The sequence below is a fragment of the Paractinoplanes aksuensis genome (genome assembly GCF_024137025.1).
In the GTDB taxonomy this organism is placed as follows: domain Bacteria; phylum Actinomycetota; class Actinomycetes; order Mycobacteriales; family Micromonosporaceae; genus Actinoplanes; species Actinoplanes aksuensis.
This window is the reverse complement of record NZ_JAMYJR010000003.1, coordinates 1-57,201: the sequence shown is the minus strand read 5'-3', so window position 1 is coordinate 57,201 and position 57,201 is coordinate 1. Positions and strand designations below refer to the sequence as shown.

The following is a 57,201-nucleotide window of genomic DNA, read 5'->3' as shown; positions in this document are numbered from 1 at the left end:
GGATGCCGACGCCGCAGACGAGCATGACGACCAGGATCAGGCCGATCACCCAGGGCCAGCCGCGGCGGGTCGAGGGGCTCGCGTCCGAGCTCTCGAACGGCCACTCGGAGTCGTCGCCCGGATCGTCCACATGCAGATAGTAGTGGCTACTTCTGCAGGGTTGAGGCGCTGATTGACGGTTTGCCCCGGCCGAGGTAGAAGATCCCGGGCAGCCCGGCCGTCTCGAAACCGGCGCTCGGGTTGTCCCGCAGCTGGGAGCGGCGGATCTTCAGCGTGCCCGTGCGGTCGTTGCTGACGAAGAAGATCGCGCCGCCGCCCTCGGTCGCCTTGTTGTCGCGGATGACCGTGCCGTCCAGGGTGAGCGTGAACGTGTTGCCGTCCAGATAGATCGCGCCGCCGCTGCCGCCGCCGGGGGTGCCGCCGCGGGCCGGGTTGGCGCCCCGGCCGACCGCGGCGTTGCCGGTGAACAAGCTGTTGAGCACCGTCCAGGAGACGCCGATGCTGCTCAGGGCCGAGCCGTTCGAGCACACCCCGCCGGTGAAGGTGCTGCTGACGATGTAGACGGGCTTGTCGCCGCTCTGGTCGAGCGCGCGGACGGCCGCCCCGCCCAGGTCGGGACCCGTACGCTCGCAGCGGTTGCCGGTGAAGCGCGAGTTGACCACCTTGAGCCGGCCGCCACGGGCGAAGATCGCGCCCCCGCCGTTCTTGTCGCCCGTGCTGTCTCCCCGCACGAGGGTCAGGTTCTGCACCGTCAGCCGCGGCGTGGGCTGGTCATCGCAGTGCGAGGTGGTCCAGGTCTGGGCCTCGTCGCACGTGTTCATGTAGAGGATGCGGCGCTGGCCGCCGCCGCTGAGCGTGACCCGCCCACCGCCGTCGAGCACCACGGTCGAGCTGGTGTTGCGCACCTTGGCCGTGGCCTTCATCGTGATCGTCACCGGCGCCGGCCCGCAGTCGAAGACGATGACACCCCCGCGCGCGACCGCCTTCACCACGGCGGCCGAGGTGCAGCTGGCCGGGGTGCCGTTTCCCACCGTACGGTCGGGTCTGCTGGTATCGACGGCCTTGGCCTCGGCCGGGATCGTCGCCCGGCCGCTCGGATTGCCGGCCTTGGGCAGCGCTTTCACCGGCTTCGGGGTGGCCGACGGCTTCGGTTCGACCGACCGCTTCGGAGTCACCTGCGGGGGCACGGGGGCCGAGGTCACCGGCGCGACAGAAGCTGCCATCGGAGTCGGCGGATCGTCGGCGCAGCCGGTCAGCAACAGGGCCACCGTCAGGATCGCCACTCCGCGCTTGAGCACCGGCCGACTCTAGAGCTGGTAGACGTACGCCGGAAGGGCCTCAACAGCCGGAAGCCGCGATCCGGCACGCCCGGGCCACCCACTCGCTCGGACGGGCGTCCCACGTGTGCACGGCGCCGTCGGTCGAGACGACCATGACCGTGTGGCCGTCGGGCCGGAACACGGGATAGGTGCGGACGCCGGGCGCGGCCGGGGCGAGCGCGCCCAGCGGCTCGCCGGTCCGCCCGTCCCAGACGGTGACCCGGCCGTCGGATCCACCCACGACGAACATACGCCCGTCGGCCGACCACGACACCGGCCCGGCCGGTCCGTCATGGGCGGTGACGGCGGCGCGCACCGCGATGCCACCCGCGTCGAGCAGCAGAACCTCGCCGTTGCGCCCGGCCACGGCCAGCCGGCGGCCGTCGGGCGCGAAGGCCGCCCCGGTCGCCGAGACATCGATGGCCCGGTCATGGGCCGTCCCCGCCCGCAGGTCGGCGAAGGCGGCCGAGCGGACCGGCTCGGGCGCGAACACGACCCCCGTAGCGGCCCATGGCCGCCCACGAATCGGCGGTCACGCTCAGGTGCCGGCGGATCCGCTGGCCCTCGGCGTCCTCGTCGAGCCACGACCGCAGGCGCGGCCAGACCCGGGTCAGCGCCTCGTGGGCGAGGGCCACGGTGGACTCGTCGGTGGTGACCAGGCGGGCCGCGACCAGCTCCTCGAGGATCTGTTCGGGGCCGGGACCGGTGGGCAACAGGCGGCGGGGCACGCGCCCCCGGTTGGCCTCGCCGTCGGGATTGATCGCGACCAGGCCCAGCAGCAGGTCGCGGAGCACCGGCCGATGTGTGACGGGCGTACGGTCGTACAAATCCTCGGCGGTGTTGGCGACGGCGCCCCGGATGCCCCCGGTCGCCCGGTAGCCGGCGACCGTCAGGGTGCGGCCCTGCCGACGGCGCCACGTCTGGCGCAGGGCGTGCGACAGCAACGGCAGGGCGCCGGGCTCCCCCTCGACGTCGCGGACGACCAGGTCGACCAGGCCGGGTTCGAGCACCGACCCGGCCCGTCGCGCCGGGGCCTCGACGGCCGTGCGCAGCTGGGCCTCGGACATCGGGCCCAGCACGTAGAGGCCCCGCTCGACCAGGCGGGCGAACCCCGGATGGCCGCAGACCTCGCCCAGCCGGTCGGCCCGCAACGCCACGATCAGCGGCGCCCGCGCCGCGTGCGCGACCACGGCGGTCAGGAAGGCGGCCCGCTGGCCCGGGTCCCGGCACAGAGTCACCACCTCCTCGCACTGATCCACGACGAGGACCGCCGCCGGCTCGGGCATGGGATCGGCCAACGCGTCCGCGGGCCGCGGGCCGGGCTGCAGCACCGTCACGGGGCGGCCTTGGCGCCGCAGCGCGGCCGCCATCCCGGCCCGCACGAGTGAGGACTTGCCGCCGCCGGACGGGCCGACGACCACCAGCACGCCCGTGGCGGCGAGCCGCTCCAGACCGGCTGCGATGTCGTCCTCCCGGCCGAAGAACGCCTCCGCGTCGCCGACGTCGTACGGCACCAGGCCCAGGTAGGGACAGTCGGCGGCCGGCTCCGGAGCGCGGGCGGCCGGGCGCAGAGCCGGGTCGTGCCGCAGGATCGCCCGTTCCACCGCGGCCAGTTCCGGTCCCGGGTCGAGGCCGAGTTCGGTGTTGAGCACCTGGCGGGCGCGGCGCAGGCCGGCCAGCGCCTCGCTCTGACGGCCGGAGCGGTACTGGGCCTCGGCCAGCAGCGCCCAACGCCGCTCGCGCAGCGGCGCCGCGTCGACCTGGGCCCGGGCGTCGGCCAGCACCTCGGCCTGGCGGCCCGCACGCAGCGCGGCCTCGATCCGTAACTCCTCGGCGTCGAGCCGAAGTTCGGCCAGTCGGACGGCCTCGATGCGGCCCGGTTCCCAGGATTCGACCTCGGGCAGGGCCGGGCCGCGCCACAGGGCCAGGGCCTCGCCGGCCATGAAGAGGGCGTGGTCGGCCGCGTCCAGCACCAGCAGCTCACGGGTCCGGTCGAGCAGATCCTCGAAGCGCCGGGCGTCGATCTCGGTCGCCGCGACGGCCAGGCGGTAGCCGGTCGGGACGGTCTCGATGGCGGTGGCGCCGAGCGCTCGGCGCAGACGGGCCACGCAGCCCTGCAGCACCTTGCGCCAGGACGCCGGGGGCTGGTCGCCCCACAACGCCTCGGCGAGCTGCTCCGGCCGCGCCGCGTCCCCGCCCGTGGCCACGAGGGCGGCCAGCACGATCCGGTCGCGGGAAGAGATCCGGGCCGGTCGCTCGCCGTCCTCGATGGTCAGTGGGCCCAGCACTGCGATACCCACTCCCGGACTGTCCGCCCAGGTCGGTGCGGGTGTCAACGGCGGCGATACCGCGCTGATACCACCCCGGCGGCGAACCGGAACCGCCCGGACCGACAAACGAGGGGTCAGCACCGAAGAGCCCGAGGAGAAGCGCGATGACAACAACGGGAGAAATAACCCGACGGTGGGGTGCGGCCACGCTGATGGCCGGCCTCCTGACCGGCGGCGGCCTGCTGGCCGGCAGCGCGGCGGCATCCGGGTCCGGCGTTGCGGCGGTCTTCGGGGCCGGCGGCGCGCCGATCTCCGGGGCCGGTGTAGCGGCGATCGACGCCGGAGCCGCCGCCGCCCCCGTGGGCGGCAACGCGGTGGTACCTGGGGGTGGCGGCGCGGCGGCGGCGGTCGGGGCCGCGGTCTGCACCCGGCTCGTGACTCCGGCGACGGCCGGCGCGGGTGAGTGGATCCCGATCCTGGCCTACCGGCACCGCGATCGGAAGGGCCCGCTGGAGATCCGGTTCGACGGGCAGCCGGTGAGTTACCGGCTCCTGCGCCATGCCGGCTCCTGCACTCCTCGGGCGACCGAAATATTCCTGGTAGTCGGCGTGCCCAGCGGGGTTGCGCACGGCCGGCACGAGATCCAGCTCTACGAGCCGGCCCGGACGCCGGGACGACCGCCCGAACGGATCGCGGTCAGCACCATCATGCTCGGCCCGTGAGGCAGCGCGCTGAAACGGCATCCGACAAGGCGGCGCGTTGAGACGACGCCGAGACCGGGCGCGAATCAGGGCGCGGCCGCCGGGAACCCCGGTGGCCGCGCCCCTGTCGATGGATGGTCAGACGGCGACCGTCGTCTCCGCGGGTTCCGGGGCCGGGGTGCCGTTGGAGAGGTGGCGCAGGTAGGCGGGCAGGGTCAGGAACTCGGGGCAGGTGCGTTCCGAGAGCAGCACCGTCAGCAGCGTGCGGGCCTGGCCGAAGCGCCGGGCCGCGTCCTCGTCCAGAGCGCCGGTCTCGCTGAGCACGTCCAGTTCCTCGCGCAGCATCCGGCTGACCAGGGCCGCGCTGACCGGCACCCCGTAGTCGGTCGGGGTGGCGGAGTGGATCCACTGCCAGAGCTGGGTGCGGCAGATCTCGGCCGTGGCCGCGTCCTCCATGAGGCCGCCCAGCGCCACCGCGCCCCGCCCGTCGAGCCAGGCCGCGATGTAGCGCAGCGCCACACTGACGTTGTTGCGCAGCGCGACCTCGCTGACCTGCACGCCGGGCGTACGCACGTCGAGCAACTCGGTCGCGGTCACCTGCACGTCCTCGCGTTTGCGGACGATCTGGTGCGGTTCGTCGCCGAGCCACTGGTCGAACACCTCACGGCAGGTGTCGACCAGGCCGGGGTGGGCGACCCAGCTGCCGTCGAAGCCGTCGCCGACCTCGCGCCGCTTGTCCTGACGCACCTGGTTGAGGGCGCGCTTGGCCGCCACCGGGTCACGGCTGGGGACGACCGCGGCCATGCCGCCGATGGCGTGGGCGTTGCGGCGGTGGCACGTACGCACGAGAAGTTCGGTGTAGGCCCGCATGAACGGGGCCGTCATCGTGATCTGCGAGCGTTCCGGCAGCACCACGTCGGGGCGGTTCTTGATCATGCTGAACAGGTAGTCCCACCGGCCCGCGTTGAGGCCGGCCGAGTGCTCGCGCAGCTCGTACAGGATCTCGTCCATCTCGAAGGCGGCCGTGATGGTCTCGATCAGCACGGTGGCTCGGATGGTGCCCCGCTCGATCCCGAGCGCCTCTTGTGCGTACAGGAAAACGTCGTTCCACAGCCGGGCCTCGAGGTGCGATTCGAGTTTGGGCAGGTAGAAGTACGGGCCGCTGCCGCGCTCGAGCTGGCGCTGCGCGCAGTGGAACATGTAGAGGCCGAAGTCGAACAGCGCCGCCGACACCGGCCGCCCGCCGATGCGCAGGTGGCTCTCGGGCAGGTGCCAGCCCCGCGGCCGCACCATGATGGTCGGGATCCAGCCGTTGACCCGGTACTCCTTGCCCTCGGGCGAGGTGAAGTCGAGCCGGCCGTCCAGCGCGTCCCGCAGGTTGAGCTGGCCGAGCACCACGTTGTCCCAGGTCGGCGACGTGGCGTCCTCGAAGTCGGCCATCCACACCTTGGCCCCGGAGTTGAGCGCGTTGACGGTCATCTTGCGCTCGGGCGGCCCGGTGATCTCGACGCGCCGGTCGAGCAGGTCGGGGGCGGGCGGCGCGACGGTCCACTCCCCCTCGCGAACAGCGATGGTCGAGGGCAGAAAGTCCAATTCGTCGGTACGGGTGGTGCGCCGACGGCGTCGGCGGTCGAGCAGCTGCACGCGGCGGGCGCCGAACTCACGGTCGAGCGCGACCACGAACGCGATGGCCTCGGGGGTCAGCACCTCCGAGTAGCGGCCATCGGTCGTACCGGTGATGGTGATCTCTTCGGTTCCCATCAGAACTGCTCCGTCTCGGTCGAGCCCTTGAGGGCAGTCGTCGAACTCTCCGGGTTGAGGGCGGTCGAGACGGCGTCGAAGTAGCCGGTGCCGACCTCGGCCTGGTGCTTGGTCGCCGTGTAGCCGTCGGCCTCGGCCGCGAACTCGGCCTCCTGGAGCTTCACGTACGAGGTCATGCCGTCCGTCGCGTACCCGCGCGCCAGCTCGAACATCGAGTGGTTGAGCGCGTGGAAGCCGGCCAGGGTGACGAACTGGAACTTGTAGCCCATCGCGCCCAGCTCCTTCTGGAAGCGCGCGATGTCGGCGTCGTCCAGGTTCTTCTTCCAGTTGAACGAGGGCGAGCAGTTGTAGGCGAGCATCTTGCCCGGGTGCTCCTTGTGCACGGCTTCGGCGAACGACTTCGCGAACTCCAGGTCGGGCCGGCCGGTCTCGACCCACAGCAGATCGGCGTAGTCGGCGTAGGCCACGCCGCGCGCGATGGCCGCCTCGGGCCCGCTGCGAACCCGGAAAAAGCCTTCCGCCGTACGCTCTCCCGTGAGGAAAGGCTGGTCGCGCTCGTCGACATCCGTGGTCAGCAGGTCGGCCGCCAGCGAGTCGGTGCGCGCGATGATCAGCGACGGGACGCCGAGCACGTCGGCCGCCAGGCGGGCCGCGTTCAGGGTGCGGATGTGCTGCGCGGTCGGGATGAGCACCTTGCCGCCGAGGTGGCCGCACTTCTTCTCGCTGGCCAGCTGGTCCTCCCAGTGGACGCCGGCCGCGCCGGCCGCGATCATGCCCTTCATCAGCTCGAACGCGTTGAGCGGGCCGCCGAAGCCGGCCTCGGCGTCGGCCACGATGGGGGCGAACCAGTCGCGGTCGTGCTTCTCACCGCTCTTTTTTCCGGGTTCTCCGCGCCGTCCGGAGGACCAGGCGTCGGTGGCATACGCCGCGGCGGTGTCGATCTGGTCGGCCCGCAGCAGCGCGTTGTTGATCCGCCGGACCACCGCCGGCACCGAGTTGGCCGGGTAGAGGGACTGGTCGGGGTAGGTCGCGCCGGCCAGGTTGGCGTCGGCCGCGACCTGCCAGCCGCTGAGGTAGATCGCCTTGAGCCCGGCCCGCACCATCTGGACGGCCTGGCCGCCGGTCAGCGCACCCAGCGCGTTGATGTAGTCCTCGCTGTGCAGGAGCTGCCACAGCCGCTCCGCGCCGCGCTCGGCCAGGGTGTGTCGTTCCTGGACCGTGCCGCGCAGCTTGACCACGTCGTGCGCCGTGTAGCTGCGCTTGATGCCCAGCCACCGGGGATCGCCGGCCCACGCCCGAGTGAGGTCCGCCGCGGTACCGCCCCGAACTTCGGTCAGCTGATCAGTCATGTTCTCTCAGTCCCTCCGCTTGCTCCCGTGGAAGAACTTCACTTTCGCGTCTCCCACAAGCCCCTCTGAAGACATTTGTGAGCAGAAGAAACGCAGAATTTCTGTTAGCGTCAAAAGCCATGACCGATCTCGTGACCCTGGGCCAGCGGCTGCGCCACCTGCGCAAGACCAAGGGCCTGACGTTGGAGCAGCTCAGCGAGGCCGTGGGGCGGGCGCCGTCGCAGCTGTCGCTCATCGAGAACGGCAAGCGCGAGCCCCGGCTGTCGGTGCTCGAGGCGATCGCGGGCGCGTTGGGCGTACCCCTGCAAGATCTGTTGCGGCCCGAGGCGCCCTCCCGCCGGGCCGGGCTCGAGATCGACCTGGCCCATTTCCAGCAGTCACCGGCGTACGCCGCCCTGGGGTTGCCCGGGGTCAAGGGCGGCCGCAGGCTCCCGGCCGACGCGCTCGAATCCCTGGTCGGCCTGCACCGCGAGCTCAACCGGCTGCTGACCGAGCAGAGCGCGACGCCCGAGGTCGCCCGCCGGGCCAACGCGCAGCTGCGGATCGACATGCGCGAGCGCGACAACTACTTCGCCGAGATCGAGCGGGCGGCGGCCGACGTGTCGCGCTCGGTCAAACACGCGACCGGCCCGCTGAGTCAGCGCGGCATCCTCGACATCGCAGCGCAACTGGGCTTCACGTTGCACTACGTGAGCGACCTGCCGGGCTCCACGCGCTCGGTGACCGACCTGGTCAACCGCAAGATCTATCTGCCCCAGGTGGCGAGCGGCAAGGGGCACGACCCGCGGGCCGTGGTGCTGCAGACGCTGGGCCACTTCGTGCTCGGGCATCCGGAGCCGGCCGACTACGGCGACTTCCTGCGGCAGCGGGTCGAGGCCAACTACTTCGCGGCGGCGCTGCTGATGCCGGAGACGTTCGCCGTCGAGTTCCTGAAGGCCGCCAAGGCCGACCGGGCGCTGGCCATCGACGACTTCCGGGACGCGTTCGGGGTCTCCTACGAGACGGCGGCCCACCGCTTCACCAACCTGGCCACCCATCACTTCGGCATCCCGGTCCACTTCACCCGGGTGCACGAGAACGGGATCGTCTACAAGGCGTACGAGAACGACGGGGTCCGCTTCCCGGCCGACGTCACCGGGGCCATCGAGGGCCAGCCGATCTGCCGCAAGTGGGCCTCCCGCACGATCTTCGGCTCGGACGACCCGTACTCGTCGTTCTACCAGTTCACCGACACGTCGGCCGGCACCTACTGGTGCACCGTCCACATCGAGTCGACCCGCTCGGGCGAATTCTCGGTCACGGTCGGCACGCCGTACGAGCACGCGCGCTGGTTCCGCGGCGGAGACACTTCCCGGCGTACGGTGTCCCGCTGCCCCGACCCCGGCTGCTGTCGCCGCCCACCGGCCACCCTGGTCGACCGCTGGGCCGGCCAGGCCTGGCCCAGCGCCCGCGTGCACTCCCACCTGCTGGCCGCGCTGCCGCCCGGCACCTTCCCCGGCGTCGACGCCCAGGACGTTTACGAGTTCCTCGAGCGGCGGGCCTGATTCCGGGCGTGGCGCCCCCACTACGACACGGGGCGTTAGGCTGCCGCGCATGATCGGTGGGGTGCGGCTCGGCATCGCTGCGCTGGTGGGCTGGGCGGGGGCGTGGCTCTGGGCGTACGGCCTGGCCGTCCTGCAGCCGCTGTGTGAACCCGGGTCGCCGTTCTGGGAGTCGGCCGAGAACAACTCGTACTGGGCGCGCGACGTGCGCTGGTCGGCGATCCTGGCTGTGTCGGCGGTCCTGGCCGCGGTGTCCCGCCGGTCGTGGCTGGTCGCGGTGGCGCTGCCCTGGCTGGCGGCCGACATCGTGCTCGACCGGATCGACCCGGGACGTCCGGCGCTGCTGCCGGCCACCCTGATCGCCGGCGTCCTGGTGACCGCGGTGGCGATCCCGGCCGCGCTGCGCCCACCGCGCCGGCCGCTCGCCCTGTGGATCCCGCTGGCCTGCCTGTTCACCGCGAGCACGGTCGTCACCCTGGAATCGCCGAGCGATGCCGAGCCGCAGCTCGCCCTGTCCCGGCTGGCCGCCTACGTCGTCTGTGCGATCGCCACGATTGTGTGCGTCCTGGCCGCGCTGAAGCCGAGCGTCCTCGAACGCCGGTGGCCGGTGGTGGCCGGCTTCGCCGTCGCCGTGGCCCTGTTCGGTCTGGCCCCACCCTGGGTCACATTCGGGCTGATGGCGCTGGGCGCGGCCACAATCGTGCTGCTACGCGAGCCCTGGCCCGGACCGCGCCGGGCCGCCGGAGTGGTCGCGCTGCACGTGGCGGGTCTGATCGCGGCCGGCTTCGTGCTGCTCTTGACCCTGCTCCAAGCCGGGCGGCCGTTCACCGCACTGGCCGGCAACGAACCGGTCAACGCGGCCGACTCCGACCCGACGCTGCTGATCTGGTCGGTCACCCTGGCCGTGGTCTGGGCCGCCCTGGTCCACCTGGCCAAGACGGTGACCACCCAGCCTCGCCCCCACCCGGCGGCGGCCGGCTGACTGATCCACAGCCGAGCAGCCCCAACGGCAGTCGGACGACCGGATGACTGCTGAGCGACCGAGTGGCTGCTGGGCGGCCCGGTAACGGTCGACGCAACCCGGTAACGCCCAGTGCGGCCCGGCAACGGCCAGTGCGACCCAGTAACGGCCGGCGGCCCGGCAACGCCCAGTTCGGCCAGCGACGACCGGTGGGGCCCGGTAACGGCCAGCGCGACCCGACAACGCCCAGCGCGACCCGACAACGCCCAGCGCGACCCGGCGACGGCCGGTGCGGCCTGGTCACGACGGGCGGCCCGGCGGCGAGCGGTGCGGCCCGGTGGCTGCCGCGGCGGGCCGGTGGCTGCCGCGGCGGGCCGGTGATGGCTGGGGTGGCAGCCGGTCAGTTGAGCTGTAGCTCCGGCAGGTGGGCGGGGGCCAGACGGCCCAGCAGGGAGCGGGCGGCTTCGATGACCAGGGCGCGGTTGTGGGTCAGGGCGAAGTCGAAGCGCCGCTCGTTCTCCGGGCCGGTGTCGCCCAGGTCGCGGGCGACCAGTGCGGCCGCCCGGTGCGGGCCGACCACGATGACGTTCCACTCGCCGCCCAGGGTGTCGCCGGCGGACAAGCAGGCGCCGCGCACGCCGGGGGCCGGCTCGTCGGTCAGGCCGGCGCCGAGCGCGGCCACCAGCGGACTTCCCGCGGCCAGGCGGCCGAAACGGCGGGCGGTGGCCGGCGTGAAGTGCCGGGCGTCCTGGAAGCAGGCGAGCAGCACCGACGGCTCACCGCCGTCGCCGGCCAGTGCCTCGAGGTGGCGGCTCATGGGCATGAGCTGGGCCTTCGTGGCCCGGGTGACCGGGCGGCGGGCCCCCACGATGGCGTACGGGGTGCGGTCGCCGGTGCTCGGCGGCGGGATGAACGGCAGGGTGGCCCCAGCGACCGGCCCGGCCGACAGCGGCACCGGCCGGCCGAAGTGCCAGCCCTGGCCGACCGTGGCCCCCATCGTGCGCGCGACGGCCAGGTGCTCCTCGCTCTCGATGCCCTCGGCCAGCACGATGGCCCCACTGGCCTCGGCGTACGCGGCCACGGCGGCGACCACGCGGGCGGTGTGCGGGTCGCCGGGAGCGCGCAGCAGGCCCATGTCGAGCTTGACCACGTCGGGGTGCACGAACGGCATCAACGCGAGCGACATCGGATCGGCGCCCACGTCGTCGAGCGCCACCCCCCACCCGGCAGCGCGGGCGGCCGCCACGGCCAGCAACAGGCCGGACGGGTCAGCGGCGAGCGCCCTTTCGGTCACCTCGGTGACCACGCGCAGGCGACGACCGGCCCGCTCGATCACGGGCAGCAGGTCGGCCGGACAGGGGGCGCCGGCCGCCGCCGGCTCCATGTTGACGAACAGCGTGAGCCGGGGGTCGAACCCGGCGGCCAGCGCGCTCTCGTAGGCCCGGGCGCGGCAGACCCAGTCGAGCTCACTCCCCCGGCCCGCGGCTCGGGCGGCGGCGAACAGCTCGTCCGGCCGCTCCCAGGCACTGCCGGCCGGCCCGCGGCTCAACGCCTCGTAGCCGAGCACCCGGCCGGTGGAGATCTCGACCAGCGGCTGGAAGAGCGTGGTCACCGCCCGCTCGTCGAGCACCTCGTGGATATCGCGCACGGTTTGATGAATCGGCATCGCCGGTCGCCAGTTGACCAAAGAATCCGGACGGAGTCCGCAGGCGCTACGTTGTCCGGATGTCCTCGCCCCGGCTGCGCTTCTCCGTGCGCGCGATCATTCTCGACCCCGACGACCGCATCCTGTTGTGCCGGCACGTCATCACCGAGCCCGATCCGATCGTCGTCTGGGCCGCCCCCGGCGGCGGCGTGGAGCCCGGCGAGACGCAACTGGCCGCGCTGCGCCGCGAACTGCGGGAGGAAACCGGCCTCTCGGTCGCCGGCGATCCGACGCACATCTGGCACCAGCAGGTGGTCGGGCCCGGCTTCGCGCCGAACCACGACGGTGTGGTCAACGACTACTACCTGGTGCCCACCGAACGGTTCGAACCGCGCGGCACGATGACCGACGACGAGCTGGCCGCCGAGAGCATCCGGGGGCTGCGCTGGTGGTCACCCCGCGAGATCAGCGACTACCGGGGAACCGACGTGTTCTCACCCCGCGCCCTGCGGGAGCGGCTGACCACCCTGCTCGACGAGGGCGTCCCGCCCGAGCCGTTGCAGCTGGCTCTGTAGATTCGGCTCATGCCCGAGCTGATCGCCCCCACCACCCGGCTGCACACCTCGTGGATCGAGGCCCGCGACGAGTGGCCGCTCGGCGCGCACATGGACGGCCACAGCGTCCGGGCCACCGACGACGTCGACACCGCGGACGGTTTCGCCACCTGGGTCCAGCGCCTGCTCGACGAGGCCGACCCGGCCACCCCGCTCGACGAGGGCCTGGTCCACTGCACGTACCGCTGGATCGTCGAGGACGGCGAATACCTCGGAGCGATCGCGCTGCGCCACACCCTCAACGACTTCCTGCTCAACGTGGGCGGGCACATCGGCTACGGCATCCGCCCCTCGGCCCGGCGCCAGGGCCTGGCCGGCTGGGCCCTCGGCCGCACCCTCGACACCGCCCGCGCCCGGGGCCTGGATCGGGTGCTGATCACCTGCATCCCGTCCAACACCGCCTCGGCCCGCACGATCGAGAAGAACGGCGGCGTCTACGAGGACACCCGCACCACCGGCCCCGACACCGTGAAGCGCTATTGGATCCCGCTGACCAACCCCTGACCCAGCCCACCGCACATCCCACGCCGGTTGCAGCCCGACCAGCCCCGACCCGGCCGTCCCGGGCCTGAGCGCTCCAAGCCGACGGTCGGGGCCGACGGTCGGGGCCGACGGGTCGGGGCCGACGGGTCGGGGCCGACGGGTCGGGGCTCAGCCGGTCCCGGCGTGCGCGGTTCCAGGCCAGCCGCCTGTTCCGCAGCGGGGGTGGGGGCGAGGTGGTCGAGGTGGTCGAGGGCCGACTGCAGCGCCAGACAACTACGTGCCAGCAGCCGCGGTCAGACGGTCCAAATTTCGTCTGGTGGTGGCCGCTGGGAAGCCCAGTTCCGATACCGGGAGCCGGGCTTTCGCTCGGGCGCCGCCAGGCGGGATCCGGACCTCGCTGTAGCCCGCCCCCGCTGCGAAACAGGTGCTAGCGGTCCCGGCCCTCGGCCGGACCGCTCTCGAGCGGAGAAGTCCCGGGCGAAGCGGCTGTAGCTCGGCCAGTCCCGGCCAGAGCCTGGGTGAGGGCCTGCCGGGCTTCGTCGGCCAGGGTCGTGACCAGGGTGGCCGCCGCCGGGCGGTCGGTGATGAGGTCGACGGCCTCGCCGGCCCACACCGGCTGAGGCGGGATGAGGCCCTGGGCCACGTCGTCGTCGTAGTCGGAGCGCGCCCGCGGGTCGGCCGCGGCTTCGGATTCCCGGCCCCGCCACCGGTCCAGATGGGGATGGCCGAGCGTGCGGGCCGAGTAGGCGGCCGGCCACTGTGATCCCCGGACGACGTCCAGCAGGTTGCTCCGCTCGGTCTCCTCGGCCCGCCCCTGGACGATCGCCTCGACGGTCGCGGCCGGGGCCAGGGACTCCGTGGTGGCCTGGAACCGGGTGCCGATCAAAGCGCCGGCCGCGCCCAGCACCAGGGCGGCCGCGACACCCCGCCCATCGGCGATCCCGCCCGCCGCCAGAACGGGCACACCCCCGGCCAGATCAACCACCACCGGTACGAAGGGCAGTGTGGAACGGCCGCGCCGCGCACCGTGACCACCGGCCTCGGTGCCCTGCGCCACGATCACGTCGGCGCCCAGGTCGACCGCCCGGCGCGCCTCGTCGAGATCGGTGACCTGCAGGATCACGGCCGCACCGGCCTGCCGCACCGGCTCCAGCAACGGACCGGGGTCACCGAACGACAGCATGACCGCCCGGGGTCCGTAGGCCGGCGCCCGTTCCACCGCGGCCCGATCGGTCGCCCACGTCAGGAAGCCGACGCCCCACGGACGGTCGGTGCGCGCGGTCAGCACGGCGACCTCCCGGGCCAGCCGGCGCGGGTCACCGTCGCCGGCGCCGAGCAGTCCGAGACCGCCGCTGCGAGCGCGCCCCCGGCGGTGCCACCCATCGGGGCCAACGCGATCGGATGCCGCACTCCGAACATCCGCGTGAAGCTCGTCGACAAGCTCATGCTCTTGGTTGTAGCGCAACCGCTCACGCCCGTCGCCGTGGTGGGGCGAGCGCCCTGGACGCGCCGGCGGCCAGCTCGCCCCGCCGCGGCCCTCGGCGGGAGCAGCGAACCGTACCCCCGTCCGACCTCCCCGCCCGCCACCCAAGACCGGACTGAAGGCCTCCAGCCCAGCTACGACAGCCCGCCCTTGACCGGCTCATGCCGCTTCGGCGGTGAGCCAGGTCGGTCCCGCTCCCACCGCCACGAACAACTCGAACGGGAGTTCCGGGTCGGCTTGAACGACGGCCAACGCCACCCATCGGTCGAGCTCGGGGCGACTCCAGGCCGGCATCTCGCCCGTCTTGGTCGCGGAAGAAATAGACGGGCGCGTCCCAGTGGTCCTCGTCGCCCCAGAGCTCGACCGTCTCGGCCGGACCCCGCCCCTCGCTGAGCGCCTCCGCCAGTCGGTCGAGTTCGTGTTCGAGGGCGTCCCGGGCGGGCCCGGCAACGTCCTCGCTCCGGTCATCCCAGAAGTCCTCGATGACAGCGAGCCGTACGACATGGTGGTCCACATCCCCGAACGCATCGCGGCGTCCGTAGGCACCCTCGGGGAACGGCTGACGCGGCAGCGAGTCGACGGACCTTCACCGAGCTTTGCGGTTGATCTTGTAGTGGAGGACGAGGAACGGCAGGCCGTACAGGGAGAAGGCGTGTTCGGCGCGTAGTTGGCCGTTGTCGGTGTGGACGTCGAGTTGTTCGGCGAAGCCGGGTACGGCCAGCGTGGTCAGCTCGCGGGTCTTCGGGTCGATGTAGGTCAGGTAGTGGCCGGGGTGGGACAGGTCGCTGCGGCTCGTCAGCACCAGGCCGCCGCCGGGGCGGGGTAGCGGGAGCAGCGTCGCCGTGAAGCTGGTCTGGGGTACGGGGAAGCCGACGCTCACGAAGCCTCGGCCGTCGTGGCGGTAAGTGGTGTAGATGCCGATGTAGATGGGTTCGTCGGTGTCGGCATAGGAGCGGATCCATCCGCGTACGCCGATCAGGTCCGTGCCGGCGGGGGTGATCGTGTCGATGCGGCTGCGGACGCCGCGCAGGGTCTCGCGTTGGTTCATCGGCAGGTTGGCCTGGCCGAGCGGGCGGGCCACGAGGTTGCGGTACAGCAGGTAGCCGGGGCGCACCCACAGCCGCCACTCGGGGACGATGTCGAGGCGGAAGCGGGTGGTGTGCTCGTAGAACTCGCGCACGAGCGGGTCGACGCCGGCCGGGTCGAATTGCGGGCCGGCCAGGTCGTCGAGCGAGGCGACGATGCCGACGTCGGGGGCGTCGGGCTGGTATCTGCCGCCCAGCACGTCGGCCAGTTCGCGCACATAGCCGGTTCCCACATAATTTGTACGGGCTTCGAGCGGGACCACGAAAGGCAGTTCCTCGGCCCGTAAGCGTTCGGCCAGCAGGTCGACCTGCGGATCGCGGAACAGCACCGCCGACAGGGCGCGGAACCCGACCACGGCGCTCGCCGCCACCACGGCGGGGGTGGCGTCGCGCTTGAAGGCCGCTCCCACGACCGCGCCGACCACCGGGCCCAGCAGCACCTTCTGGGGGCGCAGGCCGAGCGCACCGGCCACCGCGCCGGCCCCGGCGCCGACCGCCACCGGGCTCGCCCGGACCAGCCGGCCGCCGATCGCGGCCAGCGCGCCGCTCATCACCACCCGCGACCACCAGGGCGGGATCTGGCCCGGTTGCTGCCGGGCCCGGGCGACCGTTTCGGTCACCGCGAGCGCCGCCGCGCCGGCCACCGCGCCCTTGCGTCCGGCTATGGCGGCCCCGGCCAGGGCGCCCAGAGCAGCCGCGAATCCGATGCCGGTGGCCCGATCGTTCATGCGTGCACGGTAGCGGTCGACGGTTCGGCCCACGGAAAACGGGCATGGGAAGAGGAGACTCGGGCATCGCGGGGTCGGCGTGGCGTTCCGTCCGTGCACGATCGCGCAGTCGCCGTGACCGGGACGTGCACAAGATCCCTCGGGTCGGTCGCCGGTGACCTGGCCGTTCCAATGCGATGCTGTGGGTGATCCTGCGAACCACTGCCGGGAGGAAGAGCCGCCATGCTGCCCCTCAACGCCGAGACCGTGTCCCGCCTGCCCGCCGACCTGGCTGTCCCCGCGTACGACCGGAGTGCCCTGCGCACCGGCATCGTGCACTTCGGGGTGGGCGGTTTCCACCGCGCCCACCAGGCCATGTACCTGGACCGCCTGATGACCGAGGGCAAAGCCCTGGACTGGGCGATCTGCGGGGTCGGGGTGATGCCGGCCGACCGGCGCATGCAGCAGGTGCTCGACGCCCAGGACGGGCTGTACACGCTGGTGGTCAAGGCGCCCGACGGCACGCTCGAGGCCCGGGTGATCGGCTCGATCAAGGAGTACCTGTTCGCGCCGGACGACCCGGACGCGGTGATCGAGAAGATGGCCTCCCCCGAGGTGCGGATCGTGTCGCTGACGGTCACCGAGGGCGGCTACAACTTCAACGCGGTCACCGGCGAGTTCATGGCCGACAACAAGGACGTGCAGCACGACCTGGCGTTACCCAATCAACCGCGTACGACGTTCGGCCTGATCACGGCCGCGATCGAGCGCCGCCGCGAGCGGGCCCTGCCCGCGTTCACGATCATGAGCTGCGACAACATCCAGGGCAACGGGGACGCGGCCCGGCGCAGCTTCGTCGCGTTCGCCGGCCTGCGGGATCCGGCTCTGGCGGCGTACGTGGAAGAGAATGTGCGCTTCCCGAACAGCATGGTCGACCGCATCACCCCGGTGACGACCGACGACGACCGCGACGAGGTGCGCAAACACTTCGGCGTGGACGACGGCTGGCCGGTGGTGTGCGAGCCGTTCACGCAGTGGGCGCTCGAGGACAGTTTCGGCGCCGGCCGCCCGGCCTGGGAAGAGGCCGGCGTGCAGGTGGTGCCGGACGTCGAGCCGTACGAGCTGATGAAGTTGCGACTGCTCAACGCGTCGCACCAGGCGCTGTGCTACTTCGGTTACCTGTCCGGCTACCGGCTCGTGCACGACGTGGCCCGGGACCCGGCCTTCGCGGAGTTCCTGCTCGCGTACATGAAGCGCGAAGCCGAACCGACGCTGGAACCGGTGCCCGGCATCAACCTCGACGAGTACCAGCACCAGTTGATCGAGCGCTTCTCCAACGCCCAGGTCAAGGACACGGTGGCCCGGCTGTGCGCGGAGAGCTCGGACCGCATCCCGAAGTGGCTGCTCCCGGTGATCCGCCACAACCTCGACTCCGGCGGCGAGATCAAGCTGGCCACCGCGGTGGTCGCGTCGTGGGCCCGCTACGACGAGGGCACGGACGAGCAGGGCGCCCCGATCGAGATCGTCGACCGGCTGCGCGACGAGTTGAACGCCATCGCCCTGACCCAGCGGGACAATCCGACGGCGTTCATCCAGAACCGCGAGCTGTTCGGGGATCTGGCCGACAACGAGCGCTTCGTCGAGACGTACACCTCGGTGCTGGAAAGCCTGCACACCCGGGGCGCCAAAGCAACGCTCGAGGACCTGGTCAGGCCGTAAGGCCGGTCGGTGTCTCCAAGTTGATCCCGGGGCTGCCCAGCTCGGCCCGGGCGGCCCGGTTGAACTCGCGTTCCGCGTCCCGGCAGGCCTGGACGAAGGGCTCGGGAACCTGACCGGCCTCGTGGCCGGCCCTCATCTCGGACAACCGCCCCACCGCGAGCATGAGGGCAGCGGCGGCCTGGACGGTCGCCGTGGTGTGCGCGATCAGGCCGATCTCGGCCCGGTAGCGGACGACCTGGACGCGCGGCTGACCGCCGTCCGCGTGCGGATGGCGGGAGACCGAGGACGCCGGAATGATCGGCACGTCCGGGCCCAGCACCGTCGCCCGCCATTCCCGGCAGGCGGCGACGAAGGCGGCATACGTCGTGCGCCGGTCCCGGAGCGACAGGTTGTTCTCCTGGTGGGCCCAGGACGCGCGCTGCACCCGCGCGTTGAGCAGAGACCCCAGCATCACGCCGACCAACGCGCCCGTCACCGACAGGACCGCGACAACCACCTGAGTCATGGCTCCAGAGTCGCCGAGGGCGTCAACCGTCCACAAAGGTGCGATCAGTGGGCCACCCGGCGGGCGCCGGGGCGGAAGCGAGCCGGAACCGCCCACTGGACGGCGCGGTTCAGCACCTCGCGGAACATGATGACGACGCAGGTGACGCCGTTGAGGAACGAGGCGATGACATCGGTGGGGTGGTGCATCCCGCGGTAGAGGCGGGAGGTGGCCACGCCGATCGGGATCAGGACCAGCAGCCAGGCCAGGCGCTTGGCCCACGGGTGCTGCAGCAGCGTGAACAGCAGCAGGGCCAGACCCACGTAGAGGGCGACCGCGGCCGACGTGTGCCCGGACGGGAAGCTCGACGTGGGCGGGGAGTCGTCCATGCGGTGCACGGCCGGACGCTCCCGGTCGATCACCAGCGTGGTGAAGAAGAAGACCAGGGCCTGGGCGGTCACACCGAGGCACAGGTACAGCGGCTCGCGCCAGCGGTGCAGCTTCAGGTACAGGATGGCGGCGGCCACGCCGGTCACGGCGATGATGACCGGGGTGCTGCCGATCAGGCTGACGATCTCGCTGATCACGTTGAGCGGACTGTTGCGATGCGCCTCGAACGAGCGGTTGACGTCGTCCTCGACGGTGAGCGGCCAGGACTGGTCGACGACCCGGGTCACCAGCAGGCCGAGACCGACCATCACGCCGAACAATATGGTCACCGGCAGCAGCAGTCGCTTGGCGATTTGCGCGATCAGCGGGGGCATGACCGCGCTGTCTACCCAATGACGCCGATCGCTATTCCCCGCTCCGGGTCACGCTTGCGGCGGCGGACGGCGAACGCGGCCATCGTCGCCGCGACCACGATCAGGCCGAGCAGCCAGCCCGCGAGCACGTCGCTCAGCCAGTGCACGCCCAGCCCGATCCGGAACAGGCCGGTCACGGCCGGGACGACGAGGCCGGCGACGATCAGGCCCGTCCGGAGCCGTGGCCGGCGGCGGGTCAGCGGCAGCAGCACGGCCAGCACGACGGCGGCGCCGAGGGCGTTGTTCAGCGCATGGCCCGACGGGAACGAATACCCCACCGCCGTGGCCACCGGGTCGAGGAAGGAGGGCCGGTCGCGCTCGAAAACCAATTTCAGCAGTACGCCGAGCAGCCCACCGGCCGTCATCGTGATACCCACCCACCAGGCGAGTGAGCGGGCGCCCCGCCGGGCCAGCCAGATCACGAGGCCGAGGGCGGCCACCCGCCACGTCCACGGATCGAAGACCAGGCACCACCACCACATGAAGTCGACCAGCGCCGGGCGCCCCGACGAGAAGTCGTGCACAGCTACGCTGACGTCCTGATCGACCCGGTGCAGCCAGTCCACCCCGCCCACGACCATGGCCGTGAGCACGGCGAACGGCACCAGCAGCACCACCGCCCCGGCCGCCGCCCCGGCCAGCCGAAACTCGAGCGCATGTTCTCGATCCCGCATGGCGACAGCTATACCCGACTATTCACCTCTGATACACGTCTCGTTAACCAGCAAGGCCGACGGCCCCTGGGCCAGAGCGGTCGAGCTCGGGCTGGGTGGGCGGCGCCGCGTCAGGACAGGGCAGTCAGGATGCGGTTGGGGTCGGGGTGGGCGGCGCCGTCAGGGCGGACGTCGGCGAAGCGGACCACGCCCGTACGGTCGGCGATGACGACGGCCGGGAACGGGAGCACGGACCGGCCCGCACCCAGCAGCTTGTCGGCCCCGGGAGCGTGGAAGCCCAGATTGAAGGCGTCGATCAGTTGATGGCGGGGGTCGGCGGCGACGAAGTAGCTCAGGTCGTGGCGGCGCTTGACCTCGACCAGGCGGGCCGGGATCTGCGGGCTGACCGCGACCAGGTGGGCGTCCGACTCGGCCAGGGCGGGGGCCAGCCGGCGCTCGTAGTCGGCGAGGGCGGCATCGGCGGTCTCGCTCGACGCGTACGGGAAGAAGGCCAGCACGATCGGGCCGGTCTGCCGCAGCCGATCGAGATGGATGGGGCCCAGGTCGGCCTCGAGCAACACCACGGAGGGCAACCGGGCGCCGGGCTTGACGATCCGGCCCCAGATGTCGTCGCGGTCGAGCGCGTTGTACGACAATTCGGTCGATCCCATACCGCGGGAGCGCACTCCCCGGGCCGGAGCATGCCCCCGGTCGGCGCCGATCCGACCGCCCGGAACCCGCCGGGCATCGGCGACGCGACCGGACGACGCGGGGGCGAAAGGCTCGCATGTGGCCGCGTCCTCCAGCGCGAGATGCCTCGTGTCGGCCGGCTTGGCGCTGTGCGCGGCTGTGGTCATCGCCCCCACCCCCTTCAAATTCTATTTCGCAGATAGGAGATATAGCCTAGCGGAATTCCGGCGTTAAGGACACCGCACAAGAGTTAACGCAAAGCGACAATCGTCACTCTCGGCCACGGCGATCCGCCGACCGCCACTCGACGTCACCGTCGCGCGTCACGGTGTGCAATCTCGCCGACAAGCGCCACCCGAGAACCCGACAAGCGCCGCCCGTGAACACCGCCGCCGACAGACATCACCGACGCATCCCGGCTGCCACCGCAGTCGCCCGCGATCAGCCGACCGAGCGTCAGCGGTCAACGGCCGACATTGTTGCGCGCTCGCCGCCGTCGGCTGAGTGCTCCGACGGTTGAGTCGGCACGACCATATCGGACGGTTCGGATGCGGGCGCGGCCGCTCCCGGCGGGGTGGGCCACAACACCCGGAACGCCAGCACCGCCGCCACCGCGACCAATCCGGCCGCGACCAGCGACACCACCGCGAACGCCATCCCGTACGCGTTGTCGGCCTGTTGCAGCAGCGCCGTGCCCATCGAGCCGGGCAGCCGATCAGCCGCGGCCGCCGCGTCCATCAGCGTGCCGTCGGCGGGCAGGCCGGGCACCCCGGACATCCCGCTGCGGTAGGCCGCCACCACCACCGATCCGAGCACGGCGATGCCGATCGCCCCGCCCAGCTCGGCCCCGGTCTCGGTGACCGCGGCCCCCATGCCCGCGCGCGACGACCGTACCGAGGAAACGACCAGATCGGTGGTGAGCGTGTAGACCGGCGCCAGCCCGAACCCGCCGATCACCATGCCGGCGACCAGGATCGGCAGACCTCCGCCGTACGGGGCCAGGGCCATCAGCCCGTGGCCCGCCGCCATGATCACAGCGCCGACCGCGATCACCCGCCCGGCCGGGAACCAGCGCACCAGCATCGGCCCGAGCAAGGACGCCAGCAGGAACGCGCCCACCGACGGCAGCGCCCACAGGCCGGCCCGCAGCGGCGACAGGTCGAGCACGATCTGCAGGTACTGGACGATGGCGAGCTGCGTGCCGTAAAGCACGAAGAACGAGAGCGCGTTGGCGATCAGCCCGACCCGCACCCGGCGGTCGGCGAACATGCTCAAGTCGAGCAGCGGTTGCGCGATCCGGCGCTGGCGGCGCAGGAACAGGGTGAGGACGGCACCGGCGATCACGAGCGTCAGCAGCGGCACGGCCGGACGGCCTTCGGCGGCCAGGCGCTTGATCCCGTACACAAATATGAGGACGGCGACCAGGCTGAGCACGGCCCCGGCCAGGTCGAACCCGCGGGCCGAGGGGTCGCGGGCCTCGGGCAGCAGCGCCGGGCCGAGCACGACCAGCAGCAACGTCGCGGGCACGGCCAGCAGGAAGACCGAGCCCCACCAGAAGTGTTCGAGCATGACGCCACCGATGAGCGGCGCGGCCAGGCCGCCCAGCGAGAACGACGCGCTCCAGACGCCGAGGGCGATCCCCCGCTGCCGCGCGTCGGCGAACATGGCCCGGATCAGCGCCAGCGTCGACGGCATCAGCGACGCCCCGGCCAGGCCCATCAGCACGCGGGCCGCGATCAGCAGCTCCGGGCTGGTGGCGAACGCCGCGAGCAGCGACGACAACGCGAAGGCGACCGCACCGGCCAGCAACAGGCGGCGGCGCCCGATGCGGTCGCCGAGCACACCCATCGCGATCAGGAACCCGGCCACGACGAACACGTAGCTGTCCATGATCCACAGAAGCTGCACCGCGGTGGGTCGCAGGTCGGCCGAGAGTTGCGGCGCCGCCATGTTGAGGACCTCGGCGTCGAGCGACACCAGCAGACAGGGCAGCGCGAGCACCGCCAGTCCGACCCATTGCCGTGCGCCGGCCGTCGCACGCATGGTTCCACACCCTCTCGATACGTAACGCAATGAAGACCCTCATGACGTTACGGCGAGAATCTGAACCGCGCAACGCGAAGAGACGCCCCATTGCGTTACGCTGGCTCCGGCGTCCTCGGAACGAACGAGCCGGGAGCAGCGGAGGTGACCCGTGAACGTCGAACCCATGGCGATCGCCGATCTGGTGACGCTCGTCAACGAGTGGGGCACCGAGCCCTGCCGGGTCGACGGCCGCGCCCCTCGCCCCGGCGCCGAGCTGACCACGCTGGCCGACGAACTGCACCCGATTTTCGCCACCCCCGACCCCACGACCAGGGCCCGCTTGGTCACGGAGCTGTTGCGGGTCACAGGCGTACGACCGGAGCTGGCCCCTGATCTGGCCGAGTCCTGGACGGTGGCCGACGCGGCCCAGTCCGACCGGGCGGCCGCCGCCCTGACCCTGCGGCACCACCTGGCCGCCCACCCCGGCCGCCTGGGCCTCTGCGCCGACGACCAGTGCGCCGACGTCTACGTCGACGCCTCCCCCGCCGGCAAGCGCCGATTCTGCTGCCTGACCTGCCAGAACCGCGCCCGCGCAGCCGCCTTCCGAAAGCGGAGGGCCGGCACCGGGTGACGTGCCGCCATCAGTGGCGGTGACCGTCTCGCCCGAGCGTCTGCTCCGGGGTCACACCGGGCCGGGTCCACTGCGGCACCGGACGGCTGGCCGGACCCCCGTCAGCGCGGCCGCGTTCGTCGGAGCGCCGGTACCAGCACGCGGGGTTCCCCGCCGGCCGTCCCGCGGGGTTGTCCTCCCACGCCTCCCGGCGACCGTAAGGCGTCATGTCGAGCAGGCCGAAGGTGGCATTGAACCGCTCAGTGCCCCGCCCGGTCGTCCCGTAGGTGAGGAAGGCCCGGTCCCCGTCGCGCAGGAAGGAGGTCAGGCACCCCATGTCCCCACCGACCGGCGCCGCCACCCACGACCTCGACCGCCGGATCGAACTCCACCATCGGCAACCGCCGGCGCTCCGCCGCGAGCGCATCACCAGCGCGGGTATAGGCCTTCTCCCGAACCAGCAATTCATCCCGCGCAACTTGCCAAGTGTCCAGGTCAACAACGTTCGGCGTGGTTGTCACGATCTCCTCCAAGGCACCCGTTCCCGGGCAGCGTCGTACAACGTCCTGCGACGCTCACCGGAACAGACCCGCCCCCGACCCGAAACTCACCGAACCTCGCCACAGAATCCGACGCCGCGGCTCGACGTGACGCGACTCCGCCTGGCCGCCCCGTCGGGTTGTCAGCACGACATCGGGCTCGATGCAGATCACGCCCAGCCAAGATGCGCCGCTCCTCCAACCTCGCGCACGCCTGAGACACGACCGGACCGGCCCGCTGAACCCCAGCCTTACGCTGCCGCCGATCCGCGTTGATCAATTCCTGGGGTGTGCCAGATGATTCTCAGACAACGGCCCGAGCCGCGACGTTTCGTATCGAGCGGATCGCGCCAGATCCGGGCGCCCGATCCCGGTAAGCGCGTGGCTGGGCGTTATGAGCTACCAGGCGATCGGATGATCGGCTGTTTTCCATGTGCCATGAGCGCCCGGCAGCGCCTCGCCAATTGATGCCGGGTGCTAGGTTCGGGCTGGTTGCGCATGCGCCGTGGTGGGCCGCCGGATTGTCAGCCTTTCCCCTCATCCTGGGAGAGATCCGATGACGAACAACAACACTCCCGATGGCGCCGCAGGTTCCGGGCTCTGGGCAAATCTCGGGATCTGGATCGCGTTCGGCGCTCTCTTCGGCACCCTCGCCGGCCTTCTCTTCGACAACCTCGCTCTTGGCGTCTCGCTGGGTTCAAGCCTGGGCGTTGTCGCCGGCGTCCTCTTCATCGCGCGAAGAAACGCCCGCGGCTGACTCCGCACTCCTGCGCATACCGGGCGCATACGCCAAAGTAAGAGTCGTACCAACAGAGAAAGTGGCGGGGACAAAGTTTCACAACCCACCGGACACCAAAGCGGCCGGCGGGTGGTCGTGATCCTGGATATCGAGTGGATCGCAACAATTGAGTCCAAGATCTGAGCTTCGCGGCCCGGTGTCGTCGAGGGGAACTTATCAACCTGCGGTTGGTCCGGCCGCCAGGCGTTGGAAAACAATTCGCCGGGCGTCAGGTGGCACTTTCTGCAGCCGCAAGTTCCGCTGGAGGGACACCGGGTCAGTGGCAAATGCCCGAACAGCCAGGTGTTCGAAACCGTCGGACCTGCCTCGAGGACATTGTCGACGTCACGGCCAGCGCTGCTACCGAAACGATCATTGCCATTGCGGCCACGGCAACCTCAGGATCCATGAGCGCATGGTGGCATCGCCGAGCAAGCTGGACGATCAATTCACGAACCCTTGATCAGGCGCGTATCCCTGGATCGAGTTCGGCTGACGTCGCCTTCCGAAGCACTCTTCTCGGCTCTTGAGTCCGAATCTGCGCCCAGGATCGCGGAGATTTCGGGCGATCTTCAGGTCAGGTAGTTCAGCTCCGGCAGCTTTTCCTGATAGGCGGCGATGAGTCGGCGGGCCACCGGCACTGAGTCGATCAAAGGGTGGGCGGCCATGGCCCGGACGGCCAGGGCGCGGGAGCCGGTGTCGGCTGCGGTCAGGACGGCGCGGTCGGTGGCCTTGATGCGCTTCACCAGGTCGACGCCGTGGGAGGGCAGGCCGTCGGAGGGCAGTGGGCGCGCGCCCGAGCCGTCGACCACGCACGGCACCTCGACCACCGCGTCGTCGTCCAGTTCGGGCAGGGTGCCACGGTTGCGTACGTTGAGGATCAGCTCTTGCCGCGAGTTCTGGGCGATCGCCAGCATCAAGGCCAGGGCCACATCCTCGTAGCCGCCGCCCTCGGCGTCGTCGCGTTCGCCCAGCCCCTCCATTGCCATGTAGGTCGCGTCGCGCTGCCGCCGGACCGCGTCCCAGGCCTCGAAGGCGTCGCCCTCAGTGGTCGTCAGCATCGCGTAGCAATCCCGCTGTTGCCGCAGCAGGAACTCGCCGCGGGTCTCTTCGGCGGCCAGCTCGGCCCGGACCAGTGCCTCGTTGTCGTAGTAATAGTGCAGGTATTCGTTCGGCACCGCGCCCAGCGACCGCAGGTGCGCAGCCCCGAAGAGCCGCCCCTCCTCGAAGGACTCGATCGCCGGCGAGGCCAGCAGCTCCGGCAGCAGGTCGCGCTCCCCTACCCGTACGGCGGTCAGCCAGCCCAGGTGGTTCAAGCCGGCATACGAGATCGAAGCCGAGGGAACCCCCAGCGCCCGCACCACCCGCCGGGCCAGCGCGGACGGCGAGTCGCAGATGCCGATCACCCGATCGCCCAGGAACTCGGACATGGCCTCGGTGACCAGGCCGGCCGGGTTGGTGAAGTTGATGACCCAGGCGTCGGGCGCGACCAGGCTGATCCGCCGGGCGATGGCCCGCGCGACGGGCACGGTCCGCAGCCCGTACGCGATGCCGCCCGCCCCCACCGTTTCTTGCCCGAGCACGCCCTCGCCGAGGGCGACCCGCTCGTCGATCACGCGGCCCTCGAGCCCGCGGACGCGGATCGCGCTGAACACGAAGTCGGCGCCCGTCAGCGCTTCGGTCAGGTCGGTGGTGGCCTCGACCGACGGCGCGCCGACGACACCGGCGGCCTGGTGACGCAGCACCCGCCCGATCGCGTTGAGCCGCGACACGTCGACGTCGTGCAGCACGACCTCCGTGATCGGAGAATCCCGGCCGAGCAGGGCGCCGTGGACCAGGGGCACGCGGAAGCCGCCGCCGCCCAGGATGACCAGTCGTTTACCGGGCATGGGCGTCCGACAACCGGGCGATGGTGGCGGTCGCGCGGCGCACCGTGCGCTGCTCACCCTCGGGAATCACGTCGTCGAGGAACGCGTACCGCTCGGCGAGCGCCGACGACCGCGCCCCGCGCCACCAGTCCGCGATGTCGCCCCAGCCGGGGGCCGAGAGCGATCCCCCGAAGTGCTGCACCGAGAGCGCCGCGATCAGGTTGGCGAAGGCCAGGCTCTGCGCGAGCGGCCATTCCCGCAGGCTGCCCAGGATGAACCCGGCCGTGAAGACGTCCCCGGCGCCCGTCGGGTCAAGGGCCGGCACCGGTACGGCCGGCACGTGCACGGTCTCGCCGGTGCGCGCGTCGTGGGCCAGCACCCCGTCGCTGCCGCAGGTCACGACCACCACCGGGGCCAGCCCGGCCAGCTTCTCGAGCGCCTCGGCCGGGGTCGCCGTGCGGGTGTACTGCATGGCCTCGACCGCGTTGGGCACGAACGCGTGGCAGTCCTCGAGCATGTCGAGCACCTCGGCCGGCCACTCGGCGCTGGCGTCCCACCCGACGTCGGCGAAGACCAGAGTGCCGGCCGCTTTGGCCCGCTGGACCCAGGGCAGCCTGTCCCTGGTCAGCGAGACCGACGCCGCCCGGGCCGCCGGGAGCTCGCCGACCAGCCCGTCGGCGTTGAGCGGCAGCGGGTGCCCGTGGGTGATCATGCTGCGGTCGCGGTCGTACGCGAGCGAGACGGTGACCGGGGAGTGCCCCTCGATGCGGCGGGACGCGTCGAGATTGATGTTCTCTTGCCCGCACAGGATGTCGGCGCAGAAGTCGCCGTAGGTGTCGGTGGCCAGGGCCGTGCCGAGCCCGGTGCGCAGCCCGAGCCGGGACGCGGCGACGGCCAGGTTGGCGATGCCGCCCGGGCACGAGCCCATGCCCGAGGCCCACACCTCGGTGCCGGGCTCGGGCACGCCCTCGAGCCCGGTGAACACGATGTCGAGGAAGACGACACCTGGGACGAACAGGTCCAGTGCCGGGTTCATCTGCAGATCTTATGTCGGTGGGGCCCGCTGACCAGGGTGGCGAGCCCCACCTTGCGGATTATCCGGCGACCCAGCTCGCGTCGCCGGCGCCCAGGTCGGCCGACGGCCCGCCCACGATCTCGACCCGCCACGGCAGCGCCGCGCCGTCCCGCTCGACCCGGATGGCCGTGCCGTCGCGGGTCACCGTGAACGTGCTGTCCCCGACCCGCACCGCCGTGCTGCCCTCGGCCGGTTCGAAGACCCGCAGCGTGACCCCGTCGGCGTACGCGTAATCGGGTTGATCGGTCCGGTTGCCGACCGGGACGACCGCGCCCGGCCGCACCAGCAGCGGCACGCTGTCGAAGCCGTGCGTCTCGTGCTGCCAGCCCGGCCCCTCGAGGACCTCACCGGTGTGCCAGCGGGTCCAGCGGCCGGCCGGCAGGTAGTAGCTGACCTCGCCGCCCTCGCTGAACACCGGCGCCACCAGCAGGTCGCCGCCGAGCAGGTACTGCCGGTCGACGTGGGTCACCGCCGGGTCGTCCGGGAAGCCCAGCACCATCGGGCGCATCACCGGAAGTCCCTGCTCGTGGGCCTGCCGCGCCGCTTCCCACAGGTACGGCATCAGGCTGTACTTCAGGTGCGTGAAGGAGCGCAGCACCTCGACCGACTCGTCGTCGAACAGCCACGGCACCCGGTACGAGTGGTTGCCGTGCAGGCGGCTGTGCGACGACAGCAGCCCGAAGGCGATCCACCGCTTGAAGACGGCCGGGTCGGGCCGCCCCTCGAAGCCGCCGATGTCGTGGCTCCAGAACCCGAAACCCGAGCTCATCAGCGAGAGGCCGCCGCGCAGGCTCTCGGCCATCGACTCGTACGTCGCGGAGTTGTCCCCACCCCAGTGCACGGGGAACTGCTGGCCGCCGACGGTGGCCGACCGCGCGAAGAGCACGGCCTCGTCCTCGCCTTTCGCGGAGCGAAGGACGTCGAAGACCACCTGGTTGTAGATCTGCGTGTAGTAGTTGTGCATCCGCTCGGGGTCGGAGCCGTCGTGCCACACCACGTCGGTCGGGATGCGCTCGCCGAAGTCCGACTTGAAGGCGTCCACGCCCATCTCGACCAGGGCCGCAAGCTTGGCCCCGTACCACTCGCGGGCGGCCGGGTTGGTGAAGTCGACCAGCGCCATGCCGGCCTGCCACTTGTCCCACTGCCAGACGTCGCCGCCGGCCTTCTTGACCAGGAACCCGTTCTCGAGACCCTCGGCGAACATGGCCGAGCGCTGCGCGATGTACGGGTTGATCCACAGACACGTGCGCAGGCCGCGGTCGTGCAGGCGCTTCAGCATGCCCGGCGGGTCGGGGAAGATCGCCGGGTCCCACTCGAAGTCGCACCAGTGGAACTCGCGCATCCAGAACGTGTCGAAGTGGAACACGCTGAGCGGCAGATCCCGCTCGGCCATGCCGTCGACGAATGACGTCACAGTCTCTTCGTCGTACGGCGTAGTGAACGACGTGGTCAGCCAGAGCCCGAAGGACCAGGCCGGTGGCAGCGCGGGCCGGCCGGTCAGCGCGGTGTACTTGCGCAGGATGTCAGCCGGCGTCGGGCCATAGATGACCAGGTACGACAGCGTCTGGCCGGCCACGCTGAACTGGGTGCGCGACACCATCTCGCTGGCCACCTCGAACGACACCTTGCCCGGGTGATCCACCAGGACGCCGTACCCGCGGTTGGTCAGATAGAAAGGCACATTTTTGTACGCCAGTTCGCTGCTGGTGCCGCCGTCCTCGTTCCAGATGTCGATGCTCTGGCCGTTCTTCACGTACGGCCCGAAGCGCTCGCCCAGCCCGTATACGGCCTCGCCCACGCCCAGGTCGAGCTGCTCGTGCACGTAGTGCTCGCCGTCGGCGCTGTCCACGATGCCCATGCCGCGCCAGCCGGTGCCGGTCAGCCGCTTGCCCTCGGCGACGAAGTCGAGTCCCCACTTCTCCCCGGCGTCAAAACGCGCGGTCAGGTTGCCGGCGGTCAGCGACGTGGCGTCGATCGTGACCGGGTGCTCCTGTTCCGCGATCTCGAAGTTGGGGCCCTGCGGCGCGCCGCCGAGGAAGTGGCCCATCGAGACCCGGATGACGTCCGGCGCCGGCGACGACAGCTTGATGGTGATCAGCGGCGTGTCGAGAGTGTCGGACCGGCTGCGTACGGGCTTGGTCGTGGCCCACGCGGTCAGCGTCCGCTCGTCGGCCTGGCTGTCCCGCAGCTGCGCCGGGTGCAGGACGCTGAAGCCCTTGCGCTTGAGCCAGTACCCGTCGGTGAACTTCATGGGGGTCCTTTACTTGATCGCGCCGGCAGTGATGCCGCGAGTGAGCGTGCGCTGGAAGATCAGGAAGAACAGCAGGGCGGGCAGGATGCCGATCAGGCCGGACGAGCTGGTCATGGTCACGTCCATCAGGCGGTCGCCCTGCAGCACGCCCAGGGCCACCGGCACCGTCTGGTTGTCGTTCGAGACCAGGAAGACCAGGGGCAGGAAGAACTCGTTCCACGTCCAGATGAAGAAGAACGTGAACAGCACGCCCAGCGTGGGCCGGCTGACCGGCACGACGACGCTCCACAGGGTGCGCAGCTTGCCCGCGCCGTCGACGTCCGCGGCGTCCAGCAGCTCGGTCGGGAACTCCTGGTAGACCGAGGTCAACAGGTACGTGCCGAAGGCGGCCTGGATGACCGTGAAGATGATGACGATCGAGATCAGGCTGTCGTAGAGGCCGGCCTCCTTGGACAGGAAGTACAGCGGATAGACCAGCACCTCTTGCGGCAGCAGGTTCGCGACCAGGAAGAACACCAGGAACCAGAGCCGGCCCTTGACCTTGCCGATGCCCAGGGCGTACGCGTTGAGGACCGAGAGCAGGACGCCGAGCACCGCCACCGTGAAGCTGGTGATGAAGCTGTTCCAGAGCTTCTGGCCGAAGTCGACCCGGTTCCAGAAGTCGACGATCCCGTCCCAGTACAGGGAGGGCGGCAGCGACAGCGGACCGCCGCTCGCGTAGTCGGCCGGGCTCTTGACCGCGTTGATCGTGATGATCAGCAGCGGGGCGATGATGATCAGGAGCAACGCCAGCAAGCCCGCGAGAACGAGGAAACGGACCGGATTGGCCCGCTTCTCCGCGCGTACGGTGGGCTCGGGTTCGGTCTTTGGACGATTCGCCGTGACTGTCATGCTTTACGCTCCGCGCGGTTCTGCAGCCGCAGGAACACGATGGACAGCACGATGATCAGCACGGTCAACACCGTGGAGATCGCCGATCCGTACCCGACCTGGGCTTTCTCGAAGAAGTTCTTGTACGCGAAGTAGCTCGGCACGAGCGTGGCGTTGCTCGGCCCGCCACCGGTCAGCACGAAGATCGGGCCGAAGATCTTGAGCGCCGCGATCGTGGTCGTGACCAGCACGACGTAGAACTCGGGCCGGATCAGATACACGGTGATCTTGCGGAACCGCTGCCACCAGGTCGCGCCGTCCAGGTCGGCCGCCTCGTACAGCTCGGGGTCGACCCGCTGCAGGCCGGCCATGAACATGACGATCGGATAGCCCAGCTGGACCCAGATCATGATGCCCATGACGCTGTACAGCGCCGATCCCGGCTCACCGAGCCAGTTGTGGGCCAGTGAGCCCAGCCCGACCGTCTCGAGGATCTTGTTGAGCGCGCCGTACTCGGGGTGCAGGATCCAGCCCCAGACGATGCCGGTGACCGCGACCGGGATGATCTGCGGCAGATAGAACCCGGACCGGAACAGCGAGGCCCACCGGTTGCTGAACTTCTTGGCCACGTAGTCGAACAGGACCGCGGCCAGGAACAGGCCCAGCAGCGTCGGCACCACGGCCATGGCCAGGATGAGCAGCAGAATGTTGCTGAACGAGCCCCAGAACAGCGAGTCCTCGAACAGCCGCGTGTAGTTGTCGAACCCGATCCAGCGCTGCTCGCCGACGCCGTTCCACTTCGTGAAGCTCGTGTAGACGGTCATCACCAGCGGCACAACGATCACGAGCAGGCTGGCCAGCACGCCCGGGATCAGGAACGGCCAGTACCCCTTGCGCCTCATGCGTTTCCCTCTTTCCTGTACGCGGGCAGGGGCTCGCGCCCCCACCCGCGTCCCGGGTCACTTGCCGAGGTCGGCGAGGTTCTCGTCGTACGGCTTGGCGATCTCGTCGAGCACCTGATCGGGCGTCTTGGACCCGTTGATCAGGCCCTGCACGCCGGCCACGAGCACGTCGTAGTAGCCGGGGGCCGGCCAGTCGGGGTAGAACGCGAGCCCGTCCTCACCGGAGACCTTGTTGAAGTTCTCGATGAGTTCCTTGTTCTTCGGGTCGGTGATCGCCGCGGCGTCGGCCGCCACCGGCACACCGCCGTTGTTGCCGAGCAGGGCCTGGATCTCCGGCTTCATGGTGATGTCGATGAAGTCGTACGCCAGGGCCTTGGCCTTGCTCTTCTCCGGTACGACCCAGAGGTTGCCGCTGGAGCCCGGGTGCAACTTGTTGCCGGGGAACAGGAACGTGCCCCACTCGAAGCCCTTGATCTCGTTGACGAACCGGCCGTACCACCACGAGCCCGAGATCATGATCGGGAACTTGCCCTGGGTGAACGAGACGCCCATGTCCTCGGCCTTGATGCCGGCCGAGTTCTTGGCGATGTAGCCCTTGTCGACCCACTGCTTGAAGGTGTCCGCGCCATACTTGAGCTGCGGGCCCTTGAAGTCGACCTTGTTCTTGTAGAGCTGGTAGTCGTCGACCCAGGCCCGGTCGGCCTTGCTCAGCGCGAGCGAGTAGAGAATCTGCTGGGCCGGGTACTCGGCGCCGCCGACGGCGAGCGGGGTGACCTTGTTCTGCACGAACGTGTCCATCACCTTGGTGAACTCGTCGAGCGTGGTCGGCACCTGCAGGTTGTACTTCTTGAACAGGTCCTTGTTGTAGTAGACCTCGACGTATTCCGCGTAGTTGGGCACGCCGAACGTCTTGCCTGAGCCCATGATGCCGTCGTCGTCGTACTTCGTGGTGGTCTGCAGGCTCGAGTTGAGGGCCTTGTCCCAGCCGCGCTTGCTCGACTCCTCGGTGAGGTCGGTGAGCAGGCCCTGCTTCGACAGCAGGCCGGCGGTGGCGTTGCCCTTGTTGTACTCCATGATGTCCGGCGCGCTGTCGGAGTTCAGGATCATCTGGGCGTTCTGCTGGATCTGCTCGAAGCTCTTCTCCTCGAACTTCACCTCGACGCCCGGGTGGGAGCTCTTGAACTCCTCGATGGCCTTGTTCCAGGCGATACCCATGGCACTGTTCGGACCCTCGTAGTGCCACAGGCTGAGCACCTTGGCGTCGGCCCCCTCCTCGGACGAGGAGTCGTCGGACCCGCCACAGGCGGCGAGACCGAGCGAGGCAGCAAGCAAGAGGGCACCGGCCGAGAGACCGGCTCGCGATCGAATCATGTCTGTTCGTCCTCCGGGAGGGGCTCCGTCGAAGCGCTTCGACTGGCATTCGTCGAAGCGCTTCGACGCGGGACTTTGACAGGACGCTAGGCTCCGCCCCACACAGATGTCAACGGTGTGACGAAGACATTTCCAAGACCGTGATCGCCACACCCCACCCACCCGGCGCCGCCCCGCACGGCCCGCTCGGCACGGCGGCCGCGGCTACCGATCAGCACAGCACTCGCAGCGACAGAGGCGGCGCGGCGCGACGGCACCGACGGCAGAGCGAGCGGAGCTGACACGGCCGACACGACGCGGCCGGCGTCGCAAGCAGGGCCGGCACGAACGGCGCGGCAAGCGGACGGCGCAGGCGGGCGGCACGGCGCAGGCGGGCGGCACGGCGCAGGCGGGCGGCACGGCGCAGGCGGGCGGCACGGCGCAGGCGGCGAGGCCCGAACAGGCACGATGAGCGGGGGCGGCGTGACCCCGGCTCGGGCAGCGCGACCCAAAGGCAAGCCGCGAAGTATGGGCCCGAAAGGGAGGCAACCGATCGCCGGGGCGGCTCGTCCAAGTGGCCTAGCCTGTTTGCCGAAGGGGCACTCTCATGAGACTTCGACCGGCCGCTCTGGCGTTGTCGTTATTGATCACTACCGGGGCGCTCGCGGCCTGCGGCGGCACCGGAGACCCGCCGAACCGGGTGGGGCCGGCCACCGCCACCATCGAGCCGCAGGCCTCGGAGAGCGCGCCGATGATCGACCCGAGCCTCGGCCCCCGGCCGCGCGCCGGCGGATCCGGCGGCCCCAGCACCACCCTCCGCCCGGGCCAGGGGGCACTCGACTGCGGCACGTTCGTGCTCGGGCAGGGCGAGAAGCTGCCCGACACCGCGGCCCGCTGCTTCGTCGACGCCGCTCAGGCCGGCCACCGCGCGCGGCTCGCGGTCACCCGGCCCACCGTCGAGGGCGACCCGATCCCGGTCACCTACACGTCAGGCACCGACGGCCGCACCGAGGTCATCACGGACTCGCGCCAGGACGGCTTCGGCCCGAAAGAAATCACCCGGCAGACCTGCCAAGGCCCGGCAGTAGCCGACTACAGCATCACGTTCACGCGATGCACCCAACCGGCACCAGTCACGAACTGACGAAGCCGACCCTCTCTCCAGGGCCCCGCCATCTTATCGAACCTATGTTCGAAACGCCAAGCGAGGAGCCCGGCCCGCCTGGTGGAAAACCCCCACTCGAAGGCGGGTGCTGACCGGCTTCAGTGGGACCCCCGCGCTGCCTAGCGTCGTTTGTGTGATCGAACTACGTGAACTGACGAAACGCTACGGCGGCCGCCCCGTCGTCGACCGGTTGAGTTTTCGCGTCGAGGCCGGGGTGGTGACCGGCTTTCTGGGGCCGAACGGGTCCGGCAAGTCGACGACGATGCGGATGATTCTCGGCCTGGACGCGCCCGACCACGGTCGAGCCCTGATCGACGGCGTTCCCTACTCCGCGATCGACCGTCCGCTGCGGACAGTCGGCGCCCTCCTCGACGCCGGCGCGTTCCACCCCGGCCGGAGCGCCCGCGCCCACCTGCTCGCCCTGGCTGCCGGCAACGACATCACACCGTCCCGGGTCGACCAGGTGCTGGCCACAGTCGGGCTGTCCGATGTGGCCGCCCGACGGGCCGGCACCTACTCGCTCGGCATGCGCCAGCGGCTCGGCGTCGCCGTCGCCCTGCTCGGTGATCCGGGTGTGCTGCTGCTCGACGAGCCGGTCAACGGGCTCGACCCGGAGGGCATCCGCTGGATCCGGGACCTGCTGCGCGGGCTCGCCGCCGAGGGCCGCACGGTCTTCGTGTCGAGCCACCTGATCGCCGAGATGGCCCTGACCGCGGACCGGCTCGTGGTCATCGGCCAGGGCCGCCTGCTGGCCGAGACGACGGTGACCGATCTCGCGGCCGGCGGCGACACTCTCGAGGACGCCTTTTTCCGGCTCACCTCGCAGGCCACCGACTACCGAGGGAGCGTGGCATGAAGGCAGCGGTCAGGATGGAATGGATCAAGCTGCGCAGCGTCCGGTCGACCTGGTGGCTGGCCGTCGCGGCGGTGGCCTCGATGGCCGCGTCCGGCATCGGGGTCGGGCTGGGTTACCGGTCGCACACCCCGGTCGCCACCGAGGCCCAGATTCTCAACAACAGTCTCAGCGGCGCCATGCTGGCCCAGTTGCTGCTGGGTGCGCTCGGCGTCCTGGTCGTGACCAGCGAGTACGGCACCGGGATGATCCGCTCGACGTTCGCCGCCGTGCCCAGGCGCCGGGTCGTCCTGGCCGCGAAGGTCGCCGTGGTCGGCGGGGTGGCCCTGACCGTGGGGCTGGTCGCGAGCTTCGCCGGTTATCTGGGCGGGCAGATGACGATCCGCGGCACTGCCATCCCGACAGCCTCGCTCGGTGACCCGGCTGTTCTGCGCGCGGTGCTGCTGACCGGCGCTTACCTGGGCGCCACGGCGCTGATCGGGGTCGGTCTCGGGACTATCGTGCGGCATTCGGGCGCGGCCATCGGGATCCTGTTCGCGCTGATGTTCGTCCCGACGATCGCCGCCGGGTTGTTCGGCGAGGGCGGCGTCGCGGTCGGCCGGTTCGTCCCGCTGCTGATGCTGCTCAACTCCGTCGCGGTGATCACGCCAGGACCCGGGCTGTTCGATGGCGGCGTCAGCGTATTGCTGATGTGCGCGTACGCAATGGTGGCCGTCCTCGCCGGCGGCGTCCTCCTGCGCATGAAAGACGCATGAAAGACGACAATGGGCCGATGACCGCGCTGCGCGCCCCGTTCACCGGCCTGGCCCTGCGCCAGGCGGTGTTCTGCCTCGCCGGCGTGGTCCTCGCGCTCGCCGTCCTGGCCGCCCCAGCGATCATCCCGGGCGCCGCCGTCCTCATCTTGTGGGCGACCGGGGCCATGGCCGACAAGCCCGCCCCCGTCGTCGCCCCGATCTTCCTCGTCCTGTTCCCATTCACCCTCGCGCTGCTGGTCGTGCTGGCCGCCCCGGCGGGCCGCGCCTTGGCCTCGGCCCAGCGCGGCCTCGCCCGGAAACTGCTGAACGAGCACGTGGACCCACCGCCCCGGGCCGGCCACGGCTGGCGCGCGGTCGGGTACGCCCTGCTCAAGGTGCCCCTGGCCATCCCCCAGGGTTACGGCGTCTTCTGCTGTGTGTTCGGCGTGGTCAACCTCAGCTACCCGGTGTGGTGGCCGCTGTTCCGCAACCACCCGCCCGGCACCACGCTGGATCCGGTACTGGCGCTCACCCCGTTCGGCGCCCTCGAAGCGAGGACGTTCGCCGGCACGCTTCCCATCGCCGCGGCGGGACTGGCCATGCTGCTGGTCGCGCCCTGGCTGCTGCGGGCCGGCACGGCGCTCGACCTGGCCGCGCTGCGCCGCCTGCCCGGTCCGGGCCGGCTGGCCGAGCGGGTGCGTGAGTTGCAGGCCAGCCGGGCCCAGGCCATCGACGACGCGGCCACGATGATGCGCCGCCTGGAACGGGACCTGCACGACGGCGCCCAGATCCGGCTGGCCACGCTGGCCCTGAACCTGGGCCTGGCCCGCGAGAAGTTCGACGACGATCCCGATCAGGCCCGCGAGCTGCTGACGCTGGCCCACCAGGGCGCCAAGGAGGCCCTGGCCGAGCTGCGCGAACTGGTCCGCGGCATCCATCCGCCCGTCCTCGACAACGGTCTCGGCGACGCGCTGGCCACCCTCGCCACCAGCAGCGCCATCCCGATCGAGGTGACGGTGGATCTGAGCGACCGCCCGGCACCCGCGATCGAGACCATCGCCTACTTCTGCGCGGCCGAACTGCTCGCCAACGCGGCCAAGCACAGCCGGGCCAGTCGGATCACTCTTGGCGTACGCGGGAACCTGATCTTGACTGTGGCGGACGACGGCGTCGGTGGGGCGGACCCGGGTGGACCCGGCCTGTCGGGGCTGGCCCGGCGTATCGCCGTAGTGGACGGCCGGATCAGCGTGGACAGCCCGACCGGGGGCCCGACCCAAGTCAAGATCGAATTGCCGGCGTACGGATGAAGGGGCCCAGCATGCGGGTGGTGATCGCGGAGGACGCCGCGATGATGCGCGAGGGGTTGGTCCGGTTGCTCACCGACCGCGGCTTCGAGGTGTCCGCCGCCGTGGCCGACGCCGACGCCCTGCGCGCGGCGATCACCGAGACGGCGCCGGACGTGGCCATCGTCGACATCCGGATGCCGCCGACGCACACCGACGAGGGGCTGCGGGCCGCCATCGACATCCGCCGCGACCATCCCGGCGTCGGCGTGCTGGTCTTCTCGCAGTACGTCGAGACCCGGTACGCCACCCGGCTGCTGGCCGACCAGCCGGCCGGCGTCGGCTACCTGCTCAAGGAGCGGGTGGCCGACGTGGCCGACTTCGTGGACGCGCTGACCCGGGTCGCGTCGGGCGGCACCGCGCTCGATCCCGAGGTGGTCGGCCATCTGATGCGGGCCGGGCAGCGTACGGCCGGACTGACCCCGCGCGAGACCGAGGTGCTGTCGCTGATGGCCGAGGGCCGGTCCAACGCGGGGATCGCGGCCGCGCTGTTCATCACCCCCGGCGTCGTCGAGAAACACGTGGCCGCGATCTTCGGCAAGCTCGGCCTGCCCTCATCGGACACCGACAACCGCCGCGTCCTGGCCGTCCTCCGCCACATCAGCGGGTGACGTAAGGACGATCAGTTGCTGCGTGGCCCGGGTCATGGCGACGTATTGGTCGACCGGGCTCCAAGAGGAAGGATCGACCAGCACGACCAGGTCGAATTCGAGGCCCTTGGCGGTGACGGGGGTGAGTGATCGCACCCGCGGCGAATCCGGGAAAGTCGGATCGCCGATGACACAAGCAATTCCCTCCGAGTACGAAGACACCACGGACTCCAGTTCCGATGTGGACCCGTAGCGCACCGGCACCCCGTTGTTGCGGATCGATACCGGCACGTTGGCGTCCGGTAGCGCGGCCCGAATGACCGGCTCGGCGGCCTTCATGACTTCGGCCGGCGTACGGTAATTGATCGTCAACGATGTCATCGTGACCCGCCCGAGCCCGATCCGGGCCAGCCGCTCCGGCCACGACTCGGTGAACCCGTGCCGCGCCTGGGCCCGGTCGCCCACGATCGTGAAGCTGCGCGACGGGCACCGCAGCAACAGCATCTGCCATTCGGCATCGGTCAGCTCCTGGGCCTCGTCCACCACGATGTGCGCGAACGGCCCGGCCAACTGATCCGGTTCGGCCCGCGGTACGGCCGCGTCGTCGACCAGCACGTCGCGCAGATCCTGCTGCACGAGCATCCACATCAGGCCCTGGCCGTCGTCGTACTCGCGCGAGGCGATCAGGTCGTCGAGCACCCGCGACATGCCCGCCTTCTGCCGGGCCACCGCCGCCTCCTGCTCGCGGCGCCGCCGCGCTGTCCCGGGGTCGCCCACGCGGTGCCGGGCCGCGTCGAGCAGCGGGAGGTCGGCCGTCGTCCAGGCGCGGGGATCCGTACGGTGAAGGCTCTTGATTTCGTCGGCGCTGAGCCAGGGCGCACATTTGCGCAGGTAGGCCGGCACCGACCACAGATCGGCGACGATGTCGGCCGGGTCGAGGACGGGCCAGGCCCGGTTGAACGCCGTAGCCAGCGCCCGGTGGCGCAGCAGAGCCTTACGTACGAGTTCGGTCGGCTCCTCGCCCGCGTATTTGGCCTCGAGGATCGTCAGCAGCTCCTCCCACGCCTCCTCGCGGCCCTCGTTGTGCGGGGTGCCCGGGCCCGGGGCGGCGAACGCGTCGGCCCAGTCGTCGGCGGTCAGCCGGATCTCGTCGTCGTCGGTCTCGACGAGCATCCCCCGGTCCGGCGGCTCCTCGTAGAACCGGACGGCGGACTCGATCGCCCCGACCATGGCCACGGACGACTTGAGCGTTCCCTCGTCGACCGCGGTCACGGGATACGGCACCAGATCACGCAGCGTGCACGTCTGGACCTCGTCCTCGCCGAGACTCGGCAGCACATCGGACACGTACGCCAGATAAGGCTCGTGCGGGCCCACGAAGAGCACCCGGCGCGGATTCGAATACATCAGATACGCCGTACGGTGCAACGCGACCACGGTCTTGCCCGTGCCCGGCCCGCCGTCGACCACGAGCGCGCCCTCCGACCCGGCCCGGATGATCGCGTCCTGGTCGGCCTGGATGGTGCCCAGCACGTCCCGCATGCGCGCCGAGCGGTTGCTGCCCAGACTGGCGATGAACGCGGACTGGTCGTCGAGCGCGGCGTGCCCCTCGAGCGCGTCCGGCGTGAACACCTCGTCCCAGTAGTCGGTGACCCGCCCGCCGGTCCAGTGGTAGCGCCGCCGGCTGTCCAGCCCCATCGGGTTGGCGTGGGTGGCCCCGAAGAAGGGCTCGGCCGCCGGTGACCGCCAGTCCACGAGCAACCGTCGCCCGTCACTGTCGGTCAACCCGAACCGCCCGACGTAGACCGTCTCGCCGCCGCTCACCATCCGGCCCAGACAGATGTCGAGGCGGTAGCGCCGCAGCGCGCGCAACTGGCTGGTCAGCCGGCGCACCGCGTCGTCCCGATCGACGGCCTGGCGTCCCTTGCCCGCGGGCGCCTTCCGCTCGATCTCCAGCCGCTCGTTCAGGTCGGCGATCGTGCGCTCGAGGTTGCTCGCGATCGCCGCGAAATGCCGCTCGTCGCCGGCGATGAGCACCGGGTCGGACTTGCCTTCGGATACGTCAAAAGCGCTGGTCACGCTGCGATTCTGCGCCGTCACCGGGGTCTTGCGGCAAGACCCCCACTGTGTTATACGTTAGACATGGCGAGAGGTGCGGATTCCCCTCAGGCCAGACACGAACAACACCTCAAAGACCTCCGGCTGCTCCGCCGTGTCCGCGACCGCATCGACCGCGACTACGCGCAGCCGCTCGACGTCGAAGCGCTCGCCCGCGGCGTCAACGTCTCGGCCGGCCATCTGAGCCGCGAGTTCCGGGCCGCGTTCGGCGAGTCGCCGTACAGCTATCTGATGACCCGCCGTATCGAACGGGCCATGGCCCTGCTGCGCCGGGGCGACCTGTCGGTCACCGACGTGTGCTTCGAGGTCGGGTGTTCGTCGCTGGGCACGTTCAGCACCCGGTTCAGTGAACTGGTCGGCATGTCACCCAGCGCCTACCGCCGCCTGACGGCCGAGCAGTCCCAGGTCGAGGGCCTGCCCGGCTGCGTCGTCAAACAGGTGACCAGACCGATCAGGAATCGAGAAGCAACGCCCGCGCCCGGCCAATAGCGTGGTCGGCATGAACCTCACCATTCACAACACGTTCCTGCCGGCCGACAACCCCGAGGCCTCGCTCGCGTTCTGGCGCGACACGATGGGCTTCGAAGTGCGCAACGACGTCGGGTACGGCGACATGCGCTGGATCACCGTGGGACCGCCCGGGCAGCCGCAGACCTCGATCGTGCTGCACCCGCCGACGGTCGACCCCGGCCTCACCGACGACGAGAAGCGCACCATCACCGAGCTGATGGCCAAGGGCAGCTACGCCAGCATCGTGCTCAGCGCGCCCAACGTCGACGAGGCGTTCGAGCAGGTGCAGAAGGCCGGCGGCGACGTCGTGCAAGAACCGATCGACCAGCCGTACGGGCTGCGCGACTGCGCTTTCCGCGACCCGGCCGGCAACATGGTCCGGATCAACCAGCAATAGGTGCTGTGCTCTCCCGCTGCACCAAAGTCGGGGGCAGCAACCGCACCGGTTCCGTCGGCCGCCCGTCGAGCAGCTTCATCGCCGTCTCGACGGCCAGGCCGCCCACGTCGTGCGCCGGGATGTCGACCGAGGTCAGCGGCAACGGCATGTTGAGGGCGACGTCCCGCGGGCAGACCGCGACCACGGAGATGTCCGCGGGGACCCGCCGCCCGCTCGCCTGCACCTCCTCGAGCACCAGGCGCAGCGCCTCCTCGTTGTGCACGACCAGCGCCGTCACCCCCGGCAGCTGCGCGTCGATGTCGGCCAGGCAGGCCCGCACCCCCGCCCGGTCGGGCTCGCACGGGTGGGTCATCGTCTCGAGCCCCAGCTCGGCCGAGGTCGTGGTGAAACCGGTCAAGAACCTTTCCGCGTACGTGGTCCCGCGCTTGTACACGGCGGGCGAGGGGCCCACCAGGGCGATCCGGCGGTGCCCGTGCCCCGCGAGATGGCGCAGGGCCTCGGCCGCGGCCGCCTCGAAGTCGAGGTCGACGCAGACGATGCCGGCCGGATCCTCGGGCAGCCCGATCAGCACGGAAGGTTGCTTGAGGTTGCGAAGGGCCTGAATACGCACGTCGTCCCGCTCGACATCCATGACGATGAGCGCGTCGACCATGGTGCTGTGCGCGACCCGCTCGAGGCCGGCGGTGCCCTCGTCCTTGGTCAGAAGCAGGACGTCATGGTTGTGGGTGCGCGACGCGGTGACGACGGCGGTGGCGAACTGCATGATGACCGGCACGCTGACATCGGCCCGCAGCGGCACGACCAGGGCCAGCACGTTGGTGCGGCTGCTGGCCAGGGCGCGGGCCCCCGCGTGCGGGTGGAAGCCGAGCTCGGCGATCGCGGCCTGCACCCGCTCCCGGGTCTGCGCGCTGATGGGGCGCCGGCCACTCAGCACGTACGACACCGTGCTCGGCGACACCCCGGCCGCCCGGGCCACGTCGTTGATCGTCGGCATCCGCCCTCCCCATCCGCTGCTCAGCCTACTGACCCCGCCCCGATCGTCGAAGCGCTTCGACGACACCATCGTCCACCATAGATGTCCGTAAATGGCATGTCCACCGGCGCCGGGCGCCTGCACCGCGCTGGGTCCGGTGCCCACGGCCGCAGGGTGGGAGGCTCAGCGTGGTAGTGACGGGGCCACGCTGTGCGGGTCGCGCGGCGCTACGGTCGTGGGGTGAGCGCCAACGAGCTCGGCCTGTTCCTGCGTAGCCGTCGCGAGGCCATCGACCCGGCCACCGTCGGGCTGCCCGCCGGCCCCCGCCGCCGCACGCCCGGCCTGCGCCGCTCCGAGGTCGCCGCCCTGGCCGGCGTCAGCGTCGAATACGTGACCCGCCTCGAACAGGGCCGCGATCGCCACCCGTCGCCACCCGTGCTGGGCGCCCTGGCCGACGTCCTGCGCCTCACCGGCAACGAGCGAGTCCACCTGTTCCGCCTCACCAAAGGCGCCGAGTCCAGCTTCCCGTGCCGCTCCGACCAGACGCCCGGCCACGTCGTCCGCCCCACCGTGCGCACCCTGCTCGACCGGCTCGAGCCCACCCCCGCCGTCCTGGTCAACCAGCTCGGCGACCTGGTCGCCCGCACCCCCGCCTTCGACCGCCTGGTCCACCCGCTGGGCCTGCTCGACGCCGATCCGCCCAACTTCCTGCGTTTCGTCCTCACCGACCCACGAGCCCGAGCGGTGTTCCCCGACTGGTCCGCCGTGGCCGACCAGTGGGTCGCCGCCCTCAAGAACGGCCCGTTCCGCGCCGACCCCTACATACAGATCCTGGCCGACGAACTGGCCGTAACCGCCGGCGACGACTTCACCCGCCGCGTGGCCACCGTCCCCGGCGTCCCCACCCCCACCGGCGTGCTGCGGCTGACCCACCCCACCCTGGGCGACCTGCGCCTGGCCTACGAATCCCTCGAACTCCCCGCCGACGACAGCCTCCGCCTGCTCGCCTACCTCCCAGCCGACACCGCCACGACCGCCATCCTCGACAGCCCGGCCGCCCACCCCCCACTCCGCCTGGTGGCCGGTTGAGCCCACCCCCACCTCCCCGTTCACGGCCAAGTCCTCCCCGGCCGTCGACCAAAGCCATCCCCACCCACCCGATCACCATCCACGGCCAAGCCCTCCCCCGGCCATCGACCGAAGCCATCCCCACCCACCTGGTCACCGTTCAAGCCCTCTGCTCCACGCGGCCGCGACTCACGCCCTCCCCGCTCCCCGCCACGACCACACCCACGCAACCTCCACTCCGCCTCGGCTCACAACATTCGCGCCCACCATGCGGCCGCGACTCACGCCCTCCCCGTTCACCGCCACGACCACACCCACGCAACCTCCACTCCTCTCGCACCGCCCCTGCTCACGCCGTTCGCGCTCACCAATGGCCGCCGCTTACGTCGTTCCCGCTCTCCTGGGCGACGATCTGCGCCAACTCCACGCCGGCCGGGCGCGGGCTACGCCCAGGCCGGGGCGTCGCGATTTGGGCCGTCGACTGGGAGGATGCCGCCGACGTCCGTGCTGACCTGCGAGACCTGTCCCGGGAGGTTTTTGTGTCCGAGCACGTTCGAGCCGAGCTTCGCCGGAGTGGCGGGTTTGTCGGGCGTTCGGTGAGCACGGTGGCTGATTCGCGTACCCTGCCGCCGGCCGACGCCGCGCGACTTCGGCTGCTGATGTCCAGCCTGGACTTCGCTTCGCTGCGCAGCACCCGTCACCCCACCGGCGGTGCCGACCTCTTCCAGTACGACCTGACCCTGATCCGGGGCAGCGATCACTGGCGGGGCACCGTCTCGCAGGCCTCGGTCCCCGCTGCTCTCCAGCCGTTGCTTCAGTTCCTGGCCGGCAGGGCGGCCTCCGGGTGATGCGACGACTGGCCGGCTTCGACCTGCCACGGCTCGATCCCGGCCGCCTCGATCGCCGCCTGCTCGGTCCAGCCGACTCACCCACGCGGACCGCTGCCCACGATTCCTGAAAATCCAGTCTTCAGGGAACGGCGACAACCGCAGGCCGGCCTGATGCAGTACGACCCGCCCCTGGAACGCGGTGCCCATCGCTCGCGGGGCAGTTCGCCTCATCTACGGCAGCCTGGCGGATGGCACCTCGAGGCGGATATCTTGCGCGGCGTGGCTGATGACGATCTGCGGCGGGAAATTACCGAGCTGATCCGGGGCACGTGGCCCGGGGGCGGCTGACGTGTGCGCAGGTCGTGGACCAGGCCGTTGAGTATCTGGCCGACGAGCATGATGACGCCGGCCTGGCCGAGGTGGCCTGGGCGGTCGCGCGGGAAGAGTTCGCGGCTCACCTGGCCGAGCAGGCGAGTTGGCCATCGCGTACCGACAATGACCGGCTGACCGATGCCTTCCGTGCGCTCGACACGGCCGGGATCGTTGCTCGTCAGGACTTTGCCTGCTGCCAGAACTGCGGCGTGGCCGAGATCGGCGACGAGGTGCGGCCGGAGTTACCGGCGCGCGGCTACGTGTTCTACCACCACCAGGACGCTGAGCGGGCTGTCGAAGGCGGCGGCGTGTACCTCTGCTACGGCAGTTTCGAGGGTGCGCCCGCGGCCACGGTTGGCGAGGAAGTGGCCGTGGCTCTGCGGGCCGAAGGGCTGAGCGTCAACTGGGGCGGGTCGGCCGGGCAGCGGATCCACGTGCCGCTGCGGTGGGCCCGGCGGCGGCACGGGAGCATGGCCGCGTACGGGGAGAAGTCATCCGGAACGGCGGAGCTCGACCTTGAAGTTTCGCAGTCGCACGGGGAGGCGCGGCCGAGGAACGTGCTGGAAGTGATGGACATCGTGCGGCGCCTGCCGACCCGCGGCCAGGCCTGGTTGTCGGCCGTGAACGATGCCGGTTGTGTGCAGGTCGCCTGGGAGGACGGGCGGCTCTGGCTGGAGACCCCGGATGCCGCGGCCCGGGCGTCGATCGGCAAGTACGCCACTCTGGCCGAGGTCGAGCAGACGCTGACGGTCCTGGCCGTCGAGCAGCGCGTTGCCGTGTCCGAGCTGGACGGCGTAACCGCCCGCCCTTGGTGAGAACGCGGTCGTGCCGGGCAGCTCGGTGAACCGGTCGCGATGGCGCCGCGGCGACTGTCGGAGGTCCGCGGCGACCAGCGCGACCCATTGGCGCGCGTGCTGATTCCGGGTGAGAACGCGCGACCAAGCGGCGCCCGCGCTGGTTCCAGGCAAGACGGCGCGACCAAGCGGCGCCCGCGCTGGTTCTGGGCGAGACGGCGCTTGCACCAAGTGGGGTGAGGCGTGGCGGACCCGGTGTGCGGGGGTGGGGGCGCTGGTAGCCGACAGGCGCCGCGGTGGCGGGGGTTGATGATCCGGTCGTAGGCTGCGGGCAGCGGCATCACGGGGAAGGCGGCCCGGCATGACGACTGATGGCAGACCGGCGCGGCTTCTGCGTGGGTACGGCTGGTGGATCGTTCTGGTGACCGTTCTGATCACGGCTGGGGCCTATGTTCTGAGCCGGGTCGTGCCTGTTGAGCAGTGGTCGAGCGCGACCGTTGTGGCGGGGCCGAAGCAGCGGGCCGGGTTCGCGCCGGTGACCGCTGATGCCGGCACCGAGAGTGAGATCGCCCGGTCCGGCGCCGTGCTGCGGGTGGCGGCCGAAGAGCTGAAGATGGCCCAGTCCGATCTTGCCGACGGGCTGGATGTGGAGCCGGTTGAGCGGGGGGCCGCGATCACCGTCGCCTACACCGGGGACGATGCGCAGCGGCGGGCGCAGGCCGTGGCCGAGGAATACGTGCGTTATCGCAATGCGACGACCACGCAGTCGGGTACGGCGGCCACGCTCGTGTCGCCGGCCGGGGCGGCGGTGGAGCACAGGCGGCCGCTCTGGCTCTGGCTCGCCGCGGGGGCTGCCGTGGGGCTGCTTCTGGGGCTGATCAGCGCTTACTGGTTGGCCCGGCGACGGGACCGGCTGCGCGGTCTGACCCATTACGAGCAGCTGACGGGGCTGCCGGTGCTGGCCACCGTTCCGCGGGCGCGGCGGTCGCGGGGGCCGGGGGCACCGCTGCCGGTGATGCTGCGCTCGCCCGATTCGGCCGACGCCGAGGCCTACCGCTACCTGCGGGCGCGGCTCGACCCCGTGCTGGCGCGGCCGGCCACCGTCCTGATCGCCGGAGGGCGTGAGGGTGAGGGTCGCAGCACCACGGCCGCCAACCTGGCCGTCGCTCTGGCCCAGGCCGGGCGGCGGGTCGTGCTGGTCGACACCGACGTCCGGCGGCCCGCGCTGCATCTGATGTTCGACCTGTCCCGCGATCGGGGCCTGACCAATGTGCTGACCGGGCAGCACCAGCTGACCGAGACGCTCGCAGCCGGGGCCATCGTCAACCTGCGGGTGCTGGCCGTGGGGGCCGAGCGCGAGAACAGCGCCGATCTGCTGGCCGCGGGCGGTCTCACGGGGCTGCTGCACGAGCTGCGGGAGCAGTGCGACGTCGTCGTGCTCGACTCGCCGGCCCTACTGCAGGTGGCCGACGGGCTCGGGCTGGCCGCCCATGCCGACCAGATCCTGCTGGTCACCGACTATCGCCGCGCCACCGCCGCAGGCGCCGCCCGGGTCGCGGCCGATCTCGAGCAGGTCGCGCCGGGCCGGGTGGCAGCCGTGCTGATCGGCCTGCCTGAACGCGAAGGCGGCCCGGCCCCGCGCAACAGCCCGAGTCGCTCCCCCGCCATCGACCGCTTCGAGTCCCTCGACAACCCCGTCGACCCCGCGCCATCCCACGTACCCGCGCCATCGCACGCACCCCACGCACCCGCCCCGCCGCACGCACCCGTCTCGCCAGCGCGGCCCGCCGCGCCGCCGCACGCAAACCACGCACCCTCGCCGTCGCACCCACCCCACGCGTCCGCGCCGTCGCACGCACCCGTTTCACCAGCACAGCCCACCGCGCCGCCGCACGCACCCCACGCACCCGCGCCGTCGCACGCACCCGTTTCGCCAGCGCGGCCCACCGCGCCGCCGCGCCAAGAACCAACGCCGCCAAGGAAAGAGCCGCGCCACGATCCAGCGCCGTTCAGGGAAGCGACGCCCGGTGAAGAGCCACGGGAAGAGCAAAGTCCCCGGAAGGACACCCCCACGCAGCCCAGCCGGCCCGCACCGAAATCGGGAACGCCCGAGAAGGAAGGCGCAAAGGTCAGCGCGAAAGCCGCCATCCCCCAACCCCGCGTCTACACCTCAGCCGCCAAGGCCGAAGCCGAGGCCCGCGGCCGGACCGAGGCGCCCAGCGAGGATTGACCCCCGGTGGCAACCACCGGGACCAACGGGTTAGGTTAGGCATACCTTTGGTCCCGAAGTTCCCCTGGAGGCCCCCGTGACCCAGACCGTCGCCGACCCGGCCGTCGAGACGGTGCCGTGGCGGTTCTTCGCCACCGAGGTGCGTGCGGTGCGGCGGCTCAGCCCCCACTTCTTGCGGGTGACCTTCACCGGCGACGACCTCGACCGCTTCGCCGACAACGGCTTCGACCAGCGGATCAAGCTGATCCCGCCGCTGCCCGGCGAGGGCCTGGCCCACCTGCCGACCGGCCCGGAGTGGTACGCCGACTGGCGCGCCCTGCCCGAGGAGCACCGCAATCCCATCCGTACGTACACCGTGCGCGCCGTCCGCCCCGAGCTCCGCGAGGTCGACGTCGACATGGTGCTGCACGGTGTGAACGGGCCCGCCTCCCGGTTCGCGGCCGAGGCCGGGCCGGGCACGCGTGCGTACCTGCTGGGCCCGAACGCCGATTTCGACGGGGTGCACGGCGGCATCGACTTCCACCCGCCGGCCCACACGGACTGCATCCTGCTCGGCGGGGACGAGACCGCAGTGCCCGCTATCGCCCAGATCCTGGCCGGTCTGCCCGCCGACGCGCGCGGCGAGGCGCTGCTCGAGGTGCCCTCGGCCGAGGACGCGTTGGAGCTGACCGCCCCGGCCGGCGTCCGGGTCACCTGGCTGGTCCGCGGGGACGCCGCCTACGGCGCCGAACTGCTTCCCGCCGTACGCGCCGCAGCTCGCCGCATCCTCGGTGACGAGCAGGTCGGGGGCGCCCCGGTCGAGCTCGAGGACGTGGACGTGGACCACGACATGCTGTGGGAGGTGCCCGAGGAGTTCACCGACGTCAGCCGCTTCTACGCCTGGCTGGCCGGCGAGGCCGCGATGATCAAGCTGCTGCGCCGCCACCTGGTCGCCGAGTGCGGCGTCGACCGCCGCCTGGTGGCCTTCATGGGTTACTGGCGTCTAGGACGCGCCGAGGGCAACTAAGGCCCCTTTTCGCCGAATTCCTCCGGCGGGGTGCGCTATCGCCTAGCGTTTTGGTGAGGCCACGCCCGAGCCCGAGGAGGTAGGCATGTGGAACACCTCGGCACCCCAGCAGGGCCCGGTCGTCCTGCTCGTGGAGGACGACGAGGATCTGCGCGACATGACATCGCAGATGCTCGAGCTGCGCGGCTTCCAGGTGCTGGTGGCGACGGACGCGGTCACCGCGATCACCAAGTGCAAGGTGCACGAGGGGAAGATCGACGTCCTGCTGACCGACCTCGGCCTGCCCGGCGTCTCCGGCGGTGAACTGGCCCGCTCGGCCCACGCGGTGCGACCCGGCATGGAGACGGTCTACATCTCCGGCATGCCGCAAGAGATCGCCATCCGCCGGGGCATCATCAAGCGCGGGGCCTCGTTCATCGCCAAGCCGTTCACGGCCGACCAGTTGGCGGGCACTTTGCGGTCGGTTCTGGCCCAGCACAACAGCAACGCTCCTGCACCCTGACCCGGCTCATGTCGGCGGTGGGGGTTCCGATTCATAGGGCACAGGCCGGAAACATCCGGTCGGCCAGATGATCCGGGGGGACCCAAATGCTTGCTTTCCACTACGTCGCCGCTTACGTCCAGTCGCACCTGACCGCCGCCGGCGAGCGCATCGCCAAGAAGGGCGACGAGGGCGCGACCGCCGTCGAGTACGGCCTGCTCGTCTCGCTCGTCGCCGTGGTCATCATCGTCGGCGCCACCACCTTCGGCAAGCAGATCAGCGACCTGTTCGCTGCTGTCGCCGGCAAGATCAAGATGCCGGTGTAAGTATGAAAGGGCGGTAGTCACGACAGTGCTCACCGCCATCGGAAGTCCCCTCAACCCCGGGCCGGGTACCGTACGCCGGCCGGCCCGGGGTGAGGAGGGCACGGCCGCGGTCGAGGCCGCGCTGGTGTTACCGCTGATCCTGCTGATCCTGTTCGGCATCGTCGACTTCGGCCGCGCCCTGCAGCAGCAGGCCCTGCTCGTCGCGGCCGTCCGCGAGGGTGCCCGCACGGCCGCCCTGAACGGCACCTCGGGCACCGTGCAGACCAAGGTCCAGGGCATCGCCGGCACAGACGCCGCGGTGACCACGACTCTGTGCACCGGCGGCTCGTCGACCACGGCCGACGCCACGGTCACCGCCACCCAGCCCTTCACCGCGCTCACGCCGGTCTTCGTGCTCATGCAGTACTACGGCACCACCAGCAGTCTCACCACCCTCAAGGCCACCGGGGTCATGGCATGCACCGGCTGACCCGCTGGCCTCCTCTCTCTCAGGTCCGTCGCGCATGGCGACGGGCCTTGCGGCGTTCCGACTCCGAGCACGGCGCGGTGGCCGCGCTGTTCGCAGTGATGGTCAGCACCGGCGTCGTCATCGCCATGGGCGCGCTGGTCATCGACGTCGGCCAGATCGCGCTGGAGCGCCAGGAGCTGCAGAACGGCGCCGACTCGGCCTCGTGGACGATCGCGGCCAAGTGCATCAACAAGCCGGCCGACTGCACGATGGCCAAGATGAGCCTGGTCGCATCGGACTACGCCACCCGCAACACCAAGGACGGGACGGCCGACGCGCAGATCTGCCTGTCCAACCAGACCGCCCAGTGCACCGCCTGGAAGAGCCCGGGGGCCTGCGCGACCACCACAGTCACCGGCGGCACCTCGGTCGAGGTGCGCACCAGCACCCGTACCGGAAGCGGGGCCACCTCCACGACCCTGCTCCCCCCAGCGTTCGCGAGCGCGATGTCGGGCTCGGTGTCGTCCGGGGTCATGGCCGGGGCCTGCGGCCGGGTCGCCTGGGGGCCGCCCGGCATCACCAAGGTCTTCGCGCTCGGCATCTCGATGTGCGACTGGAAGCGGATGACCGGCAACGGAACGCAGTTCTACGGCCCACTCGATCCCCTGCTCAGCCAGCTCGGCCTCTACAGCATGCTCGGCCTGAACCCGCCGACTGCCTCCGCCGAGGGCGCGATCGCCCAGGTGCTGCCGGCCGCGGTGCTGGGCCTGCCGCTTCCCTCCTGTACGACCCCGGTGAACCTGACCGAGCCGCGCGGCTGGACCTGGCTCTACGACAACAGCCTCAACCCGCCCGACGCCAACTGCGAGATCAGCCTCAAGGTGGGCGACCTGCCGCGTGGTTTCGCCCTGTCCGGGCTGCTCGCGGGCAAGCCGTGCCGGGACCGGCTCCAGGCGATCTACGCGAGCAAGCAGCCGGTCCTCATCCCGATCTTCGACCAGATCGAGCAGACGTTGCTGTCCCTCGCGCCAACGTACCGGATCGCCGGCTTCGCGCCGTTCGTGCTCACCGGCTACGACACGCTGCTGCCGGGGGTACTCACCTCGGTCGCCAACCTGCTGCAGGGCAACGGGTTGCCGTCGGTCCTGCAGAAGCTGTTGTGCACGATCTCCGCCTGCATCTACGGCTACTTCACCAAGACGCTGGTGCCCGTCGACCTCCCGAACTTCGGGACCGGGCCCGACTTCGGGGCCACGATCATCGGGCGTACGGGATGACGGGTTCAAAAGGGGGGCACGGGTAATGAGCCGACGCGTCGTACTGCTGGGTGTCGCGGCCATGCTGGCGATCCTCAGCGCGGTGGCGGTGGTCGCGTATGCCAGCGGGGCCGACCGCCGGGCCGTCGAAGGCAAGAAGGGCGTCTGGGTGCTGCTGGCCACCGACAAGATCCCGAGTGGCACGACAATCGCCCAGATCCGCTCCCGCCGTCTGGTACGGCAGGTGTTGATGCCGGCCGAAACAGTCCCCTCGGGCGCGCTGACCAAACTCGACACATCGCTGGACGCCAAGAAGCTCAATGCCGCCCTCAATCCCGATCAGATGCTGTTGAACGGGCAGTTCGACGTGAACCTGAGCCCGAAAGGTCCGGCACCGACCTTCAGCGTGCCCCGCGGCAAGATCGCGATCAGTGTGGAGCTGAACGTCGGGCGGCAGGTCGCGGGCAACGTCAAGAAGGGTGACCCGGTCGCCATTTACGGCACCCAGACCATCAAGGGATCCGAGAACAACTTGACGGACTCGTACGTCGTCATCGAGCGGGCAATCGTGATCACCGCGGGCGAGAGCCCGCCGGACGGTCAAATGTCACTCCTCCTCACCCCGAGTGCCTCGGGTAGCGCAGCGGCCACGCCCAGCCCGGTGTATTCACAGGAGACGTTGAAGCGCTACGTCGTGACCGTGGCGGTGACACCCATACAGGCCGAGAAGCTGATCACCGCCTACAACGGCGCGACCCTGCACCTGGGCGTGCTCGGACCGGGCGTGCGGCTGACCCCGGAGGCTCCTCCGTTCACGGCCGAACCGACAGCCACGCAGACCGGAGCAGTCGGATGAGTCTCTACGTATACCTCGAACCCGACCGCGAGATCCTGGCCCAGCGCGGGCCCGAGTTCCAGTCGGTCGGCGGCGCCATCGTGCACAGCATGGCCGAGCTCGAGACCCATCTGCCCCGCTATCCCGAGACGCTGCTGGTGCTGATCGGGGCGAGTGTCAGCCTCGACGAGGCACTGATGTTCGCCGCCTACCAGCGCCTGCAACGCCCGCTCATCGGCGTGGTGCTGGTCCGCAACGGTGTGGTGCCGGCTGAGGTCATCCGCTGTCTGCAGGCCGGCGTCCGCGACGTCGTCGAGGAGGCCGACTGGGACGGCATCCGCCAGGCCACCGCCCGCTCGGTCGACATCTCGAAGGCGCTCAGCACGTCGATCCGGTCGGGAGCCGAGGTCGCGCCGTTCGGCCGCATCATCACCGTGTTCGCCGGCAAGGGCGGCTGCGGCCGCAGCTTCGTCGCGGTCAACCTGGCCGTCGCCCTGTGGGCCGGTGGCGCCCGGCGGGTGCTGCTCGTCGACCTCGACCTGCAGTTCGGCGACGTCGCCATCATGCTCAAGCTGCCACCGGATCGCAGCATCGCCGGCGGTATCGCGATGGCGGGCCGCCTCGACGAGCCCGGCCTGCGCTCGATCGTCACCCCGTACCGGCCCGGGGTCGACGCGTTGCTCGCACCGGGCAATCCGGCGCAGGGTGAACACGTACGCCGGGAACTGGTTCTGGAAATTCTCGACGTGGCGAGGCCGCACTACGACTTCATCGTGATCGACACACCGGCCATCGTCACCGACCAGGTGCTGGCCGCGCTCGACGTCTCCGACTGGTTCGTGCCGATCGTCACGCCCGACCTGCCGACGCTCAAGACGGTGCGGCTGACCGTCGAGATGTTCGACATGCTGGAGTACCCGCGCGACCGCAGCCTGCTCGTCTTCAACCGGGCCAACACCCAGGTCGGTCTGACCACGGCCGACGTCGAGGAGGCGATCGGCATGCCGTTCGCGTCGCTCGTGCCGTCGAGCCGGGACGTGCCGATCTCGGTCAACCAGGGTGAGCCGCTGCTGCTGACCGAGCCGCTGCACCCGGTCAGCCGGGCCATCCGGCAGCTGGCCGACCGCTGCGCCGGCACCGAGACCGCGCCCGAGCCGAAACGGGGTCTGTTCGGCCGCAAGAAGAAGGTGGCGCGATGAGCCTCTCGGCCCGGCTCGGCATGTACGGCAACAAGGTCAACTCCGAGGAGGAACCGGAACAGGCCGAGGAGACCGACCGCAAAGGATCCGCGACCTCCCAGCGCTACCGGGCGGCCGGGCGCGGCGCGGCCGACCCGGTTTACGACGTACGCCTGAGAATTCAGCGGCGGCTGGCCGACGAACTCGGCCCGACGCTCTACAACAGTCGCGGCGAGGACGAAGCGCTCGAGGCCCGCGTCCGGGACGTGCTGTCCGACCTGCTGGCCCGTGAGGAGACCCCGCTGTCGGGCAGCGACCGGGCCCGCATCGTCAAGGAGGTCACCGACGAGGTCCTCGGGCACGGGCCGATCGAGGCGCTGCTGCGCGACCCGTCGGTCAACGAGGTCATGGCCAACGGGGCCAAGAACGTCTACGTGGAACGGTTCGGCCGCATCGAGCGGACCGAGGTCGAGTTCGACGACGAGTCGCACCTGCGGCGGATCATCGACCGGATCTGCGCCCGGGTCGGCCGCCGGGTCGACGAGGCCAGCCCGATGGTCGACGCCCGCCTGCCCGACGGCAGCCGCGTCAACGCCATCGTGCCGCCGATCGCGCTGGACGGCGCGTCGCTGACGATCCGGAAGTTCTCGGCGACGCCGCTGACGGTGGGCGACCTCATCTCGTACGGGACCATGACCCGACCGGCGGCCGAGTTCCTCGACGCGTGTGTCCGCGGCCGCCGTAACGTGCTGGTCAGCGGGGGTACGGGTTCCGGCAAGACGACCATTCTCAACGTGCTCTCGAGCTTCGTGCCGACCGACGAGCGCATCGTCACCATCGAGGACGCGGCCGAGCTGCGGCTGGGTCAGGACCATGTCGTACGCCTGGAATCGCGCCCGGCCAACGCCGAGGGCCGGGGCACGGTCAATGCCCGCGACCTGGTCAAGAACGCGCTGCGGATGCGCCCCGACCGGATCGTGGTCGGCGAGGTCCGCGACGCCGCCGCGCTCGACATGCTGCAGGCCATGAACACCGGCCACGACGGCTCGCTGACCACGTTGCACGCCAACACCCCGCGCGACGCGGTCAGCCGTCTCGAGACCATGGTGCTGATGGCCGGCATGGACCTGCCGAGCCGGGCCATCCGCGACCAGATCTCCTCCGCCGTCGACCTGATCATCCAGATCACCCGGTTCAAGGACGGCTCGCGCAAGGTCAGCCACATCACCGAGGTCGTCGGCATGGAGGGCGACACGGTCACATTGCAGGACCTGTTCCTGCTCGAGGTCACCGCCGACATGCCGGCCCATATGGCCCAGCTCAAGCCGACCGGCATCCGGCCCCGGTTCGTCGACGCGCTGGCCATGTACGGCGTGACCCTGCCCGCCACGATCTTCAGCGGGGCCCGATGATCTTCGTCGCGGTCTCCTCCGGCGCCACCGCTTTCCTGCTGTTCCTCGTCCTGGTGGAAAGGCTTTTCGGCCGTACGCCGATGCAGCGCCGCCTCGCATCGACGCTGAAGCACTACACAGTGGGCGAACGCCAGGTCGACGAGCCCCTGCTGCGGCGCCTGCAGCACGCGGCGGGCGACGTGGTCGAGCAGTCGCCCGGCCTGACCAGCCTGGCCGCCCGGTCCACGGTCAAGCTCGACCAGGCCGGGGCCCAGATGCGCCCGACCGAGTGGCTGGTCTTCCGGGCCGGCATCGCGCTGACCACGGCGGTCGCGCTGGCCGTTCTGGTCCACCTCTTCTTCGGTTTCCTGCTCGGCCTGGTGCTCGGCTTCCTCGTGCCGTCGATGCTGCTCAACGCCAAGATCAAGCGCCGCCGGCAGCGGTTCGCGGACGACCTGCCGGCCATGCTCCAGCTGATCCTCAGCGCGCTGCGGTCCGGCTTCACGCTGCAGCAGTCGGTCGACGCCGCGGTCCGCGACGACGAGGGCCCGGTGGCCGAGGAGTTCGCGCGGGCCCTGTCCGAGTCGCGGATCAGCGGCGAGTTCGAGGAGGCGCTGCAGCGGGCCGGCGAGCGCCTGGCGAGCCCCGAGCTGGGCTGGCTCACGCTGGCCCTGCGCCTGCAGAAAGAGACCGGCGGCAGCCTGGCCGAGGTCATGCAGACCACCGCCGAGACCATGCGCGAGCGGGCCTACCTGCGCCGGCATGTGCGCTCGCTGTCGGCCGAGGGGCGGATCTCGGCGTACGTGCTGGTCGCCCTGCCGATCTTCGCCACCGGCCTGTTGTTCTTCGCCCGGCGCGAATACATGCAGGTGCTGTGGCAGAGCGTGCTCGGGCTGATCATCCTGGGCGTCGCCCTCCTCATGATCATCATCGGCAGCCTGTGGCTGCGCTCGGTCACGAAGATCGAGGTCTGAGCAATGACGGCCGGAACGCTGGTCTCGATCGCCGCGGTTGCCGCCGTGCTGGCGATCGCCTGCGCCGCGGCCGCCGTCACCATCCCGGCCAGCCGCCGCCAGCGCATGCTGCGCATCCTGGCCCAGTTCGACCGCAGCCGAAACGCCGTCCGGGCGGTCGAGCAGCCCTTCGGCGGCAAGCTGCGGGCGCCCGTGGTGTGGGGGATCCAGCAGTTCGGCAACGCCATCACCCCGCCCCGGGTGCGCCAGCGCCTGTCCCGTCGGCTCGACTACGCCGGCAACCCGTCCGAGTGGCCGCTCGACCGGGTCATCCGGGCCCGCCTGGTCGGCTTCGTGCTGCTGGGCCTTCTCGGCTGGTGGGTCGGCACCCGCTCGGGCGGGCCGTGGGCGTTGCCGGGCCTGCTCGTCGGCGCGCTGGCCGGCATGAACATTCCCGACCTGCTGGTGTACGACGCGGGCGTCAAACGGCAGGCCGCGCTCACCCGCGCGCTGCCCGACGTGCTCGACGCCATGGTCATCGGCGTCGAGTCGGGTCTCGGCCTGGACGCGGCCATGGCCCAGGTCGCGGTGCTGCTGCGCGGCCCGATGCCGGACGAGATCAACCGCGTGCTGCAGGAGATGCGCCTCGGCGTGCCCCGCACCGAAGCCCTGCGGTCGCTGGCCGCGCGCACCACCGTACGGGATCTGAAAACGCTCATCACCGCGCTCGTTCAGGCCGGTGAGCTGGGCATCTCGGTGGCCGGCATCCTGCGCGAGCACTCCATCGAGCAGCGCACGCGGCGCCGCCAGTACGCCGAGGAGAAGGCTCAGAAGGTGACGGTGAAGCTGCTCTTCCCGGTCATCTTCTGCCTGTTCCCGGTCATCTTCATCGTGGTGCTGGGCCCGGCCATCATCAACATCATGACCAGCGGCTTCTGAGTTTGGCTCAGTTATTGCCGCTTCGTGCCGATAAGAGAACGTGACGACCGTCGGTTCCGACCTCGATGAGGAGCGCCGGCTGGCCGTCCTGCACGAATACTGTCTGCTCGACGCGCCCGCCGACGACGAGCTGACCACAGTGGTGCGGGTGGCCGCCCTGGTCGCCGGCGTGCCGACGGCCACACTCAACCTGATCGACGAGAGCCGGCAGTGCCAGCTCACCACGTACGGGTTCGAGGGCGGCAACACGGCCCGGTCCGACTCGATGTGCGCCATCCAGTTCCGGGCCGGCGCGTTCGTCCACGTCTCCGACGCCCGCGAGCATCCGCTCTACCGCGACAATCCGTGGGTCGACGGCACGCTGGCCTCGGTCCGGTTCTACGCCTCGGCCCCGCTCATCACCCCCGAGGGGTACGCGCTGGGGACGCTGTGCGTGTTCGACGACTGCGTCAAACAGCTCACCGACGACCAGGTGGGCCGGCTCGCCGACCTGGCCGACGTGCTGGTCGCCCTGTTCGAACGGCGCCGCCAGGCCCGGCTCAACGAGAAGACCCGGCGTTTCATCGGCGCCGTGCTCGAGACGATCGACGTCGGCGTGGTCGTCTCCGACGCCGAAGGTCACGTCACGGTGTTCAACCGAGCGGCCCGTGAATGGCACGGCTTGGAGGCGGACGCCACGCTCGACCCGGAGTTGCTGCCCCGCCACTACGGCCTGTACGACGCCGAGGGCCAACGCCAGCTGCGCCCCGACGAGGTCCCGTTGCTGCGAGCGCTCCGCGGGGGCATCGTCTCCAACGTCGAGATGACGGTGCGGGTGCCCGGACGGCCGGTGATAAGCCTCGACTGTACGGGCCGACGCCTGCTGGACGACACCGGCCGACTGCTCGGTGCCGTCGTCGCGATGAACGATGTGACCGCCGACCGCGCGTACCGCCGCGAGATCGAGGGAGCCAGCCTGGAGATCGCGGCCCGCGGCGAGGCGCTGTCGGCGGCCCTGGTCGAGCTGCGCCGCTCGAACGAGGAGCTCGAGCAGTTCGCGGGCACGGTCAGCCACGACCTGGTGCGCCCGATGGCGGCGGCCCTCGGCTTCCTCGACCTGCTGGCCGGCGAATACTCGAAAGACCTGGACGACCGGGCCGCGAAGTGGCTGACCGGGGCGATCCGCGCGGTCGAGCGCATGCAGAAACTGGTGGACGCCCTACTGCGGTACGCCCGGGCCGGCCAGACTCCCTACCAGGCGGAACAGGTGCAGCTGACCGCAGTGCTGCGGGACGTGCTGGCCGACCTGCGCACGGCCGCGGAAAGCAACGGGGCCCAGATCTCGGCCGGCGACGACCTGCCCACCATTCAGGGCGACCCGGTGCTGCTACGCCAACTCCTGCAGAACCTGATCGACAACGCCATGAAATACCACCACCCCGACCGCCCGTGCCGGATCACGGTCAGCGCCCAGTCGGTCCCGGACCACTGGGTGATCCGCGTAGCCGACAATGGCATCGGCATTCCCGCCGACCAGCGCGAGCGGGTGTTCGAGATGTTCGCCCAGGTCGACCCGAAAGAGCACAAGGGCTACGGCATCGGCCTGGCCACATGCCTGCGCATCCTCGACCGCCACCGCGGCAAGATCGCCCTAGAAGAAACCCCCGGCGGCGGTACAACCGTCTGCCTGTCCCTCCCGAAATAGCCGAGCGACGACTCCTGCATTCGCGGGCCGAGCGCCCCGCCTCTTCGACTTTCCGCCCTGAAAATGCCGCGTAAACGGCAGTAGGCCCACCCCGCATGGGGTGGGCCTACTGTTCACGTTGAGTCCGGCGGCGTCCTACTCTCCCACACCCTCCCGAGTGCAGTACCATCGGCGCTGGAGGGCTTAGCTTC

At 70.7% G+C, this 57,201-nt stretch carries 53 protein-coding genes and 1 pseudogene (1 of these 54 only partly in view); 30 read left to right on the top strand and 24 right to left on the bottom strand.

All coding sequences use genetic code 11. The features are described from left to right. The 4 genes in view from M1L60_RS04630 to M1L60_RS04615 are tightly spaced (at most 40 nt apart) and all read right to left on the bottom strand, a layout consistent with a single transcriptional unit that may run on beyond the window. Positions 1–130, bottom strand: the 5' portion of a protein-coding gene (locus M1L60_RS04630; RefSeq protein ID WP_253236018.1) for a hypothetical protein. The gene continues 65 nt to the left of window position 1, outside the view; only the first 130 of its 195 coding nucleotides appear in the window; its start codon is at positions 128–130; the stop codon falls past the left edge of the window. Between the two features lie 16 nt (positions 131–146). Continuing rightward, a complete protein-coding gene (locus M1L60_RS04625) occupies positions 147–1,298 on the bottom strand; it encodes a hypothetical protein (RefSeq protein ID WP_253236017.1) in 1,152 nt (383 codons plus the stop codon). A 40-nt stretch (positions 1,299–1,338) separates the two neighbouring features. Beyond that, on the bottom strand, positions 1,339–1,812 hold the full coding sequence (locus M1L60_RS04620; RefSeq protein WP_253236016.1) for a WD40 repeat domain-containing protein: 474 nt from the start codon (positions 1,810–1,812) through the stop codon (positions 1,339–1,341). Continuing rightward, positions 1,748–3,619, bottom strand: coding sequence for an nSTAND1 domain-containing NTPase (locus M1L60_RS04615; RefSeq protein WP_253236015.1), 1,872 nt, complete (start codon positions 3,617–3,619; stop codon positions 1,748–1,750). The genes M1L60_RS04620 and M1L60_RS04615 overlap by 65 nt, the downstream gene beginning before the upstream one ends. A 134-nt stretch (positions 3,620–3,753) precedes the next feature. Here M1L60_RS04615 and M1L60_RS04610 point away from each other — a divergent pair, with 134 nt between their 5' ends. Further along, entirely contained in the window at positions 3,754–4,311 is a 558-nt protein-coding gene (locus M1L60_RS04610; RefSeq protein WP_253236014.1) for a hypothetical protein, read from the top strand. Between the two features lie 117 nt (positions 4,312–4,428). Here the strand turns inward: M1L60_RS04610 and aceB are convergent, their stop codons facing one another. Further along, on the bottom strand, positions 4,429–6,051 hold the full coding sequence (gene aceB, locus M1L60_RS04605; protein ID WP_253236013.1) for a malate synthase A: 1,623 nt from the start codon (positions 6,049–6,051) through the stop codon (positions 4,429–4,431). Continuing rightward, the gene (gene aceA, locus M1L60_RS04600) at positions 6,051–7,400 is read right to left on the bottom strand and encodes an isocitrate lyase (protein ID WP_253236012.1); all 1,350 of its coding nucleotides are present in this window, start codon (positions 7,398–7,400) and stop codon (positions 6,051–6,053) included. The genes aceB and aceA overlap by 1 nt, the downstream gene beginning before the upstream one ends. A gap of 119 nt (positions 7,401–7,519) precedes the next feature. Here aceA and M1L60_RS04595 point away from each other — a divergent pair, with 119 nt between their 5' ends. Both M1L60_RS04595 and M1L60_RS04590 read left to right on the top strand, forming a co-directional pair. Continuing rightward, positions 7,520–8,944, top strand: a complete 1,425-nt coding sequence (locus tag M1L60_RS04595; protein ID WP_253236011.1) for an XRE family transcriptional regulator — start codon at positions 7,520–7,522, stop codon at positions 8,942–8,944. Between the two features lie 49 nt (positions 8,945–8,993). Continuing rightward, entirely contained in the window at positions 8,994–9,923 is a 930-nt protein-coding gene (locus M1L60_RS04590) for a hypothetical protein (protein WP_253236010.1), read from the top strand. A gap of 379 nt (positions 9,924–10,302) precedes the next feature. On the opposite strand, the gene M1L60_RS04585 is transcribed toward M1L60_RS04590, so the two are convergent. Continuing rightward, positions 10,303–11,550 (bottom strand): sensor domain-containing phosphodiesterase, encoded by a 1,248-nt coding sequence (locus M1L60_RS04585; protein ID WP_253236009.1) that lies wholly within the window; start codon positions 11,548–11,550, stop codon positions 10,303–10,305. Positions 11,551–11,627: 77 nt separating this feature from the next. On the opposite strand from M1L60_RS04585, the gene M1L60_RS04580 reads away from it, so the two are divergent. Together M1L60_RS04580 and M1L60_RS04575 are read left to right on the top strand one after the other, a co-directional pair. Continuing rightward, entirely contained in the window at positions 11,628–12,122 is a 495-nt protein-coding gene (locus M1L60_RS04580) for an NUDIX domain-containing protein (protein ID WP_253236008.1), read from the top strand. Positions 12,123–12,131: 9 nt separating this feature from the next. Beyond that, entirely contained in the window at positions 12,132–12,665 is a 534-nt protein-coding gene (locus M1L60_RS04575; protein ID WP_253236007.1) for a GNAT family N-acetyltransferase, read from the top strand. Between the two features lie 406 nt (positions 12,666–13,071). On the opposite strand, the gene M1L60_RS04570 is transcribed toward M1L60_RS04575, so the two are convergent. Further along, entirely contained in the window at positions 13,072–13,932 is an 861-nt protein-coding gene (locus tag M1L60_RS04570; protein ID WP_253236006.1) for an NAD(P)H-dependent flavin oxidoreductase, read from the bottom strand. Positions 13,933–14,713: 781 nt separating this feature from the next. After that, the gene (locus M1L60_RS04565) at positions 14,714–15,940 is read right to left on the bottom strand and encodes a hypothetical protein (RefSeq protein WP_253236005.1); all 1,227 of its coding nucleotides are present in this window, start codon (positions 15,938–15,940) and stop codon (positions 14,714–14,716) included. A gap of 222 nt (positions 15,941–16,162) precedes the next feature. Between M1L60_RS04565 and M1L60_RS04560 the strand changes: the two genes are divergently transcribed. Further along, positions 16,163–17,638, top strand: a complete 1,476-nt coding sequence (locus M1L60_RS04560) for a mannitol dehydrogenase family protein (RefSeq protein WP_253236004.1) — start codon at positions 16,163–16,165, stop codon at positions 17,636–17,638. Here M1L60_RS04560 and M1L60_RS04555 read toward each other — a convergent pair. The 5 genes and pseudogenes from M1L60_RS04555 to M1L60_RS04535 form a co-directional block, all read right to left on the bottom strand. Beyond that, the gene (locus M1L60_RS04555; protein ID WP_253236003.1) at positions 17,628–18,143 is read right to left on the bottom strand and encodes a hypothetical protein; all 516 of its coding nucleotides are present in this window, start codon (positions 18,141–18,143) and stop codon (positions 17,628–17,630) included. The genes M1L60_RS04560 and M1L60_RS04555 overlap by 11 nt on opposite strands. 44 nt (positions 18,144–18,187) lie before the next feature. Continuing rightward, on the bottom strand, positions 18,188–18,886 hold the full coding sequence (locus M1L60_RS04550; protein ID WP_253236002.1) for a phosphatase PAP2 family protein: 699 nt from the start codon (positions 18,884–18,886) through the stop codon (positions 18,188–18,190). 11 nt (positions 18,887–18,897) lie between these two features. Further along, the gene (locus M1L60_RS04545; protein WP_253236001.1) at positions 18,898–19,599 is read right to left on the bottom strand and encodes a phosphatase PAP2 family protein; all 702 of its coding nucleotides are present in this window, start codon (positions 19,597–19,599) and stop codon (positions 18,898–18,900) included. Positions 19,600–19,709: 110 nt separating this feature from the next. Further along, positions 19,710–20,435, bottom strand: a complete 726-nt coding sequence (locus M1L60_RS04540; RefSeq protein WP_253236000.1) for a redoxin domain-containing protein — start codon at positions 20,433–20,435, stop codon at positions 19,710–19,712. Positions 20,436–20,823: 388 nt separating this feature from the next. Further along, positions 20,824–22,311, bottom strand: a pseudogene (locus M1L60_RS04535) (MFS transporter); the annotation flags it as partial. A 151-nt stretch (positions 22,312–22,462) separates the two neighbouring features. Here M1L60_RS04535 and M1L60_RS04530 point away from each other — a divergent pair. Then, positions 22,463–22,924 (top strand): CGNR zinc finger domain-containing protein, encoded by a 462-nt coding sequence (locus tag M1L60_RS04530; RefSeq protein WP_253235998.1) that lies wholly within the window; start codon positions 22,463–22,465, stop codon positions 22,922–22,924. A 10-nt stretch (positions 22,925–22,934) separates the two neighbouring features. Here the strand turns inward: M1L60_RS04530 and M1L60_RS04525 are convergent, their stop codons facing one another. Together M1L60_RS04525 and M1L60_RS04520 are read right to left on the bottom strand one after the other, a co-directional pair. Then, positions 22,935–23,240, bottom strand: coding sequence for a DUF899 family protein (locus M1L60_RS04525; RefSeq protein WP_253235997.1), 306 nt, complete (start codon positions 23,238–23,240; stop codon positions 22,935–22,937). Further along, positions 23,164–23,424, bottom strand: coding sequence for a DUF899 family protein (locus M1L60_RS04520; protein ID WP_253236485.1), 261 nt, complete (start codon positions 23,422–23,424; stop codon positions 23,164–23,166). The genes M1L60_RS04525 and M1L60_RS04520 overlap by 77 nt, the downstream gene beginning before the upstream one ends. A 574-nt stretch (positions 23,425–23,998) precedes the next feature. Between M1L60_RS04520 and M1L60_RS04515 the strand changes: the two genes are divergently transcribed. Further along, positions 23,999–24,199, top strand: a complete 201-nt coding sequence (locus tag M1L60_RS04515; RefSeq protein ID WP_253235996.1) for a glycine zipper domain-containing protein — start codon at positions 23,999–24,001, stop codon at positions 24,197–24,199. Between the two features lie 593 nt (positions 24,200–24,792). Here the strand turns inward: M1L60_RS04515 and M1L60_RS04510 are convergent. From M1L60_RS04510 to M1L60_RS04485, 6 genes are read right to left on the bottom strand one after another with little or no spacing between them, the layout of a single operon-like run. Further along, on the bottom strand, positions 24,793–26,109 hold the full coding sequence (locus M1L60_RS04510) for a family 4 glycosyl hydrolase (protein ID WP_253235995.1): 1,317 nt from the start codon (positions 26,107–26,109) through the stop codon (positions 24,793–24,795). Further along, positions 26,099–27,124 carry a PfkB family carbohydrate kinase gene (locus M1L60_RS04505; protein ID WP_253235994.1) on the bottom strand — a complete coding sequence of 342 codons (1,026 nt, stop codon included), beginning with the start codon at positions 27,122–27,124 and terminating at the stop codon, positions 26,099–26,101. Before M1L60_RS04505 ends, M1L60_RS04510 begins: the two co-directional genes overlap by 11 nt. Positions 27,125–27,182: 58 nt before the next feature. Further along, positions 27,183–29,414, bottom strand: a complete 2,232-nt coding sequence (gene yicI, locus M1L60_RS04500) for an alpha-xylosidase (protein WP_253235993.1) — start codon at positions 29,412–29,414, stop codon at positions 27,183–27,185. A gap of 9 nt (positions 29,415–29,423) precedes the next feature. Continuing rightward, entirely contained in the window at positions 29,424–30,305 is an 882-nt protein-coding gene (locus M1L60_RS04495) for a carbohydrate ABC transporter permease (protein WP_253235992.1), read from the bottom strand. After that, positions 30,302–31,186, bottom strand: a complete 885-nt coding sequence (locus M1L60_RS04490) for a carbohydrate ABC transporter permease (protein WP_253235991.1) — start codon at positions 31,184–31,186, stop codon at positions 30,302–30,304. Before M1L60_RS04490 ends, M1L60_RS04495 begins: the two co-directional genes overlap by 4 nt. Before the next feature lie 57 nt (positions 31,187–31,243). After that, positions 31,244–32,557: an ABC transporter substrate-binding protein gene (locus M1L60_RS04485; RefSeq protein ID WP_253235990.1), complete on the bottom strand. Its 1,314-nt coding sequence runs from the start codon at positions 32,555–32,557 to the stop codon at positions 31,244–31,246. Between the two features lie 586 nt (positions 32,558–33,143). Here M1L60_RS04485 and M1L60_RS04480 point away from each other — a divergent pair. The 5 genes from M1L60_RS04480 (at position 33,144) to M1L60_RS04460 (ending at position 37,242) form a co-directional block, all read left to right on the top strand. Then, the gene (locus M1L60_RS04480; RefSeq protein ID WP_253235989.1) at positions 33,144–33,680 is read left to right on the top strand and encodes a DUF4362 domain-containing protein; all 537 of its coding nucleotides are present in this window, start codon (positions 33,144–33,146) and stop codon (positions 33,678–33,680) included. A 154-nt stretch (positions 33,681–33,834) separates the two neighbouring features. Then, positions 33,835–34,557 (top strand): ATP-binding cassette domain-containing protein, encoded by a 723-nt coding sequence (locus M1L60_RS04475; protein ID WP_253235988.1) that lies wholly within the window; start codon positions 33,835–33,837, stop codon positions 34,555–34,557. Beyond that, entirely contained in the window at positions 34,554–35,309 is a 756-nt protein-coding gene (locus M1L60_RS04470; protein WP_253235987.1) for an ABC transporter permease, read from the top strand. The genes M1L60_RS04475 and M1L60_RS04470 overlap by 4 nt, the downstream gene beginning before the upstream one ends. After that, a complete protein-coding gene (locus M1L60_RS04465) occupies positions 35,306–36,595 on the top strand; it encodes a sensor histidine kinase (protein ID WP_253235986.1) in 1,290 nt (429 codons plus the stop codon). Before M1L60_RS04470 ends, M1L60_RS04465 begins: the two co-directional genes overlap by 4 nt. An 11-nt stretch (positions 36,596–36,606) precedes the next feature. Beyond that, positions 36,607–37,242, top strand: coding sequence for a response regulator transcription factor (locus M1L60_RS04460; RefSeq protein ID WP_253235985.1), 636 nt, complete (start codon positions 36,607–36,609; stop codon positions 37,240–37,242). On the opposite strand, the gene helR is transcribed toward M1L60_RS04460, so the two are convergent. Beyond that, positions 37,186–39,300: an RNA polymerase recycling motor ATPase HelR gene (gene helR, locus M1L60_RS04455; RefSeq protein WP_253235984.1), complete on the bottom strand. Its 2,115-nt coding sequence runs from the start codon at positions 39,298–39,300 to the stop codon at positions 37,186–37,188. The genes M1L60_RS04460 and helR overlap by 57 nt on opposite strands. A gap of 63 nt (positions 39,301–39,363) precedes the next feature. Between helR and M1L60_RS04450 the strand changes: the two genes are divergently transcribed. Continuing rightward, on the top strand, positions 39,364–39,828 hold the full coding sequence (locus M1L60_RS04450; protein WP_253235983.1) for a helix-turn-helix transcriptional regulator: 465 nt from the start codon (positions 39,364–39,366) through the stop codon (positions 39,826–39,828). A 10-nt stretch (positions 39,829–39,838) separates the two neighbouring features. After that, positions 39,839–40,246, top strand: coding sequence for a VOC family protein (locus M1L60_RS04445; protein ID WP_253235982.1), 408 nt, complete (start codon positions 39,839–39,841; stop codon positions 40,244–40,246). Here the strand turns inward: M1L60_RS04445 and M1L60_RS04440 are convergent. After that, positions 40,233–41,240, bottom strand: a complete 1,008-nt coding sequence (locus M1L60_RS04440; protein ID WP_253235981.1) for a LacI family DNA-binding transcriptional regulator — start codon at positions 41,238–41,240, stop codon at positions 40,233–40,235. The genes M1L60_RS04445 and M1L60_RS04440 overlap by 14 nt on opposite strands. A gap of 219 nt (positions 41,241–41,459) precedes the next feature. Here M1L60_RS04440 and M1L60_RS04435 point away from each other — a divergent pair, with 219 nt between their 5' ends. From M1L60_RS04435 to M1L60_RS04365, 15 genes are all read left to right on the top strand, one after another. Next, on the top strand, positions 41,460–42,308 hold the full coding sequence (locus M1L60_RS04435) for a helix-turn-helix transcriptional regulator (RefSeq protein WP_253235980.1): 849 nt from the start codon (positions 41,460–41,462) through the stop codon (positions 42,306–42,308). Positions 42,309–42,826: 518 nt separating this feature from the next. Then, a complete protein-coding gene (locus M1L60_RS04430) occupies positions 42,827–43,135 on the top strand; it encodes a protealysin inhibitor emfourin (RefSeq protein WP_308208424.1) in 309 nt (102 codons plus the stop codon). A 311-nt stretch (positions 43,136–43,446) separates the two neighbouring features. Then, positions 43,447–44,304, top strand: coding sequence for a DUF6891 domain-containing protein (locus tag M1L60_RS04425; RefSeq protein ID WP_438862069.1), 858 nt, complete (start codon positions 43,447–43,449; stop codon positions 44,302–44,304). 400 nt (positions 44,305–44,704) lie between these two features. Continuing rightward, the gene (locus tag M1L60_RS04420; RefSeq protein WP_253235977.1) at positions 44,705–46,513 is read left to right on the top strand and encodes a tyrosine-protein kinase domain-containing protein; all 1,809 of its coding nucleotides are present in this window, start codon (positions 44,705–44,707) and stop codon (positions 46,511–46,513) included. A 76-nt stretch (positions 46,514–46,589) separates the two neighbouring features. Continuing rightward, entirely contained in the window at positions 46,590–47,519 is a 930-nt protein-coding gene (locus M1L60_RS04415; RefSeq protein WP_253235976.1) for a siderophore-interacting protein, read from the top strand. An 85-nt stretch (positions 47,520–47,604) separates the two neighbouring features. Next, positions 47,605–48,021: a response regulator gene (locus M1L60_RS04410; RefSeq protein WP_253235975.1), complete on the top strand. Its 417-nt coding sequence runs from the start codon at positions 47,605–47,607 to the stop codon at positions 48,019–48,021. A gap of 86 nt (positions 48,022–48,107) precedes the next feature. Beyond that, positions 48,108–48,326, top strand: coding sequence for a Flp family type IVb pilin (locus tag M1L60_RS04405; RefSeq protein ID WP_253235974.1), 219 nt, complete (start codon positions 48,108–48,110; stop codon positions 48,324–48,326). Between the two features lie 25 nt (positions 48,327–48,351). Then, complete coding sequence (locus M1L60_RS04400) at positions 48,352–48,795, top strand: TadE/TadG family type IV pilus assembly protein (protein WP_253235973.1); 444 nt, start codon at positions 48,352–48,354, stop codon at positions 48,793–48,795. A 47-nt stretch (positions 48,796–48,842) separates the two neighbouring features. Beyond that, positions 48,843–50,051, top strand: a complete 1,209-nt coding sequence (locus M1L60_RS04395; protein ID WP_253235972.1) for a TadE/TadG family type IV pilus assembly protein — start codon at positions 48,843–48,845, stop codon at positions 50,049–50,051. A gap of 25 nt (positions 50,052–50,076) precedes the next feature. After that, positions 50,077–50,886, top strand: a complete 810-nt coding sequence (cpaB, locus tag M1L60_RS04390) for a Flp pilus assembly protein CpaB (protein ID WP_253235971.1) — start codon at positions 50,077–50,079, stop codon at positions 50,884–50,886. Beyond that, positions 50,883–52,064: a CpaE/TadZ family protein gene (locus M1L60_RS04385; RefSeq protein ID WP_253235970.1), complete on the top strand. Its 1,182-nt coding sequence runs from the start codon at positions 50,883–50,885 to the stop codon at positions 52,062–52,064. The genes cpaB and M1L60_RS04385 overlap by 4 nt, the downstream gene beginning before the upstream one ends. Further along, the gene (locus M1L60_RS04380; RefSeq protein WP_253235969.1) at positions 52,061–53,455 is read left to right on the top strand and encodes a TadA family conjugal transfer-associated ATPase; all 1,395 of its coding nucleotides are present in this window, start codon (positions 52,061–52,063) and stop codon (positions 53,453–53,455) included. Before M1L60_RS04385 ends, M1L60_RS04380 begins: the two co-directional genes overlap by 4 nt. Continuing rightward, positions 53,452–54,408: a type II secretion system F family protein gene (locus M1L60_RS04375; RefSeq protein WP_253235968.1), complete on the top strand. Its 957-nt coding sequence runs from the start codon at positions 53,452–53,454 to the stop codon at positions 54,406–54,408. The genes M1L60_RS04380 and M1L60_RS04375 overlap by 4 nt, the downstream gene beginning before the upstream one ends. A 3-nt stretch (positions 54,409–54,411) precedes the next feature. Further along, a complete protein-coding gene (locus M1L60_RS04370) occupies positions 54,412–55,326 on the top strand; it encodes a type II secretion system F family protein (RefSeq protein WP_253235967.1) in 915 nt (304 codons plus the stop codon). A gap of 40 nt (positions 55,327–55,366) precedes the next feature. Then, on the top strand, positions 55,367–57,010 hold the full coding sequence (locus M1L60_RS04365) for a GAF domain-containing sensor histidine kinase (protein WP_253235966.1): 1,644 nt from the start codon (positions 55,367–55,369) through the stop codon (positions 57,008–57,010). Positions 57,011–57,201: the final 191 nt, after the last annotated feature.

Bases quoted from the DNA above. Each gene is read 5' to 3' on its own strand.
- M1L60_RS04610 (WP_253236014.1), top strand. From the start codon at position 3,754: ATGACAACAACGGGAGAAATAACCCGACGGTGGGGTGCGGCCACGCTG.
- aceB (WP_253236013.1), bottom strand. From the start codon at position 6,051: ATGGGAACCGAAGAGATCACCATCACCGGTACGACCGATGGCCGCTAC.
- aceA (WP_253236012.1), bottom strand. From the start codon at position 7,400: ATGACTGATCAGCTGACCGAAGTTCGGGGCGGTACCGCGGCGGACCTC.
- M1L60_RS04595 (WP_253236011.1), top strand. From the start codon at position 7,520: ATGACCGATCTCGTGACCCTGGGCCAGCGGCTGCGCCACCTGCGCAAG.
- M1L60_RS04590 (WP_253236010.1), top strand. From the start codon at position 8,994: ATGATCGGTGGGGTGCGGCTCGGCATCGCTGCGCTGGTGGGCTGGGCG.
- M1L60_RS04580 (WP_253236008.1), top strand. From the start codon at position 11,628: ATGTCCTCGCCCCGGCTGCGCTTCTCCGTGCGCGCGATCATTCTCGAC.
- M1L60_RS04575 (WP_253236007.1), top strand. From the start codon at position 12,132: ATGCCCGAGCTGATCGCCCCCACCACCCGGCTGCACACCTCGTGGATC.
- M1L60_RS04565 (WP_253236005.1), bottom strand. From the start codon at position 15,940: ATGAACGATCGGGCCACCGGCATCGGATTCGCGGCTGCTCTGGGCGCC.
- M1L60_RS04560 (WP_253236004.1), top strand. From the start codon at position 16,163: ATGCTGCCCCTCAACGCCGAGACCGTGTCCCGCCTGCCCGCCGACCTG.
- M1L60_RS04555 (WP_253236003.1), bottom strand. From the start codon at position 18,143: ATGACTCAGGTGGTTGTCGCGGTCCTGTCGGTGACGGGCGCGTTGGTC.
- M1L60_RS04550 (WP_253236002.1), bottom strand. From the start codon at position 18,886: ATGCCCCCGCTGATCGCGCAAATCGCCAAGCGACTGCTGCTGCCGGTG.
- M1L60_RS04545 (WP_253236001.1), bottom strand. From the start codon at position 19,599: ATGCGGGATCGAGAACATGCGCTCGAGTTTCGGCTGGCCGGGGCGGCG.
- M1L60_RS04540 (WP_253236000.1), bottom strand. From the start codon at position 20,435: ATGACCACAGCCGCGCACAGCGCCAAGCCGGCCGACACGAGGCATCTC.
- M1L60_RS04525 (WP_253235997.1), bottom strand. From the start codon at position 23,240: ATGGGGTGCCTGACCTCCTTCCTGCGCGACGGGGACCGGGCCTTCCTC.
- M1L60_RS04515 (WP_253235996.1), top strand. From the start codon at position 23,999: ATGACGAACAACAACACTCCCGATGGCGCCGCAGGTTCCGGGCTCTGG.
- M1L60_RS04510 (WP_253235995.1), bottom strand. From the start codon at position 26,109: ATGCCCGGTAAACGACTGGTCATCCTGGGCGGCGGCGGCTTCCGCGTG.
- M1L60_RS04505 (WP_253235994.1), bottom strand. From the start codon at position 27,124: ATGAACCCGGCACTGGACCTGTTCGTCCCAGGTGTCGTCTTCCTCGAC.
- yicI (WP_253235993.1), bottom strand. From the start codon at position 29,414: ATGAAGTTCACCGACGGGTACTGGCTCAAGCGCAAGGGCTTCAGCGTC.
- M1L60_RS04495 (WP_253235992.1), bottom strand. From the start codon at position 30,305: ATGACAGTCACGGCGAATCGTCCAAAGACCGAACCCGAGCCCACCGTA.
- M1L60_RS04490 (WP_253235991.1), bottom strand. From the start codon at position 31,186: ATGAGGCGCAAGGGGTACTGGCCGTTCCTGATCCCGGGCGTGCTGGCC.
- M1L60_RS04485 (WP_253235990.1), bottom strand. From the start codon at position 32,557: ATGATTCGATCGCGAGCCGGTCTCTCGGCCGGTGCCCTCTTGCTTGCT.
- M1L60_RS04480 (WP_253235989.1), top strand. From the start codon at position 33,144: ATGAGACTTCGACCGGCCGCTCTGGCGTTGTCGTTATTGATCACTACC.
- M1L60_RS04470 (WP_253235987.1), top strand. From the start codon at position 34,554: ATGAAGGCAGCGGTCAGGATGGAATGGATCAAGCTGCGCAGCGTCCGG.
- M1L60_RS04465 (WP_253235986.1), top strand. From the start codon at position 35,306: ATGAAAGACGACAATGGGCCGATGACCGCGCTGCGCGCCCCGTTCACC.
- M1L60_RS04460 (WP_253235985.1), top strand. From the start codon at position 36,607: ATGCGGGTGGTGATCGCGGAGGACGCCGCGATGATGCGCGAGGGGTTG.
- M1L60_RS04450 (WP_253235983.1), top strand. From the start codon at position 39,364: ATGGCGAGAGGTGCGGATTCCCCTCAGGCCAGACACGAACAACACCTC.
- M1L60_RS04445 (WP_253235982.1), top strand. From the start codon at position 39,839: ATGAACCTCACCATTCACAACACGTTCCTGCCGGCCGACAACCCCGAG.
- M1L60_RS04440 (WP_253235981.1), bottom strand. From the start codon at position 41,240: ATGCCGACGATCAACGACGTGGCCCGGGCGGCCGGGGTGTCGCCGAGC.
- M1L60_RS04410 (WP_253235975.1), top strand. From the start codon at position 47,605: ATGTGGAACACCTCGGCACCCCAGCAGGGCCCGGTCGTCCTGCTCGTG.
- M1L60_RS04405 (WP_253235974.1), top strand. From the start codon at position 48,108: ATGCTTGCTTTCCACTACGTCGCCGCTTACGTCCAGTCGCACCTGACC.
- cpaB (WP_253235971.1), top strand. From the start codon at position 50,077: ATGAGCCGACGCGTCGTACTGCTGGGTGTCGCGGCCATGCTGGCGATC.
- M1L60_RS04385 (WP_253235970.1), top strand. From the start codon at position 50,883: ATGAGTCTCTACGTATACCTCGAACCCGACCGCGAGATCCTGGCCCAG.
- M1L60_RS04380 (WP_253235969.1), top strand. From the start codon at position 52,061: ATGAGCCTCTCGGCCCGGCTCGGCATGTACGGCAACAAGGTCAACTCC.
- M1L60_RS04375 (WP_253235968.1), top strand. From the start codon at position 53,452: ATGATCTTCGTCGCGGTCTCCTCCGGCGCCACCGCTTTCCTGCTGTTC.
- M1L60_RS04370 (WP_253235967.1), top strand. From the start codon at position 54,412: ATGACGGCCGGAACGCTGGTCTCGATCGCCGCGGTTGCCGCCGTGCTG.